Consider the following 51714-nt stretch of genomic DNA (forward strand, 5'->3'; position numbering starts at 1 on the left):
GATGGTAAATTATTAGGAGATAAATGGTTTGAAAATGCTGAACCTTTTGTTGAAGTAAAGTAGTTTTTTAAATTCCGGCAACATTAGACGATTGTTAAAGTTGCCTGGTTTTTTTTAATATTGTTAAATATATCTTAATTTGGAATAATTGTTGTTTTATGCTTGTTCAATAATTATTTGACCTTAAAACCAAACACGTAAATGAAATACGCCCTTGTAACTGGTGGTTCCAGAGGAATTGGAAGAGCAATAGCTGTAAAACTAGCAAAAGAACTAGAATACCCAGTATTGGTAAATTATCAATCTAATGACGCAGCTGCTAATGAAACAAAAAAGCTGATCGAAGATGAAGGAGGACAATGTTCTTTATTAAAATTTAATGTTGCTGATCGTGAAGATACACATAAGGTATTAGATGCTTGGATAGCTGAAAACCCTGAAGCAACAATTGAAATCATAGTTAATAATGCAGGTATTACAAGGGATGGATTATTTATGTGGATGAAACCAGAAGACTGGCATGATGTATTGAATATAAGTTTAAATGGTTTTTACAATGTGACAAATCATTTGATTCAAAAAATGCTAACAAATAGATATGGTCGTATCGTAAATGTTGTTTCTGTTTCTGGAGTAAAAGGAACAGCAGGACAAGCTAATTACTCTGCTGCAAAAGGAGCTTTGGTTGCTGCTACAAAAGCATTAGCACAAGAAGTGGCTAAGCGAAAGATTACAGTGAATGCAGTAGCTCCAGGTTTTATTAAAACAGATATGACAGCAGAGATGGATGAAAAAGAACTAAAACGAATGATTCCTGTTAATCGTTTTGGAGAAGCGGATGAAGTAGCGGATTTAGTGAGTTTTTTGGCTTCTAAAAAAGCATCTTACATTACAGGTGAAGTGGTAAATATTAATGGAGGAATTTATTCATAGAGGATTAGTATGCGAAGAGTAGTTATCACTGGAATGGGAATTTATTCTTGTATTGGTACGAATGTTGATGAAGTAAAAGAGTCTTTGTATCAAGGAAAATCGGGGATTGTTTATGAACCTTCTCGGAAAGAGTTTGGTTATAGATCTGCGTTAACGGGTACCGTGCCAAAACCCAATTTAAAAAAGGAGTTGAGTAGAAGGCAAAGAGTGAGTTTTGGTTCAGAATCTGAATATGCCTACATAGCTACTAAACAAGCCTTTGATCAGGCAGGAATCGATCAGGAGTTTTTAGATAATGAAGAAATAGGAATTCTGTTTGGAAATGATAGTACGGCAGAATCAGTGATGGAAGCTATTGATAAGATACGAGTAAAGAAGGATACAACATTAGTAGGATCGGGAGGAGTTTTTAAATCCATGAATTCTACAGTAACAATGAATCTTTCAACTGTTTTTAAGTTAAAAGGGGTGAATTTTACCATTAGTGCAGCTTGCGCAAGTGGATCGCATTCTGTAGGAATGGGATATTTGCTAATTAAACAAGGTTTGCAGGATTATGTTTTATGTGGAGGTGCGCAAGAGATCAACGACTATGCATTTGGCAGTTTTGACGGCTTAGGTGTATTTTCTGTTAACGAAGAAAACCCAACGAAAGCATGTAGACCATTCGATAGTCAAAGAGATGGTTTGGTGCCAAGTGGAGGAGGAGCTGCACTTTTCATGGAGACTTATGAAAGTGCAGTAAAAAGAGGAGCTACTATTTTAGGAGAAGTTGTTGGATATGGTTTTTCATCAAATGGAGCTCATATATCTACTCCTAATCAAGAAGGACCTGCAAGAGCTATGAAACGAGCTGTTGATCAGGCTAATATTAAACCTGAAGATGTTGACTATGTAAACGCTCACGCAACTTCAACTCCTATCGGAGATGCTAATGAAGCTAAAGCTATTAATGAAGTCTTTGGGGAATCAAAACCATTCGTAAGTTCAACAAAATCAATGACTGGACATGAATGTTGGATGGCAGGAGCTAGCGAGATAGTGTACTCTTTGATTATGTTGAATAATTCATTTATAGCACCAAATATTAATTTAGAATCACCAGATGAGGATTCAGTAAAGTTAAATTTGGTAAAAGAAACAGTAGATAAAAAAATTGATGTATTTTTGTCGAATTCATTTGGATTTGGGGGCACAAATTCTGCAATCGTCATAAAAAAGATTTAGAATAGAAAAAAATTACTAAAAAGATGATGGAAACAAGTGTAATTGTCGAAAAAGTTGATGACTTTTTGATAGAAGAATTCGAGGTGGAAGCAGATGAAATTGCTCCCGATGCAAACCTTAAGGAAACCTTAGATTTAGATAGTTTAGATTATGTTGATCTTGTAGTAGCTATAGAGGCTACTTTTGGAGTTAAATTAGTAGGAGATGATTTTGTAGGAGTAGAAAGCTTTCAGGATTTTTATGATTTAATAGAACGTAAAGTCAATATTTAAAAGACTAGAATGGCCCAATGGGAAGGTAAAGCTAAAGGAACACCTTTAGGCTATAAAATTTTTATTTTTTTTATAAAGTATTTAGGTCTTAATGCAGCATATACGATCCTTGTATTTGTTGCTGCTTACTATTTGGTGTTTTCTTACTCTTCAACAAAAGCAAGTTATTACTTCTTTAATAAAAGATTAGGTCAATCTTCTATTAAGTCTATTATAAGCATCTACAAGAATTACTTCGTATTTGGTCAAACACTTATCGATAGAACGGCTATATCTTATGGACTTAAAGATAGATTTTCTTTCACTTATGATGGAAGAGAAAAAATTCAACGCCTATTAGAACAAAAAAAAGGAGGTGTAGTCTTTAGTGGACATGTTGGGAGTTTTAATATAGCCAGATATTTTTTTGACGAGTTCGATATGACGGATACTGGAGTTAATTTAATAGTAACCGATCAGGAAAACGAACAGATAAAACAATATGTTGGAGCTGTTTCTTCGGATACTACAATGAAGTTTATTGTTATTCAGGAGGATATGTCACATATTTTTCAAATGAATGAGGTGTTGTCCAATGGAGAAGTTATTGTTTTTGCAGCTGATCGATATGCCGAAGGAATACAGTTTATAGAACAAGATTTTTTTGGAAAATCAGCCAAATTTCCACTCGGTCCTTATAAATTAGCGGCACGTAAAAAGAAACCTATTCTATACATGTATATAATGAAAGGAAAAGGTAAAGAATACAATCTCTATGCCCGTGAACCTGAGTTTAAAGAAACCTCTGTTAAGCCAAGCCATGTTTTAAAAGAATATATACGTTACACTGAAATTATGCTAAAAAAATATCCATTACAGTGGTTCAATTATTATGATTATTGGGACGATCTTAATAACTAAAATATGAAAAGTATATTGGTGTTATATTATAGTCAAAGTGGACAGCTTGGCGATATTTTGTCAAATTTGATGAGCCCACTTAAGCTTGATAAGAACTGTTCAGTTACATTTCAAAAAATTACTCCCGAAGTCCCATATCATTTTCCTTGGGATAAAAAAGACTTTATGCAGGTTTTTCCTGAATCTTATCTCCAAATTCCAAAACCAAATAAACCAATTCCTGATGATATTAAGGTTAAAAAATATGACCTTATCATTCTTGGGTATACAGTTTGGTATCTTTCTCCTTCTATTCCTATAAATTCATTTTTGAAAAGTGAAGACGCAAAAATATTATTAAAAGATACGCCTGTTATTACCGTTAATGCATCCAGAAATATGTGGATTCTAACACAAGAAAAAGTAAAAAAGCTACTAATGGATTGTAAAGCAAAGTTAGTTGGTAATATAGCTTTTGTGGATCGTCATTGGAATCATATAAGTGTGATTACTATCGTCCATTGGATGATGAAAGGAAAAAAAACGAAATATCTTGGTGTTTTTCCTAAACCTGGTGTTTCAGAACAAGATATTAATGAAGCAGACAAGTTTGGTGTAATTATTAAAAAATATCTTTTCAAAGAAAATTATGAACAACTTCAAAAGGATTTAGTAGATAAAGGTGCAGTGCAAATAAAACCTTTTTTAATACGTTCAGATAAATCTGGAAATCATATCTTTAGTAAGTGGTCTGCTCATATATATAAGGTAGGTTTGAAATCACAAAAAAGAAGACAAAAATGGTTGAACTTTTTTGAGTATTATCTACAATTTGCAATTTGGGTTTTTGTACCTATAGTTTTTATTATATTTTTGTTGACTTATTTGCCTTTTTATGCACGAATTAAAAAGGATATTAAATATTATCAATCAATTAGATTAAGGTAGGTTATTACTTTTATGAAGAACGTTTATATAACAAAAACAGGGCATTTCTTGCCAAACGAGCCAGTCTCAAATGACGAAATGGAAAAGAGATTAGGTATGATTGATGATCAACCATCTCGTGCTAAAAGGATCGTTCTGAGAAATAATGGTATTAAAGAAAGGTATTATGCTGTTGATAATAATGGAAATATAACCCATAATAATGCCCAACTCACAAAAGAAACTATCAAAAATCTATGTGATTCGGATTTTTCTGAAAGTCAAATAGAATTACTTTCTTGTGGAACATCTACTCCTGATAATTTATTACCTTCTCATGCATCTATGGTTCATGGGCTGTTAGATACCAAAGAAAGTATTGAGTTAAATACTTCTTCTGGTGTTTGTTGTTCTGGAATGAGTGCGTTAAAATATGGGTATCTTTCTATTAAATCAGATAATACTAATAACGCTGTTTGTACTGGAACTGAAAGAGTTTCAACATGGATGCAATCTAGAAAGTTTGATAAGGAAGTTGAGAATTTAAAGGCATTAGAAGAGCAACCTATAATTGGCTTTAAAAAAGATTTTCTTCGTTGGATGTTATCTGATGGAGGTGGAGCATTTTTATTAGAAGATAAACCTAGAGGAGAAAATTCATTAAGAATTGATTGGATGCAAGCGTATTCTTTTGCACATGAGTTAGAAGCTTGTATGTATGCAGGAGGTGATAAAAATGAGGATGGTACCATAAAACCCTGGAGTGAATATGAACCAGAACAATGGTTGTCTGAATCTGTTTTTTCTTTAAAACAGGATGTGAAGATTTTGGATAAGTATGTAGTTTCAAAGGCAGTTTCGAGTATGAAGGATGCTTTTGAAAAGAATAATTTGAACTTTGAAGAAATAAACTATTTCTTACCGCATATTTCTTCATTTTATTTTGAGGAGAGGTTATATAATGAAATGGTTGATAAAGGTATCTCAATTCCTAAAGACAAATGGTTTACTAATTTAGAACGAGTTGGTAATGTTGGATCTGCCTCTATTTATTTAATGGTAAATGAATTAAAAAATTCAGGACAACTTAAAAAAGGAGATAGGATTCTTGCAATGGTTCCTGAAAGTGGACGTTTTTCGTATTTTCATATTTTGTTAACCGTTTGCTAATGAATAATCAGTTACAAGAGGAAATCAAAGATATCAATTTTATAAAAAAATTGATTCCGCAAAAAGATCCATTCGTAATGATTGATAAATTGATTTATTTTGATTCCGATAAAGTGGTTTCTGGTTATAAAGTTTCTGAAGAGAACATTCTAGCTTCAAATGGTTATTTTACAGAAGGAGGATTGATAGAAAATATGGCCCAAAGTATAGCGCTGCATAGAGGTTATAGAGGTTTTATAAAGAAAGGGAAAGACGGAAAGCCTAAAACAGGTTTTATTGGCTCTATCAAACATGCTACAATTCATGAGTTGCCTAAAGTTGGTACTGAATTGATTACCACAGTTGAAATTATAGCAGAAATCATGTTAGTTTCTTTAGTGATGATTGAAGTGAAGGATACTAATGGAAATTTGTTAGCTTCATCTGAGATGAAAACAATTATAGTAGATTCCCAATAGTCAAATATTTGGGGATTTTTAAAACCAAACTAAGATGAAAAAAGAGGAAGTACCGCAGGATGAAAGTAGCCTTTCTAAGGCTAATATAAAAGAGGTGGTGTATGCCGTTGATAAGGACGGTAAGTATGGTAAAGCTCTTAGTTCTGGTTGGGAGGCGAAAACAATTGCTTTAAATGAGTCATTAGATTTAATTGAAGAACAACTTCAAGAAACTATCCAAAAAATAAAAGAAGGAGAATTAAGTCCTATAGCATTTTACATGGAATCTCAACGCATGGATGTGGTTGTGCTTTCTGGTTATGTTGGAATATGGCAGTGGAGAGTGAAAAGACACTTGAAAGCAAAAATATTCAAAAAATTAGGCGAGAAAACCCTTAAAAAATATGCGGAAGCTTTCGAAATCTCTTTAGAAGAACTTAAAAATCCAAAGATTTGAAAATAAACTTTGAACACAATCAATCAGCCCATTGTGAAAATGGAGTGGTTTCTAATTTGTTAAATTATAATGGACTCCAAGTGAGTGAACCTATGGTTTTTGGGATAGCTTCAGGAGTTTTTTTTATATACATTCCTTTTGTTAAGGTGAATTTTGCACCCATGTTTAGTTTTAGACCAGTTCCTGGTTTTATATTTTCTAGGGTAAGTAAAAGACTCGGTTTTAAAATTAAAAGACATAAGTTTAAATCTAAAGAAAAAGCTCAACAAGTCTTAGATGCTGAGTTGTCGAAGAACAATCCTGTAGGATTACAGGTAGGAGTATATAATCTGACTTATTTTCCAGATGAATATCGCTTCCACTTCAATGCACATAATTTGGTAGTATATGGTAAGGATGGAGATAATTATTTGATTAGTGATCCTGTTATGCAAGATGTAACTACGCTGTCAGCTAAAGAACTGGAAAAAGTACGTTTTGCTAAAGGTCCTTTTGCTCCTAATGGGCATATTTATTATCCTACCGAATTGCCTAATCAAATAGATCTCAAAAAAGCAATTACTAAAGGTATAAAACAGGCATACAGGCATATGTTAGCACCGGTTCCGGTGGTTGGATATAGAGGTATAAGATATGTGGCTAAACGTATTCGTAAATGGCCTGATAAAATTGGAGTAAAGAAAACAAATCATTATTTAGGGCAATTAGTTCGTATGCAGGAAGAAATTGGAACCGGAGGTGGTGGTTTTCGATTTATTTTCGCGGCTTTTTTACAAGAAGCTTCTGTTATTATGGAAAATCCAAGATTAGCGGAATTGTCAGAAGAAATGACTGCAATTGGAGATCAATGGAGAGATTTTGCGATTGATGCTTCTAGATTGTATAAAAATAGGAGCAGAGAAACTGATGCCTATAATAAAATTGCTGATAAGCTAGATGCAATTGGATTGGCGGAAAAAGCTTTTTTTCTAGATTTGAAGAAAGCTATTAAATAGTTATGAGATGGATCAAACTCCTCTTGTTCAAATAAAAAATATCTCTAAACAATATAAGGGAGCAACTTTTCTTTCTTTAGATGATGTAAATCTTGAAATCAAAAAAGGTGAAGTTTATGGGTTGCTTGGGCCAAATGGAGCTGGTAAAACTACTTTGATTTCTATTTTATGTGGTCTTATAAAACCAACTTCAGGAGAAGTCACGATTTTTGATAGAAATCTAAAACAAGAAACTAAAGAAATTCAAAAACTTATTGGAGTTGTACCTCAGGAGTACGCTTTATATCCCAAATTAACAGCCAAAGAAAATTTGTTTTATTTTGGAAGCATGTTCGGAATGACAAAATCCGAATTAAAGCCAATTATTTCTTCTCATTTAGAGACTTTAGGGTTACTTCCGTTTGCAGATAAAAAAGTAAAAACATTTTCTGGAGGTATGAAACGAAGAGTGAATCTGATAGCAGGTATACTTCATAACCCACAGCTTTTATTTTTAGATGAACCTACGGTTGGCGTTGATGTTCAATCAAAGCAAGCTATTACTAATCAATTAAAAGAACTCAATAATAAAGGAACTACGATTATCTATACTTCACATCATCTTAGGGAAGCGCAAGATTTATGTTCCTTAGTCGGTATTATTGATTCTGGGAAAATCATAGCTGAAAATACACCAACTAAACTTATTTCTAATACTAAAGATGCAAGAAACCTAGAAGATGTTTTTATAGAATTGACTGGAAGAGAACTAAGAGATTATGCATAGGTTTTTGGCGTCCATAAAGAAAGAATTTTTGTTGCTCCTTCGAGATCCTGGGGGCCTTATTGTTCTTTTTCTTATGCCAATAGTGCTGGTTGTAACTATTACACTCATACAGGATGCTACGTTTAAATCAGTTTCTAGTAACTCTATAGAAATTTTATTAGTAGATAATGATAAAGGGAAGTTATCTGATGAGATTCAGAAAAGCTTTGCGGATATTGAGTTTTTAGAACCTATTTCACAATTTGAAGAAATTCCGTTGTCAGAAGAAAAAGCAAGGCAACTAGTGGCTTCTGGAGAGTATCAATTGGCTATCGTAATTCCTGAAGGTTTAAGTAGTGAATTACAAAAACAGATTGACAAAAATATAGGTCAAATACTTGAGGAGTTTGAAGGTATAGCTGACTCCTTGAAGGTATCAGATGTTGAGAGAAATTTAATGGTTAGCAAAGTGGTAAAACTTTATTTTGACCCTATTACTCAGGAAACATTTAGAAGTTCTGTGATCTTTGCTGTAGATAAATTGGTAGCAAGTATAGAAACTAAATCAATTTATGAAGCTTTTGAAAAAGAACTAGGTGAATCTGAAAGTTTACGATCTTTTAATAGAGATAACTTTGTAAAATACGAGCAAATTAACCCGTCGCTTTCTGGAGAATCAATTATCCCTAATTCGGTACAACACAATGTACCTGCATGGACTTTGTTTGCTATTTTTTTTATGATTTTACCATTATCATTAAATCTGGTACATGAAAAAGGGCAAGGTACTTTTATTAGGTTACAAACAACACCAACTAGATATAGCACTATAATTGCTGGTAAGGCTTTTTTATTTTTAATAGTGAGCTTATTGCAGTTTACTTTAATTCTTCTAATAGGAGTTTATGTTTTTCCAAAAATGGGCTTACCTGTTTTAGATGTAGGAAATCAGCTAGTTTTATTATACACCGTTGCTTTAAGCGCTGGTTTAGCTGCTATAGGATTAGGGATTTTATTAGGTACTGTTTTTAGTTCACATGAACAGGCGGCTCCGTTTGGTGCGGTTTTAGTAGTGTTATTGGCAGCAATTGGAGGGGTTTGGGTTCCCGTGTTTGCTATGCCTGATACAATGCAAATAATAGCAAAGATTTCACCAATGAATTGGGGTTTAGAAGCTTTTTATGATTGTTTTCTGAGAAAAGGCAGTCTTGTAGATATTCTTCCAGAGATTGGTTTGCTTATTGTGTTTTTTATTAGTACTATCGTAATTGCTATATTATATTATGAAAAGAAAAAGGCGATCTAAGCAAGTTATTACAGATATAAAACACGTTCATGAGGTAAGAGTTAGATTTAATGACTGTGATCCACTGAGCATTGTATGGCATGGTATCTATATAACTTATTTTGAAGAAGGAAGAGAAGCTTTTGGGAGAAATCATGGTATTTCTTATTTACATGTAAAAGATAATGACTATGTAACCCCAATTGTGAATTCTAACTGTGATCATAAGCTTCCTTTGAAATATGGAGATGTAGCGACGGTTGAAACCATATATGTAGATAGTCCAGCAGCAAAAATGATTTTTAGATATAATGTTTATAATCAAAATCAGGAACTGGTTTGTGTTGGAGAGACTACACAGGTATTTTTGGATATGGATGGAAATATGTCTTTAAATATTCCTGAATTTTTTCTGGATTGGAAACGAAAAGTAGGTTTACTATGAGAAAAGTTTACTTAGTAGATGATAATATTGTTTCTCCACTTGGTTTTTCTACACAAGAGAACATTGAGAATCTTCGAAATAATTATACTGGAATTAAGAAAGTAGATAATAGCAATATTTGGTCAGAACCTTTTTATGGAGCAGTAGTTGATAATGAACAACTTTCTGAAGCTTGGAATATGATCTCTAAAAATGATAATGGAGAATATACCAAGCTGGAAAAGATGATTATTTTATCCGTTTCCAAGYTCTTAGACAATAACCCTTCTCTAGATATCACCAAAAGCGGAATAATTATTTCAACAACCAAAGGCAATATCAACAACTTAAGAGATGGTCAGGATAAGAAAGTTTATCTCGGGAGTATTGCAGAAACTGTTCAGCATTATTTTCAGTTAGATCGAACACCTAAGGTTTTATCAAATGCATGTATTTCTGGAGGCTTAGCATTAGCAATTGGTAAAAGAATGATTCAATCAGGTCTTTTTGATGATATCATTGTTGTAGGAGGAGATTTGTTATCAGAATTTACACTTTCAGGCTTTTTTTCTTTTCAAGCAGTAAGTCCAAAACCGTGTAAACCTTTTTGTAAAAATAGAACAGGAATTAGTTTAGGAGAAGCAGCCGCATGCGCTTGGTTATCTGGAAATAAAGAATATGCTTCAGAACAACCTATTAGTATAGCTGGAGATGCTTCGGCAAATGATGCTAATCATATATCAGGACCTTCTAGAACCGGAGAAGGTTTATTTATAAGTATTACAAGAGCATTAGCAGAAGCGGATTTGAATAGCGATCAGATAGATTATATTACAGCACACGGAACCGCAACACCTTTTAATGATGAGATGGAGGCAATTGCATTCAATCGTGCTGGTTTGCAAAACGTACCACTAAATAGTCTTAAAGGTTATTATGGACATACATTAGGAGCATCGGCATTAATTGAGAGTATTATTGCAAGGCATTGTTTAATCAACAATGAACTCATCGCATCAATAGGATTTGAGGAACTTGGTGTTTCACAACCTGTTAATGTAATCACCAAAAATGAAAAAACTAAGTTAACTCGCGTGTTAAAAACGGCTTCTGGTTTTGGAGGTTGTAATGTTGCTTTAATAATAGAAAAACTGACCGATTGAAAACAGAAAATTTTTACATATCTGATTTTTGTACACTGCGAAATGGTAAAGTCTCTAAAAATGGTGAACAGGTATATTCGAATTTAGAATCCGAAAATATTAAGGATTTTGCAAAAGGAATCTATAAGTTTTTGGAATTGAAATATCCAAAGTTTCACAAAATGGACGAATTGTGTAAGCTAGGTTTTCTAGCAACCGAAATTTTATTCCAAGATATGGAGAAAATTGACGAGAATACAGCATTGGTTTTATCTAATAAAGCTTCTAGTCTAGATACCGATAGAAAACATCAAGATAGTATTAACAATAGAGAGGATTTTTACCCTTCTCCAGCTGTATTCGTTTATACATTGCCCAATATTATTATGGGTGAGATAAGTATAAAAAATAAATTGAAAAGTGAAAATGCATTTTTTGTATCAAAACGTTTTGATGCTGAATTTATGACTAAGTATTCAGAAATTTTGCTAGAAACAGAAAAAGCAACTAACGTTATTTGTGGATGGGTTGATTTGGATAATGATAAATATGACGTATTTTTGGCTTTTCTTTCAAAAAAAGGTGAAAAAGAGCTAACAAAAAAAGAATTAAACAATTTATATAATCAATAACTATGGCTGAATTAAAGGAAGAGCTTAAAGAAAAGATAATAGAACAATTAAGTCTTGAAGATGTAGAAGTGAGCGAAATTGGTGATGATGATCCTCTTTTTGGCGATGGTCTTGGTCTAGATTCAATTGATGCTTTAGAACTTATTGTACTATTGGAAAAGGATTATGGGATAAAATTAAAAGATCCTAAAGAAGGAAAAGCTATTTTCGAGTCTATTAAAGTAATGGCTGATTATATTTCAAAACATCGCACGAAGTAATATGAGTAAGGGCGTTGCCATAACTGGTATGGGAATTATTTCTTCTATTGGTAATAATGTAGAAGAAAATTTGAATGCTTTAAAATCAGTTTCTCATGGAATTTCCAGAATAGATTTATTGGAAACTCGTCATAGGGATCAAATTATGGTCGGTGAGATTAAGAAAACTAATAACGATCTGGAAAGAGAGTTAGGTCTTAATCCATTAAATAGTTTTTCTAGAACAGCTATGCTTGGTACTATAGCTGCAAAAGAAGCTTTAGCAGATGCCCAAATTTCTGATGTTAACGAATACAGAACAGGTTTTATTTCAGGAACTAGTGTAGGAGGTATGGATACTACGGAAAAGTACTATCTACAATATCCGGAATCTGAAGAAAATAGACGATATATCAAAGCACAACATGCAGGTTATACAACACAATCTGTTTCAAATTACTTAGGTATACATGGATATGTCTCCACAATAAGTACAGCTTGTTCTTCTGCAGCAAACGCTATTATGTTAGGAGCGCGAATGATAAAGGCTGGTAAAATTGATAGAATGATTGTTGGAGGAACAGATGCTTTGTCGAAATTTACAATTAACGGTTTTGGTACACTAATGATTTTATCTGATGAAGAGTGTACTCCTTTTGATGATAACAGAAAAGGTCTAAATTTAGGAGAAGCTGCAGCATTCTTAGTTTTAGAAAGTGATGAAATTGTAGAAAAAGAAAATAAAAATATTCTTGGAAGAGTAGCAGGTTGGGCAAATGCTAATGATGCCTATCATCAGACAGCTTCTTCATCTGATGGAGAAGGCGCTTATCTAGCTATGAAAAAAGCACTAAAAATAGCGGGACTAAAACCACAAGATATTGATTATGTGAATGCACATGGTACTGCAACTCCGAACAATGATCTATCAGAAGGAGTGGCAATGACTAGAATTTTTGGAGAGGAAAACACTCCTGTTTTTAGTTCTACAAAAGCATTTACGGGACACACGCTTGCTGCGGCAGGTTCTGTAGAAGCTGTTTATTCACTATTATCGCTTCGTGAGAATTTAATTTTTCCTAATTTGAATTTTAAAACTAAAATGAAAGAGTTTTCATTGGTTCCTCAAACCGAGTTAATTCCAAAAGAAATGAAAACGATTTTGTCTAATTCTTTTGGTTTTGGAGGAAATTGTTCCACTTTAATTTTTACGAAATAATGAGTGATTGCTACATAAATGGTATAGCCAATATTTCGGCGCAACCAACGTCGGATCCAAATTTATTTCTTGATGAAATAATTTCTCATAAGGAATCTATATTTAGATCTCATGACCCTAATTATAAAGAATACATAAAGCCAGCAGCGATGCGGCGTATGTCTAAATCTGTAAAAATGGGTGTTACAGCTGCATCTATGGCTTTGAAGAGTTCAGGTGTGGAAATGCCAGACGCAATTATTACAGGTACAGGTATGGGATGTAAACAGGATTCTGAAAAGTTTCTTGAAAAAATCCTTTATGATGACGAGCAATTTTTAACTCCAACATTATTCATCCAATCTACGCACAATACTGTAGGAGGACAAGTAGCTCTTGGATTAGGATGTAAGGCATATAATTTAACTTATGTTCAGGGTGCAGCATCTTTTGAAACTTCTTTAATCGATGCTCAACTAATGTTATCCGAAGAATCGGAAAAGAATGTACTAGTAGGAGGTATTGATGAAGTAGCAAAGAATTCTACATTACTTCATAAATTAGATGGTCAGATTAAAGGCGATGATATTAATGTGATTGATCTTTTTAACTCTGGAACTGGAGGAACAGTACATAGCGAAGGTGCTACCTTTATGGTTCTTAGTGGCGAAAAGACAGAAAATAGCTATGCTAAAATGGTGGATATTGAAACCATCAGTAAAGCAAGTGAGGTGGAGATTAAAGATATCATAGAATCTTTTTTAGACCGTCAAGGAGTTACCATGGATAGTGTAGATGCAGTAGTTCTAGGTAATAACGGAGATATAGGGTATGATCACTACTATGAAAATTTACAAACATCTATTTTTTCCAATACAGAACAGCTATGCTATAAACACCTAATTGGGGATTATCCAGTAGCTTCTAGTTTTGGGTTTTGGCTTGGTTGTAAAATTTTTGAAAATAATAGGGTTCCAAGTATTCTAAAGGTTAATGAGGTATCTGCAAAAAAATATGATACTATACTCTTATATAATCAGTATCTAGGGAAGAACCATAGTATCGCGTTATTGCAAAGATGTTAATCAGAAATACAGTTAATATCATAACCGTTTTAGCTGGCGTATTGATGTTAGCAGCAATAATATTTTATAAGCTCCCTTGGTGGAGTTTATTTATTTTACTACTTATCTGGTTTCTAATTACTGCCTATGGAGTAGCTAATATTAGGTCAGGTTATTTTTTGAAAAGCCTTAGTAGTAATCCTAGAATTAATGAAAGAAAAATAGCTATTACCTTTGATGACGGTCCAGACCCTAATACTTTGGAAATTCTTGAATTATTGGATAAGTATGATGTGAAATGTACTTTTTTTTGTATCGGAACACAGATAGAGCAATATCCTGATATAGCCAAGARGATTACAGATAGTGGTCATGTCATCGGGAATCATACCTTTAGTCACAGTAAATTTATTGATATGTATGGGACTAAAAGATTTATAAGCGAGATAGAAGATGCTGATCAAATAATAGAAAAACATACCAAAAAAAGATCATTATTATTTAGGCCTCCTTATGGAATCACCAATCCTAATATTGCAAAAGCAGTAAAAACAACTGGACACTCTGTAATAGGTTGGAATAAGAGATCGTTTGATACCACTATTCCTTCTGAAAAAGTGATTCTTAAAAGAGTTACCAAAAACCTAAAAAATGGGGATGTAATACTACTTCATGATACAAAAAAAATAACTTTGTCAGTATTGGAACAATTGTTGTTATTTTTGCAAAAGAATAATTTTACAACAGTAACAATAGATGAACTATTTTCAATACAAGCATATAAGTAAGCTTTTCATGTTAATAGCATTTTTAGCTAGTTTTTCATGGATACAAGCACAGGAAGTAAAACTTTCAGCTTCTGAGGCTACTACTTTTATAAATGATGTAAGTAAGAGTGCTAAGCAATCCAAAACCATTGTAAATACATTTACACAATTAAAGCATATAGATTTTTTATCTAATGATATAGAAAGTAATGGTGATTTATATTTTAAATCTCCTAATATTATCAAATGGTCATATACAAAACCTTATAAGTATAGTGTGATTTTTAAGGATAAGAAATTATACATTAATGATGCAGGTAAGAAAAGTGATATCAATCTAGCTTCAAATAAGGTGTTTAAAAAATTGAATGATCTGATTGCAAAAAGTGTAAGTGGAGATATGCTAGATGAATCTCAGTTTGCGATGCAATTTTTTAAAAACAAAGGTATTTATATTGCTAAATTAGCTCCTAAAGATCAAACATTGAAAAATATGTTCAAACAGATAGTATTAGGTTTTGAGTCTAAAAGTTATCTGGTCTCAAGTGTAAAACTTATTGAGCCTTCTGGAGATTATACACTAATTAAGTTTAAAAATACTTCTGTCAACAAACCTATTCCGGATGCGGTATTTATACATTAGTATATTTCTTTTTTGTTGTATAAGTTGTAAAGTAGCAACAGTAAAAGATTATACAGAAACAGATATAGAAGGTGATGAATTATTTCAGAACCCTTATTTTTCTAGTTCTGTTGTTGATTATGTTTACAAAGCGGATATAAAAGTATACGGAAATGAATTTAGTGGTATTCTGATTCTAAAAAAAGTAGCCCCTTTAAAACACCGTATCGTTTTTACTTCTCAATTTGGAACTACTTTTTTTGATTTGGAAATAGAAAATGATTCTTATCGTATCAATAGTATTGTAGAACAGTTGGATAGAAAAATCATCCTAAATACCCTGATACGAGATTTTTCATTGTTAATAAAAGAAAAAGGTGCTGTAACAGGAAAGTATTACAATGATGAATTCACAGTACTGCAAAGTGACAGTAATAAGAGAAGTAATTATTATTTTTATGAGCTTGCTAATAAAAGATTACATAAGATTGTTCAGGCTACAAAAAGAAAAGAAAAAGTGATTATACGGTTCAAAGAGTTTTCAAATAATCAAGTTGCTGAAAATATTCGTATTGATCATAAAAATATTAAATTAAATATTGAATTAAATTTTTTAAAAAAATAATATGCTAATTGCTGATTTATATAAAATTAATGAAGATTCTGTAAGGGATGGTATCCAGATAGCGACTATAACACTTAACCCCAAAAGTGATGTTTTTAAAGGTSATTTTCCAGGAAATCCAGTTACACCAGGAGTATGTACATTGCAGATCATAAAAGAATTAACCGAGAAGAGAATAGGTTGTTCTTTATTTATGAAAAAGTCTTCTAATGTAAAATTCATGGCGGTAATTAATMCAGAAAAAAATCCGGATTTAGAGATTACCAATGATTTTAAAGATACTGATGAAGAAATTAAAGTTAAAAGTACTGTAAGATATGATGATACAGTTGCTTTAAAAGTTGTGATTACTTTTACTAAACTATAAATCAAAGATTATGAAGTTTTTAGCATTGTTTATAACATTGTTTTTTGTAAATATAAGTTCGACTTCGGACATTACAGAAGTAAGGAGCTTATATAGATATGCTAAGGATACAAAGGAAAATACAGAGAAGTTTTATAAAGTTACTCAGAATACGGATTATCAAGGAAATCCAGTATTATCTGCTTATTATGGATGTGCATTAACTTTAAAAGCTGCTTATGCAGATCGCACAGGACAAAAAATATCTTTTTTTAGAAAAGGAAAAAAATTGATAGAAGCTGCTATAGAAGCAGAACCAGATAATATAGAATTGAGAATGATAAGACTAAGTGTCCAAACCAGTGCTCCCAGAATTACGCGATACTATAAAAATAAAGATGAAGACAAGAGCTTTTTAACTGATAATATAGAAAAAGTTTCCTCAGCTAAATTGAAAAAATTTATAAAAGGTTTTATGTCTACTTCCGAAGCTTTTAAATAATATTACGTCGTTACTTCTATAATTATAGATTCCTTTATTATTAAAATTATTATTATGCTATTTTTGCATCGGAAAAAATAGTTCTGTGATAGAAAATACTTCTTTTGACTCACGTTTTGAAACACTAAACTGTTGTGTTTTTATTCCGACGTATAACAATCATAAAACCTTGGAAAAAGTAGTTCAAGGCGTTATGAAATATACAGATCGTATCATTATTATCAATGATGGATCAACCGACAATACTCCTAATATTCTAGAAAAATATCAAAATGCCTTTACAGTTATTACTTTTCCAGAAAATAAAGGAAAGGGAATGGCGCTTCGAGAAGGTTTTAAACAAGCTGCAACATTAGGATATGATTACATGATTACCATTGACAGTGATGGTCAACATTTTCCTAGTGATCTTCCAATATTTCTAAATGAATTGGAAAAACAAGATTCTACAATTCCTCTTTTATTAATTGGTTCTCGTAATATGGACGATCCTTCTGTACCAGGTAAAAGTAGTTTTGGGAATAAGTTTTCTAATTTTTGGTATTATGTAGAAACAGGAATTAAGCTCAAAGATACACAATCCGGTTACCGTTTATATCCAATTAAGGAGATTAGCAAATTACGCCTGTTTACCACAAAATTCGAACTAGAAATTGAAGTGATTGTAAAACTGGCTTGGAGAAATGTTGAGGTTCGAAATGTTCCAGTACAGGTGTTGTATGACGAGGCAGAAAGAGTTTCTCATTTTAGACCCTTTAAAGACTTCACGAGAATTAGTATTTTAAATACTTGGTTGGTTACACTTACATTACTCTTTTATCTTCCTAAACGATTAATTCAAAAGGTAAAAAAAAAAGGCTTTAAAAAATACTGGAAGGAAAATGTTTTAAGAAGTAATGATCCGCCTATAAAAAAAGCAGGAGCTATTGCTCTTGGACTTTTTATTGGAATAGCTCCTTTATGGGGGTTTCAAACAATTTTAGTGATTTCCTTAGCAGTATTACTGAAATTAAATCGCGCAATTGCGTTTTTGTTTTCTAATATCAGTATTCCTCCAATGATTCCATTTATCATTTATGGAAGTTATCAGATTGGAGCAATTGCAATGGGAAAGGAAATGGATGCTACTTTAAATATAGAAGATATTAAATCAGGGACTGATGTTTTTAAAAGTCTAGGGCAATATATCGTAGGGAGTTTAATTTTGGCAACGCTTGTGTCAGCTATTTCAGGAATCATTGCGTATTTGTATTTTAGCTTTCGTGAACATAAAAAAAATGCCTTAGATGCATAATTTTTTTCTATCCTTATACCAGTATGTTAGGCGAAATAAATTGATTGCCTGGCCAATGATTATTGGTTTTGTGGCAGTTTTCACGTTTCTGGCAAGTCGCATTGGTTTTGAGGAAGATATTACTCGATTGATACCTAGCAATGATAAGTCTGAGATTACACAAAAAGTGCTGAAAACAGTATCCTTTTCAGACAAAATTGTGGTCAATATTTCYAATAGAGGAGATGATGCTGATAATCTTACAACATATGCATCTTCCTTTATAGATTCTCTAAACCAGCATCTTCCAAAGTATGTAAAAAAAATTCAAGGAAAAGTAGCAGACGATAATGTTATGGAATTGTATGATTTCGTTTATCGACATCTACCTTTCTTCCTTACCGATGATGATTATGCTTTTATTGAGAATCAAATCAATCCAGATTCGATTACAAAAGTAATAGAGAATAATTATAAGTCGTTGATTTCTCCAGCAGGTTTGGTAACACAAAAGTTTATTGTAAAAGATCCATTAGGATTAACACCAAAAGGTTTACAAAAACTTGCACAATTACAACTCGGAGATAACTATGATTTGTATAATGGATTTTTAGTCACAAAAGACAGAAAAAATCTGTTGTTATTTCTAACACCAGAATTAGCAACAAACGAAACAGGAGAGAATACAATTTTTGTAGAACAACTAAAGCAAATTACAGAAGAACTAAATAATACGTTTCAAGAAACCGCTAATGCTACTTTATTTGGTTCTACCTTATACGCTGTTGCGAATGCTAAACAGATAAAAGGGGATATACAGCTTACTATTAGTATAGCTATGAGTATTCTATTGCTAATATTAATTTTCTTTTATCGCAAGCTTACCGTACCTCTTATTATTTTTACACCAACAGTTTTTGGAGCTATTTTAGCAATAGCAATCCTATACATAATTAAAGGCAAAATATCTGCTATTTCACTCGGAATAGGTTCTGTGCTTTTAGGAATTACACTAGATTATTCTTTACATATTCTTACTCATTTTAGAAATAATAATGATGTAAAAGAATTGTATAAAGATGTATCTATGCCTGTTCTGATGAGTAGTCTCACCACAGCAGTAGCATTTTTGTGTTTGGTTTTTGTAAAATCTGAAGCGTTAAATGATCTTGGGATTTTTGCAGCGATAAGTGTTGTTGGAGCTTCTGTATTTGCACTCTTGTTTATTCCGCAAGTGTATCGATTTTCAAAAAATAACAAGGCGAAGCGAAAGACTTTTATCGATAAAATCTCAGAGATTAATTTTCATAAAAGTAAAGTGCTCATATCGATTATAAGTTTGATATTCATAATTGGCTTGTTCTTATTTCATAAAGTAGGCTTTAATACAGATCTCAATACGATGAATTATCAGCCAGAAGAACTATTGGCTGCAGAAGAAGATCTGGATCGAATTAATAATAATAAAGCAAAATCAATTTACTTAGTATCTTATGGTTCTTCTTTAAATGAGGCTTTAAATGCTAATAACAAATTGTTTAAAACATTAGAGCAAAAGAAAATAAATCAAGAAATCATCAATTTCAGTTCGGTAGGTGGTGTAGTGTTATCCAAAGAAGCTCAAGAAGAAAAGATCAAACTTTGGAAAGAGTTTTGGACACAACAACGAAAAGATTCCCTAACCAACTTGTTAATAGAAAAAGGAAGTGCTATTGGTTTTAAGCCACAAACTTTTAACCAGTTTTATGAAACTCTAACCAATAAGGTGAATCTAATAGGTTTTGAAGAATATCAAAATATTAAAGAATTATATCTAGATGAATTTGTAACCACAGAAGAAGATTTTGCAACTGTAGTTTCGGCAATCAAAGTACATCATGAAAATACAGACCAATTAAATACATCGCTGAGTAAAATTTCAAATACTGTAGTAATTGATCGAAAGCAACTAAATGAAACTTTGTTGGGTAATCTCAAGAATGATTTCAATTCATTGATAGGGTATTCGCTTGTAGCAGTTGTCGCTTTACTTTTGTTTTTCTATAGAGATCCGATGCTTACACTAATTACAGCATTACCAATCGCAATTACTTGGGTAATTACATTAGGAGTTATGAAAGTCTTAGGTATTGATTTTAATATTTTTAATGTGATCATTTCTACATTCATTTTTGGTTTGGGCGTGGATTACAGCATATTTATTACCAATGGATTGATAAAAGAGTTTACATACGATATAAAAGAACTTCCGACCTATAAAACTTCTATTTTATTATCTGTCATTACGACTATTCTTGGAGTAGGAGTTTTGATTTTTGCTAAACATCCTGCACTACGTTCCATATCAATTGTATCTCTAATAGGTATTTTATCAGCTGTTTTAGTGGCGTTTACTATTCAGCCGATGTTATTCAGAGCCTTTATTACGAATAGAGTGAAAAAAGGCTTATCACCATTGAGAATAAGACAAACATTGTGGTCCTTATTCAGTTTTGGTTATTTTATTGTTGGAGGTTTTATAGTTTCCTTGCTCAGTAGTTTAATAATTCCATGGTTTCCTGCTAGTATGAAAAGGAAAATGGGAGTTTTTCATAAAGTAGTTTCCAAGCTAATGCGCTCCGTATTATTTTCTAATCCCTTTGTGAAAAAGCGAGTGTATAATCCTGAAAAAGAAGACTTCGGTAAACAGTGTATTATCATCGCAAATCACTCTTCTTTTTTAGATATTATTTCTATTGGAATGCTTTATCCTAAACTAATCTTTTTAGTGAAAGATTGGGTATATGATAATCCAGTTTTTGGTAGAGCCGCTAAGCTGGCAGGTTTTTATCCGGTTTCTTCTGGTATTGAGGGTGGCGTAGAACATTTAAGAGAAAAAGTGAAGCAAGGGTATTCCCTAATTGCATTTCCCGAAGGTAGTAGAACTAATACTGCTAAAATGAGTAGATTTCATAAAGGATCTTTTTATTTAGCGCAAGAATTAGAATTAGATATATTGCCAGTTCTTATTCATGGGAATTCAGAAGTATCGCCCAAAGGAGATTTCGTAATTCATGATGGAGCGATTCAGTTAAAGATATTGCCTAGAATTACCAATGACAATACCAATTTTGGAGTAGGTTATGCAGAAAGAACAAAAAAAATAAGCGCATATTTTAAAGAAGAATACTTCGAACTACAAAAAGATCTAGAAGGGATTGATTATTACAAAAAAGCCTTACTGAACAATTATAGATATAAAAGTTGCTTTAAAAAGATCAAATCTGATTATTCAGAAAACAAAGAGAAGTTTTACAAAGCAGCAAGTTTTATTGATCAAAAAGATCAGGTACTTGTGTATGATGATCAGTATGGTCAACTTTTACTATATATAGCCTATAAAAGGCCTTATGCTAAGTTAAAAGGTGTGTTAATCGACAATGAAAAACTTGCCGTTGCGAACCATTGTTATTCTTCAATTAGAAACAAAATAGAGTTTGTAGATATTGAAGATTTGACTTCGACAAAATTTGATGTACTTTTGTTGTATACAACTACACCAGTACAACCACAACATTTAGAAAAAATAGTATCAGAGAACATAAAACGAATCATTATTTTCTCTGAAGAAAATTATCTTTCCGAATTTGTAAAGGAAACGTTTAAAGTTTCTTCTCAAGAATTTGGACTAACCGTTTTGAATAGAATATAATACATGCAGGATAAATTTGATGTTGTCATTATCGGTAGTGGGTTAGGAGGATTGGTTTCGGCAAACATTCTTGCCAAAGAAGGCAAAAAAGTGTGTGTCTTAGAAAAGAATAACCAGTTTGGAGGAAACTTACAAACCTTTGTAAGAGATAAGAGTATATTCGATACAGGAATTCACTATATAGGAGGGCTCGATAAAGGACAAAATTTGTACCAATACTTTTCTTATTTGGATATCATGGAGGATCTCAAAATCAAGAGAATGAATATCGATGCATACGATGTCATCACTTTTGATAATGACGAAAAAGAATATCCTCATGCACAAGGTTATGATAATTTCGTAAATCAGTTGCTGAAATTCTTTCCTGAAGAAGAAGAAGGAATACGTACATATGTAGAAAAAGTAAAAGATACCTGTTATAGATTTCCTTTGTACAATTTGCAGGAAGGTGATCGGTATTATGGTGAAGATTTGTTGACTCTTAAAGCAAAGGATTATATTGATAGTGTGGTTCAAAACCCAAAACTAAGAGCAGTTTTAGCTGGATCGAACTTATTGTATGCTGGAGATCCAAATAAAACTCCTTTTTATGTGCATGCATTATCTATTAATTCCTACATGGAAAGTGCTTGGAGATGTATTCAAGGAGGAAGTCAGATTGCTAAGCTCTTAGTAAAACGATTTAGAGCCCTTGGAGGTACCATTTATAAGTATCAAGAAGTTAATACCTTTAATTTTGAAGAAAAAGAGATAGTTTCTGTTTCCACAACCAAAGGTGATACCTTTTATGGAGATAACTTTATTTCTAATGTCGATCCTAAGCTTACTTTACAGATTATCGGGAAAGAGCACTTTAGAAATTTGTATTATAAGAGAATCCAAAATACCGAAAGTATCATTTCATCCTTCAGTATTTATTTAGTGTTTGAAAAAGGAACCTTTCCTTATCTAAATAAAAACTATTATCATACACTTAYTGAAGATAAAGTCTGGACAACTCAGGATTATACCGAGGAAAATTGGCCCGAAGCCTATTTGATATCGATGAATGAAGATCTTAAAAACCCTGGTTTTGCAGAGAATTTGACATCAATTGCCTATATGCGATTTGAAGAAACACAAGCTTGGGCAGATACCTTTAATACAGTTGCTCAAAAAAATGATCGAGGAGAAGATTATGAAGAGTTTAAGCAACGAAAGATTGAAGCTTATCTAAAGGAACTTGAAAAAAAGTTTCCTAATATTCGATCTTGTATCAAATCTGTTCATACATCAACACCTTTGTCATATAGAGATTATATAGGTTGTTATGAAGGATCAATGTATGGTTTTGCTAAAGATGCTGAAAACCCAATGAAATCATTTTTATCGCCTAGAACCAAAATTCCTAACTTGTTATTTACAGGTCAGGGATTGAATATGCATGGCGTATTAGGTGTTACTATTAGCGCAGTAGTTACTTGTGGAGAATTAGTGGGAAAGGAAACACTATTACAGAATATTAAAAATGCATTAGCAGAAAAAGAGATGTTGGATTCATAATGAAGAAGAAGTTCTTATATCATATTTTTTTACTGTCTCTGATAGTGCTTTCATCTTCTTGTGGGGTTAAAAAATCATTACGAGCGAGACCAGATATTTCAGGTATCGAAAATGTGGATACGACTAGGGTAAAACATAGCAATACCTTTTATACATTAAATAACAATCTGTTACGAAAAAATAAGCAAGGTTTATGGGAATTGTATATAGAAGGTACACCACTAGAAAGAGGAATTGCCGCAGGAAGTTTAAGTAGAGAATTAATAAAAATTCAGGAAGATGCTTTTATTGGTAAGGTAACAGAATTAGTGCCTTCAGAAAGTTATTTGCGATTTTTAAGTAAGGTGGTAGCTTGGTATAACAGGAAATTACATCTGAATGTTCCTGAGGAATTTAAAACCGAAATTTACGGAGTTTCCAGATATGCCTCTAATGATTATAATGACTTCGCTGAGCCATATGTGCGAATGTTGTATGCACATGGCGCGCATGATATCGGTCATGCGTTACAAGATTTGATGCTAGTGGGATGTACATCATTTGCTGCTTGGGGCGATAAAACGAATGATGGAAAGTTATTAATTGGACGTAATTTTGATTTTTACGCGGGAGATGATTTTTCCAAGGAGAAATTAGTAACATTTATGAACCCATCTAAAGGGTATAAGTTTATGACCTATGGATGGGCAGGAATGATGGGAGCTTTATCGGGTATGAATGAAACTGGATTAACGGTAACAATAAATGCGGGGAAATCAAAAATTCCATTAATTGCCAAAACACCGATTTCTATTCTTACAAGAGAAATATTACAATATGCCTCCACTATTGAAGAAGCTGTTGCTATTGCCAAGAAAAGAGAAGTATTCGTTTCCGAATCTATCATGATTGGAAGTGCAAAAGATAAAAGAGCTGCTTTAATAGAAGTTTCTCCAGATAATTTTGGAGTGTATAATGTCCCGAATTCAAATCAATTGATATGTTCGAATCATTTTCAGAGTGATTCTTATAAAGAAGATAAACGCAATCAAAAAGCCATCGAAGAGAGTCATTCTTTTTATCGCTATCAAAGAATGACCGAACTATTATCAGAAAATGACAAGCTCAATCCAGAAAAAGCGGTTGCTATTTTACGCAATAAAGAAGGCTTAGAAGATAAGTTGATAGGTTATGGTAATGAAAAGGCTTTAAATCAGATGTTGGCGCATCATGGGATTGTATTTCAACCTGAAGAACGAAAAGTATGGGTGTCTACAAATCCTTATCAGATGGGAGAATTTGTGGCCTATGATCTCGATGAGGTTTTTGATAGAATTGCAAAGCAAAAAGAAGATGTAGTCATTGCTTCTGAAGCGTTGAATGTTCCTGAAGATCCTTTTATTCATACTAAGACCTATGAAAATTATGAGGCATTTAGAATTTTAAGCAGAAAAATAGAAAGTGCTACAGAAAATGAAGCAACTATTTCCGAAGAGGAACTAGCCAAGTTTCAACGATTAAACCCTAATTATTGGGCTACTCATTTTGTTATTGGAGAATATTACTACACACATAAAAAGTATAAAAAGGCATTGATTGCTTTTAAACAAGCCTTAAAAAGAGAAGTAACTACAGTTCCGGATGTGGAAAATATACAGAAGTATATTAGAAAATGCGAACGAAAAATTTAAGTTGATGATTYAAGATATAGAACGATCTACACAGACGGAAATAGAGAATTTGCAGAATGAAAAACTCCAGGAGTTAATTTCTTTTGTATTGCAAAACTCACCTTATTACAAACGATTGTTTGATCAATTAGAACTTTCTGCATCTGATATCAAAAGGGTTACAGATCTTAAAAAACTTCCAATCACAACCAAGGATGATTTACAGGAATATAATGATGATTTTTTGTGTGTTCCAAAATCTGAAATTGTAGACTATGTAACCACTTCAGGAACTTTAGGAAAGCCGGTTACCTTTGCACTTACCGAAAAGGATTTAGAGCGACTAGCCTATAATGAAGCTACTTCTTTTGCTACAGCTGGAGTTACTAAAAAAGATGTGGTACAGCTTACAACTACCTTAGATAGAAGGTTTATGGCTGGTTTAGCTTATTTTTTAGGAACTAGAAAATTAGGCGCAGCAATGGTGAGAGTAGGATCAGGTATTCCTGAATTACAATGGGATTCGATACATCGTTTTCAATCTACATATTTAGTAGTAGTTCCTTCTTTTCTATTAAAACTGATTTCTTATGCAGAAGCGCATGGAATAGATTACCATAATTCTTCTGTAAAAGCGGCTATCTGTATAGGAGAACCCTTAAGAGATCAAAACTTTAATTTAAACACTTTAGGAAGTAAGATTAAAGAAAAGTGGGATATAGAATTATATTCTACATATGCCTCTACGGAAATGAGTACTGCTTTTACAGAATGTTCCGCACATCAAGGAGGCCATCATCGTCCAGAACTAATTATCACAGAAATACTTAATGATGAAGGGACTCCGGTAGCGGAAGGAGAAGTTGGGGAATTAGCAATTACCACTCTAGGGATTGAAGCAATGCCTTTAATTCGATATACTACTGGCGATATGGTACAAGCGCATACAGAACCATGTAGCTGCGGTAGAACAACAATGCGTTTAAGTCCTGTTTTGGGTCGAAAAAAACATATGATCAAGTATAAAGGAACTACCTTATATCCGCAAAGTGTTATTGAAGTTTTGACCAGTTTTGAAGGTATAGGAATGTATGTGATCGAAGTAATTACGGGTGATTTGGGAACAGATAAATTATTGATTCATGTATCAGATAGTTTGAGTGCTTTACAACAAAAAGAACTCAAAGAACACCTACGAGCCAATCTTAGAGTAGTACCGGACTTGGTACTGAACGCTAAAGAAGCATTAAAAGCCAAAAAGTTCCCAGAGATGAGTCGAAAACCTATTTCTTTTATAGACTCTAGAGGGCTGGTATCTGCAGATAAGAATTAAAAATAGACTTATGTTGACATCTCTCTAAATCTCCTCGCCGCGGCGAGGAGACTAAATGTTCCTCTCCTTTGGAAGGAGAGGTTGGAGAGGATATTTTTAATATGTAATTAGACCTCACAGGTTTCTAAAACCTATGAGGTCTAAAATTCTAGATTTAATTATGTAAATAGTGTTAGGGAAATTTTAGTTTTTGGTTTAAATTTAATCATAACTTAAAACCTATTACATATGAAAATTAAACATTTCATACAGATCCTCACAGCAGTGATATTTTTATTGTTTATTTCTTGCCAACAAGAAGAAGTCACAAGTGAATCAACTGAACAACTAAACGAAAATTCATTTGCCAAAAATTGGCAAGAAGCAGATTTATCCAAAATTTTTACAGGAAAAGAAATGAACTACCCAATTTCTGTAGAACAACTAAAAAGCATATTAAATCATAAAAATGTCTATTTAGTACGCTTTGTTCCTGGAGTTATAGAAGGTAAATTACAGGTAAAAGTGGTAAGTATTGATGCTAAAGGAACTGTTCTTGATGAAGAATTAGTATTACAAAACGAAGATTTACGTATTAATGATCAACTTCAAGAACTACGAACTATTGTTTTTAATAAGGAAACAATTTCTGATCCAATGGTGTCTAAACATATATTACAATTTGATGAAGCAGCAGATTTTGTTGGCTCATGGAATCAAAAATCATCATTGGATTTAAATGAGGTTACTTCTTATGATGGAATACGCATCCGTTATTTTAGTATGGAACCTAATGCTGTACAACATATGGCAAATACAGAAGTGGAGTATATCAATTTATCTTGGGGGCTTAATAAAGACAATAAGTTAACTACTGTTTTTGTGCCAATTGTTGATACCAAAATAGCTGCTAAAACAAAAAATGGAAATAATCGATCAGCTTATGATTTTACAGATCCTTGCCCAAATACTTGTAGACCTGATTAACAAAGATTTTTCTTTAATATATATTATTTCAGACCTCACAGGTTTCAAAAACCTGTGAGGTCTTTTTCATAATACTAATCAAAAATTGATTTTAACAATTGTCTATGGGGAAATTATAGTTTTTTTATACATTTAAGGAATACTAATTAAAACCAAATAGATTATGAAAATCAAAAACGTTACACTGATCATCATTATGTCTTCTGTACTTTTACTCTTTGTGTATTATATAGAAGAAGGAAAAAAGGCAGTAGCATCAAATCAATCAACTGTAAATTTAATCGCTGAAAACATACAAGAATCTCATTTTTCTCCAATTTTAACTACCAAAGAAGCCAACTTTAATATTACCAAACGAAAATTGAAGAATGCACTCGATGCTAAATTGATGCAAGAAAAAAATACCACAGATACGGTTTCATTAGATACAGCAAAAGAGTGGACAAGTGCTTGGAGAACGGCAAATCCTGATACTACAGCTACTAGAAGTTATTTTGTGCCTGCAGCGGATTTAGTACAAGTACTTAATGAAATAGGTGTAATCAATGATGCTGCAGCAACATCAGCAGATACCACTAATCAAGGAGTACGTGTATATATGGCGATTGAAAAAATTGGAAAAACGTCCATAGATAAAATACTGATTGTAGGAACTAAGTTAGATACTATAACTGGGATTCACAGAGATTTTATCAATGGTACTCTAGATGGAAAAGGAACAAGACCTCCTAATACAACAAGCGGAATTTATGATTTTACAAGTCCTTGTCCTAATACTTGCGATGACCAGAGCCCTTTGGATAATTAATTTCTTAGTTATAAGTAATTGACTTTCTATAGATAAGCTCTTTTTTTATGATTTTTTTAGACTTCTCTTACGATTTCCATAGTATTTATCATAAATTTAGACAAATCTATGGAAGAACTAAAATTGCTTTGTGCTGTTAAATGTTTTCTTCTTTAGATACATAATTTGCATACTAGTTACTCCATATTTTGTAAGCTTATTTAATCATATTATTAATCTAAATTAAAACAAAATGAATCCAAACGACGAAAACACAGTGTCATTAGAAAAAGCGCAAGGTTGGACAGCAGAGTGGAGGAAACAATGCCCCGATAATTGTAAAGCTTTTTTGGTTCCCACAGCAGATTTAATTGAAGTTCTAAACGAATTAGGACTCATAGGAGATAAAGCAGCTGCTAAAGCTCAAAAACGTGCTACTAAAAAGAAATTGGATGTAAGAGCTTATATGGCTATAGGAGCTGAAGATGGGAGTCCTGTTGAAGAAAGACTATTGCTTGTAGGAACGAAGCAAATTGATGGTGTATATAGAGATATTATCAATGGAGAGATAGATGGTGAATCTTTAGGTTTAACAGATGATCCTTCTAGTGGTATTTATGATTTTACAAGTCCTTGCCCGAATACATGTGATAGTTCTAGCCCTTTAAATGATTAATGAATTACAATCAATTAATAGCGTATATAGGAACATTTATCTTATTAATAAATGTAATAGTATTTCTTAAAGGTTTTTCTAGTAATGGAAAAACCTTTAAAATTTTATCTTGTTATTTAGTAATAATTTTTCTCATTCAGCTTGGATTATTAACTCTTTGGAATTTAAAGGAAAATAATATCTTTCTCTCACATTTCTATTTTATTATTCAATTTACCATATTGTCATTTTTCTATAAGAAGCTTTTAAAGAATGAACGTCAAAAACGGATGTTAAATATTATTTTGATAATAGTCGTTTGTACAATACTATTTCAATATATATACGATACAGATTTATTTTTTAAATTTAATTTGTTTGAAATAGTCTTAACCTCAGTTCCCTTAATAATGTATTCTATTGTCCATTTTTATAATATGTTGGGAAAAGAAAAAGAGTATTTTTATATCAACTCAGGGATATTTATATATCTCACAGGTAGTACATTATTATTCGTGGCAGGAAATTATATTATTGCATCTAATTCAATACTTAATAAGTCAATCTGGATTATTAATTCAGTTCTGTTTGTAGTGTACCAAATTCTAATATTCGTAGAATGGAAGAAGTCGTTTTATCAGAAGGAAATTCAATAATATTTATGCTAATCGCTGGGATCACTATATTGCTATTAATGGCTTCAGCGTTATTGTTGTTTTTCTATTTTTCAAATAAAAAAATTATTCAGAAAGAACTAGAAAAAGCAAATCTAGAGATCTCTTACCAAAAAGATTTGCTACATAGCACTATTGAAGTACAAGAAGAAGAACGAAAAAGAATCGCTCAGGATTTGCATGATGCGATTAGCTCTAAACTAAATGTGGTGAGTTTAAGCACCAATTTTTTAATTGATGGAAATTTAGAAGAAGATGAAAAAGAGCGAACCTTACAGCATATACTTTCCGTTACTACCAAGACTTTAGAAAGTTCCAGAAGATTGGCTCATAATTTATTACCTCCAATACTAGAGAATTTTGGGCTACAAGCAGCCATAGAAGAACTATGTGATGAGTTTGTGTGCAGTCAGAAAATTAAAATAAATCATCAGATTGTTTATACAAATTTATTGTCTAAGAACAATGAATTGCATATCTTCAGGATCATTCAGGAGTTGTTAAACAATTCCGTAAGACATGGTAAAGCCACGAATGTCACTTTAGATATTAATGAAGAAAATGAACAACTGTTCATAAATTATTCTGATAATGGAACAGGATTCGACATGAATACTGTAAGTAAAAACAAAGGAATCGGACTAAAGAACATTGAAAGTCGAGTAGAGATACTCGAAGGGGAACTTTCATATCATAGTGAGGTGGGGAATGGAGTAACTTTTAACATCAGCACTAACAAACCTAAACCATGAAAAAAGACATTATTAAACTAGCCATAGCCGATGATGAAACCTTATTTAGACAAGGAATCACATTTATTCTAAATAAAGAGCAAAATATCGACATCAATATTCAGGCAGAAAATGGGAATGATCTCATTAAGCAATTAGAAAACACAAGAGATTTACCTGAAATCATTCTGATGGATCTAAAAATGCCTGATCTTAATGGGGTAGAAACTACAAAACTTGTAAAGAAAAAATTTCCTGAGATAAAAATCATTGCGCTAACAAGTTATTATAGCAAGCCTTTTATTACGAATATGATACAACAAGGAGCAGTTGCATATTTAGCCAAAAATGCAAATCCTACTGAAGTTATAAATACCATTAATCATGTTGCTGTAAAAGGATTTTATTATGACGAAAATGTAATGACGATGCTTGAGGAAGCTTCGCTCAAATCAAATAGACAAGCTAAGGATGATGAATATTTGACAAAAAGAGAGCGCGAAGTATTAAAGTTGATATGCGAACAAAAAACAACTACAGAAATAGCAGATCAGTTATTTATAAGTCCAAGAACTGTAGAAGGGCATCGAAATAATCTGCTTGTCAAAACGGGTTCGAAGAATATCGCTGGATTGGTGATTCATGCAATTGAAAACCAGATATTTGTTAGAAACGCGGAGCTGTAATCGAATGTAAAATCCTTAAAACTACTGCTTATTACAAACTAATACGATCTTTTCATTACTACAATTGGTGGTAAAAAATAAATAAATATCACCGCCATCTTTTATTTTAAACCTTTTCCGAAGCTGAGATACTGTTTCAGGAAAGTTGCGAGTAGTAATATTGGCTTTGGTGATATTCGCTGCTTTCATATTCTTTTTATGATAAGGAATTGATTGGATGATCTCAAAACGTCTTCCAGGAAATTCTATGAGGTTGTCTGAAGTATAAAGATGTGAATGCATATGAAGTTTTTCTGCTTCATAACTTTTAGAAAGACTATAAAATCCTCCAGATTTCATAATTGCTGAATTTGGTTCATACAAGTATCTTTTAGGAAGTGATACATTAGCAATGTTGTCTTTCTCACCTTTTAAAGAGAAGGAAAATAATTCTCGAGTATCCTTTTGAAGATTGATCGTTTTTATGATGGTATCTTCCGTATCATCTTTTTCGATAACCCAGAGTAATTCTTTAACCTCATTCTGTACAGCAACTACATGAATTTCTTTTACAAACCGCAATGACTTTAAACCAGCATTTATATCGAGTAGAGGAGAAGTTTTCATTAAAATATGATCACTCTTAGAGAATAAAAAATCTAAATTAGAAGGAACATCAGGTAAACAATCTTCCAGGAAAAAAACTTTTCCCTTACTTTCATGTCTGCGAGAAGGGTCAATATAAATCCAATCTAGACGATTAAAATCTTTTAAGATCTCTAACCCATCTCCAACTCGAGTTTCAATATTGGTAGCATTTAAAGTCTTAAAATTGTGATTTGCTATTTTACTAAGTTCAGTATTTAATTCACAATGAATAATCTTAGCAATCTTTTGAGAAAAAAAATAGTCATCAATACCTAAACCACCTGTTAAATCAATTAAAGAAGTACCAGAGACTAATTCACTTTTATAACTAGCGGTAAGTGCTGATGAGGTTTGTTCTAAATTAATCGTAGGTGGATAATAAATTCCTTTTGTATCATACCAAAGAGGCAGTTTAGTTTTTGCTTTATATCGTCCGTTAATTTGTTGTGCTATTTCTTGCGCACTGATAGCTTCAAAAGGACTACCCGACAGAATTAATTTAGTTAGATCAATATTGCTATTGGATTTTTCGAAGATATATGCTTGTACTTCGGTATGTAAAATATGATCATTCAAGAATTACAACTCTTTAGTCAATTGCTTCACAATTTTGTACTCCGATAAAAATTCCTTGGCAATTACTTTTATTGCTGTGTAAAAAGGTACCGCAACGATCAATCCTCCAATACCAAATAAAGCTCCAAAAATGAGGATCGCAAGGAAAATCTCTAAAGGATGCGATTTTACACTATTACCAAAAATTAAGGGCTGATTCAAGAAATTATCTATTAACTGAATAACAATATAACCAATGAGAATGTATGTTAATTTGGGCAAGATAACAGATTGAAAATCGGATCCTAAATTGCTGGTAGTTGCAAGAATAAGTACCAATGCTCCTCCAAAAAGAGGACCCACATAAGGAATCAGGTTAAAGATAGCCGCAATAAGGGCTAAAGCCACCGCATTATGAACACCAAAAATTAATAGTAGAATGGTGTATAAAACAAATAAGATTAATACTTGAAGTAACAAACCAACGAAGTAACGAGATAATAAATCTTTGATCTTGTTAAAGGCTCTCATGAATCGAGTCTCATTTTCTTTTTTTGCAAAAACTAATAGGCTTGTTTCTAAAAGTTGACTATCCTTTAAAAGAAAAAAGGAGATAAAAAGTACAGAAAACAGACCGATGAGTAAAGCTCCAAAACCACTTAAAAAATTATTAATAGTATCAGGAATAGCTTTTAGATCAAAGAATTCCATTAAATCCGTTTGCTTGATTAATTCAATAAAATTTAGTTTTTCAACATTAAAATAATCACTGATCTCTTGATTTAACCGATCTAAATCATCACCAACTTCATGGATGTTGATTTCACCAATCAATTGGCCTTGTTCGGCAACAATAGGAACAAAAAGTAGAAATAAGCTCATAAAAAGACCTATCGAGATAAATAAAGTAAACATTACCGCAAGGGTGTTGTTAAACTTCAACCTTCGTTTTAGGAATAATACAAGTGGTCTTCCCATTAATGAAAATACAGCAGCAAAAGCTATATAGATTAAAATGGATTGTATTTTATATAAAAACCAAAGTAGGATGAGTATTCCAACAATAACACCAACTGCTCTTAGAATACCATATGCGATTGTTTTTGAATTCATATGAATGATTTTTCAGTAGTCTCAAAGTTAACATAAACAACGAATTAAACTTTGAATCTATACGTTTCATTTTATAACTATTTTAGATCAATCATCAATTGCTTGGTGATTTCATAAAGTGCAATACCAGTAGCAGTTGCTACATTCATACTACTATTCTGTCCGTACATGTTGATGTGCACACTTTTTGTTAGTCTTGCTAAAACTGTTTCCGAAATCCCTAGATTTTCTTCACCAATAATCAATGCAATTTTATCAGTTTTAGAAAAATTACAATTGGCTACTTCAATACTATCGTTAGTAATCTCCAAACCAATAAGTTGATATCCTTTATTTTGCAAGTCATCTAGTACTTCAATGATATTTTCGTTTTGTTGATATGCTACAAAATGGTGAGTGGATCGAGCCGTTCGCTCCATTCGTTTGCTAATCACTGTAATGTCTTCTCCACAGAAATAGATATGTTCTACCCCAAAACTATCGGCGATTCTAAAAATACTACCAATATTAGCTGGAGCATTTACACGATCACATACCAAAGTGATTGGAAATTGTTTTTTAATAAAGGTTGTGCTTTCGTGATTGAGTTGTGAAGACATGTAATTAATTTTCAAAAGCGTACTTGATAATATTTGCTCCCATTTTTAAAGCTTTTTGTCGTACTTCTTCTGGATCATTATGAACTTCTGGGTTTTCCCATCCATCTCCCAAATCACTTTCAAAAGTAAAGAGTACTAATAAACGCCCTTCATGCGTAATTCCTAATGCTTGAGGTCTTTCTCCATCATGCTCGTGTATTTTCGGTAAACCATCGGGGAACTTATATTTTATTGAAAAAATCGGGTGTGAAGCTGGTAATTCCTCAAGTTCTAAATCAGGAAAAATTTTCACCAATTCTTTTCTGATATAAGGTTCCATACCATAGTTATCATCGATATGTAAAAATCCTCCACTTAATAGATATTCACGTAAGTTTTCAGCATCTTGCTCTGTGAAGAATACATTTCCATGACCCGTCATATGAATATAAGGATATTGAAAAATATCTACACTTTCTGGTTTTACAGTTTTAGGCTTAGGACTCATTGCTGTGCTGATATTCTGATTACAAAAAGTAATAAGGTTAGGTAAAGCTGTAGGGTTACTATACCAATCGCCACCACCATTATAATGTAAAACAGCAATATCCTGAGCATTTATCATCGAAGAAAAGAGCAATAAGCCAATAAAACTTGTAAGTTTTGTAATCATCATCGTCTAAATAAGAGATTCTAAAAGTACTAAAATAATAGAGATGATAAGAAACCTTTTGATACTATTAACGATCACAATTTCATCGTGGACTTATGCACAGCAAACAAATGAGTCTATTGTGGTTATGGAACTGTTTACCTCACAAGGATGTAGTAGTTGTCCACCAGCAGATGAACTTCTGGATGTCATCAAAGAAAAATATCAGGATGATAATGTTTTTGTATTATCCTATCACGTAGATTACTGGAACCGATTAGGTTGGAAAGATCCTTTTAGTACAGCCGGATTTACCGATTATCAACGAGATTATGCTTATCAATTTAATAGTAGATCTATTTATACACCTCAGCTAGTAGTGAATGGTAGTGAACATTTTACAGGATCTAATAGTAGAAAAGCAGTATCCGCAATTCAAAATTATTCAAAATTAAAAACTAGCAATTCTATTAGGTTGAAAGATGTACAACGAAAAGACAATGCTATCGAAATTAACTATGATGTAAAGGGAGATACATTTAAGCAGATAACACTAGCACTTATTGTATCTGAAAGAGTGACCAAAATAGGTAGAGGAGAAAATAGAAATAGAACTTTAAAGAATACGAATATTGTTGCCAATAGAATCGTAGGTTCAAAAGAAGCTGATTCGGTTTCGATATCAATCCCTGATTGGATAGAAGATAAAGATGAATTAACAATTATAGCCTATACCCAAAACGATAAATTAATCACTACTGGTGCTTCTAAAGTACAGATTTGATTAATTACTTTTTTCTACATACTTTAAAGTCATAATTAGTAATATAATTATGACTTTTTTTTGCATTATTTTTATTAAGTAGATGTATTATTCTTTTAAAATAAGAGTTTAATAGCTTAGAATACTCTAGAATTGACCTGATATTTATGGGAAAATTTAGTATAGAAATGATGTAACAAAAATGGTGTCTCTGCGTCTACTTGGTGTAACAAAGTTCAGACGAAACTTTACATTGTCTTAAATTGAAAAGTATGTTTTTAACTGATAATTCCAATATAAAAAGGGTAGTACTATTTTTATGTGTGTCATTGTTTTTTGGAAATCTATATAGTCAAAGTGAAGAAGAAAATCCAGAGATAAAAAAATACTTTTTGATTGCTGCATCTACTAAAGATTATAAGGAAGCGCTTTCAAAAGCAACTTCTTTGGCTAGCAAATTAGAACTACCACTTGATTTGCGTAATTTAGAACAAAGTGATGGGGATTTAGGGCTAACTTGGTCAAAAACTGAGTGTGAAGGGAGTAATTGGGAATATCCATGTTATGTCGCCAGAGGAAGATATGATGATGGAAATTTTGTAAGTGTAGAATGGTCAAGTGCTTATAGTGGTTTTTCAAAAGGATACTACATAGTTATTGTAGCAGGAAGTAAAGATTACGATAATGGAATAAAAGACCTAATGAAAAGAACCAAAGAAGTTGTACCAAGTGCATATATTAAATCTTCAATGGTGTATTTGGGCTKTTTACACTAAATAAAGAATAATCAATCGAAACCACATAAATCAATTATCATGAAAAAAAAAAGTACTTGGAAGTTTTGGACGTCAAGAATACTATTAGTCATTTTTGCCGCAGGAGCATTTTGGCTCGGAAATTTAATCTGGTTTCGTCCTTTTAATATTAATCATTTTTATGATAAAATATTTGCTGAATTGGCATTAGACAGCCCAGAATTAACAACGGCAATGGGAATTCCTGTTATTTATGATTGGTCAAAAGATGAGTTGGATGATATTTCTGATAAGAAACAATGGGAAACTTTTACGAAAATAAAAGAAGACTATGAAACCTTAAAAAGCTATGATTTTGAAAGTCAATCAGAAGCTAATAAATTAAATACAAGGATTTTAGCTTACTATCTGGAAGGAGAGTTAGATGGAGAACGTTTTTTCTATCATGATTATCCAGTAAATCAAATGGGTGGCATACAGAGTTCATTGCCAAGTCTTATGGAAGATTCTCATAAGTTGAGAGATAAAAGTGATGCAGAAGCCTATATTACTAGATTATCTAAATTCGATACAAAGTTTGATCAGCTTATTGAGAATTTAAAAATAAGAGAAGAAAAAGGTATTATACCACCAAAATTTGTGATGGATCGTGTTCTTGATGAGATGAATGGTTTTATAGGAAAAAGTGCTAACAATCCTAAAGAAAGTGAAGATGCGGTAATATCAAATATCTTGTATAGTAATTTTGATACGAAGGTAGATAAGATTGAAGATTTGCCTCAAGAAGAGAAGGAAGAGCTTAAGAAACAGGCAAAGGAAGAAGTTAAAACTACAGTATTTGGAGCTTATCAAAAACTTATAAATTACTTTGAGCAATTAAAACAAAAAGCAACAACAGATGCTGGAGTATGGAAATTGCCTGATGGAGATGCCTATTATCGCTATCAATTAAAGCAACGCACTACAACTGATTTAGATCCAGAAGAAGTACACAATATTGGTTTGTCTGAAGTGTCTAGGATTAAAAAAGAAATGGAAGAAATTCTTTCTTCAGAAGGATATGAAGATTCCACAAAAACAATTGGTGCAATTATTCAAGAATTAAATAAGGAAGACCGTTTTCTTTTTCCTAACAATGATGAAGGAAGACAGATGGTTATAGATGAATACAATCGTATTCTTACCGAAATAAGTAACGGTTTGGATGATGCATTTGATATCAGACCTAAAGCAGAATTAGAAGTAAAGCGAGTTCCTGAATTCAAAGAAGAAGGATCTGCTGGAGCTTATTATAATCCGCCAGCCATGGATGGATCTAGAGGCGGCGTGTTTTATGCAAATCTTAGAAACGTGCACGAGTCCGTAAAATTTGGCATGAAAACCTTAGCTTATCATGAAGGGATACCTGGACATCACTTTCAGATTGCAATTCAATCAGAATTAGAAGGTGTTCCTATTTTTAGAACTATCGGACTCTTCACTTCTTATCTGGAAGGTTGGGCATTGTATTCTGAACAATTAGCTTGGGAACTTGGTTTTTATGAAAATGATCCTTTTGGAAATCTAGGTAGATTACAAGCAGAAATGTTTAGAGCAGTTCGGTTAGTAGTGGATACCGGAATTCATCATAAAAAATGGACAAGAGAACAGGCAATTGATTATATGGTACAAAATACAGGAATGACAACAACTGAGGTTACTACCGAGATAGAACGTTATATTGTTTGGCCTGGACAAGCCTGTGCCTATAAAATTGGGATGCTTAAAATCTTAGAATTAAGAGAAAAAGCAAAACAAAAATTAGGAGATCGTTTTGAACTAAAAGAATTTCATAATGCCGTTTTAAAAGATGGAGCCGTACCTTTAGATATTTTAGAAGAGATTATTGATGTCTACATAGAGGAAACATTAGCGAATAGCTAGTTAATAATTCTAAAATGTTTCCGTACCTATTTAAAAGTAATTAGTACAACATATACCTTACAAAGAAATTATGGATTTACAACAAAATAAAGAGAATGCCGTAGCATTTTACAAAATGGCTTACGAAGGTAATCCAAGAGAAGCTATTGATAAGTATGTTGGAGATCAATATATTCAGCATAACCCTGATGTAGCTGATGGTACAGAAGGTTTTGTCTCTTATTTTGAAAGAATGCAAGAGGAGTATGCAGATAAATCAATAGAATTTGTAAGGTGCATTGCAGAAGGAAATTTAGTAGCATTACATACGCATCAAACCTGGCCGGGAAATGACCAGTACGTAACAATGGATTTTTTTCGGTTTGATGAAAATGGAAAAATTTGTGAGCATTGGGATGCAATTCAACAAATCCCAAAACAATCTGAAAACCCTAATACAATGTATTGATTTGAAAGTTATATTGAAGATTAAAGTATCATGAAAATTGCCTATATACTATTTAATGAAATAACACTTTTAGATTTTATTGGAATTTATGATCCAATAAAGAATATTAAGACAAAAAAATATCTAATAGATTTAGATTGGGATCTTTGTGCTACCCAGAAATCTATTAAAGATAGTTTTGGTTTAGAGTTGGTTGTGGATAAAGTTAAGCCTGACTTGTCTTCTTATGATATGATTATCGTTCCAGGAGGATATGGAACTCGAGCATTACAATATGATCAAGAGTTTATATCATGGTTACAAACTGCCAAGAATGTTGAGTATATCGTTTCTATCTGTACTGGAAGTTTATTGTTGGGAGCAGCAGGATTTTTAAAAGGGAAATTAGCAACAACTAACTTTAACGAGTACGACTCTTTAGATAAATATTGTAGAGAAGTTGTGAAAGATAGAATAGTAGAGGATCACAAAACAATAACAGCAGGAGCAGTTGCCTCTTCATTAGATTTAGGATTATACATTTGTGAAAAATTAATAGGGAAAGAAAAAACAGAAGATATACGAAAAGGTATGGATTATCATCCAAAAGAGTTTCATATTACCGTGAATAACTCCTAGAAATGATTAAAAAAAAGAGTGTTACCGAAAAAGTAACACTCTTTTTTCGAAGCATTGAATCATGCTAAATATATATAATAAAGTTACTAAGGTTTTAATTTAAGGTTAAATCCTCTACTAGAATTTTGATTATTGGCTTAAAAGGTTCTTAATGTGTATCTTTACATACTTATTTTTTAACTTTAATGGGAATTATGAAAAAAATTACTTTATTACTCACTTTATTATGTACTACCATTTCTTTTGGGCAAATAATTATAACAGAGTTAGCAGATCCTAATAATAATGCGTCTGCTAGATATGTTGAAATTTATAATATTAGCTCTTCTGATGTTGATTTAACCGATTGGGAACTTAGAAGATGGACTAATGGGAATATGGATCCACAAAATTCAGGAATAGATCTTACACCAATAGGTACATTAGCTGCTGGAGAGTTTGCTGTCATTGCTGCAAATGGAACTGAATTTCAAACTGTTTTTGGATTCGCTCCTGATATTAGTGCAGGCACTGGAGGAGCGGCAGATAGTAATGGAGACGATCAAATCGCTGTTTTTGACGCTAGTGATATGACTATTGATATATTTGGTGTACCAGGCGAAGATGGATCTGGTACTTGTCACGAATATGAAGATGGAAGAGCAGAAAGAGTAGGAAGTGTTACAGCTTCTGCAAGTACTTTTGATGAAGCAGAATGGAATGTATGGGCAGATAGTGAAGTTATGGGGTGTACAAATCATACATTTGCTGCTCAAGATGTAGTTGGTATATTCGATCCTGGTTCTTGGATTGGAGCTTCTAGCGATCCTTCTTTAATTGCAAGTACAAGTTCTTCTGTTTTTACTCCAGGGACTACTTCTGTAGATGTAACATTTTCTGTAAATAATTTCACTTTAGGAGGAGATAATGTTGTAGAGTATATCGTAGATGGTGGAACACCAATGACAACAACAATGAGTCCAATAAGTGTTTCAGTTGTAGATGGACAGTCTTATTCAGTTACACTAGAATTAAAAGATGCTGGAGGTTCTCTTACTCCTCAGGTAATAGAAACAGTTAATTTTTCAGTAGCTTCCGCAACAGATGTTTCTGATATAGCTGCTTTAAGAGCTTCTGCAGAAGATAATTTTTATACGTTAACAGGAGAAGCTTTTATAACATATCAACAAACTTTTAGGAATCAAAAGTTTATTGAAGATGCAACGGGTGCTATATTAATAGATGATGATAGTGCAGTTATTACAACTATGTATTCTAGGGGTGATGGAGTTACTGGTATCACTGGAGAATTAACCAGTTTTAATGGGCAGTTACAGTTTGTACCATCAGCTGATCCAGGAGCAGCTACTACCACAGGAAATTCAGTGGATCCTCAAATTGTTACTGTGGCACAGCTTGCAGCTAACCCAGAAAACTATGAGTCTGAATTAATAGCACTTTCGGATGTTACAGTAGATAATACTCCGTCAATGACTTGGGATAATGGAACTGAATATCCTATTACTCAAAATTCTGATATGTTTACGTTTAGAGCAACATTTTTTGATGTTGACTATATTGGAGAGACAGTACCTACAGTAGCTACTAATATAGTAGGTTTAATTACCGAAAGAAATAATGGAAGTTATTTTATTACGGCAAGAGATAGTAATGATTTTCCTGCTACTTTAAGTGTTGCAGAATTTACGGATAATAACAATTCCATAAAAATATATCCTAATCCAGTAAATGACGGTGTAATTAATCTACCTGCTATTGCAAATAATAATTCCACAATTAAAATATTTAATATTCTTGGTAAGGAAGTTGCTAGTACAAAATTAACTAATACTTCTACTATTTTAAATGTTTCTAATTTTGCTCCAGGAGTGTATCTAGTGCAATTATTGGAAAACAACAAAAGAATTTCAACTGATAAATTGGTGATTAGATAATTTCCGATTTTTCTGAAAATACAAGAGCACTTTGAAAAACTATCAAAGTGCTTTTTTATTTTTAAAATATCCTCTACTGATTTAAAAATGCTACACTATGTGTTGCTACTATGGCGGCAGTCTCTGTTCTTAACCGGTTATTTCCTAGTGTAATAGGAGTGTAGCCCTTAGTTAGCGCCATTCCAATCTCTTTATTAGAAAAATCACCTTCTGGACCTATTAAAATGGTAGTTTTTCCCTTCGTTTTCAGAGTTTCTTGTAAAGATTGTTTATTAGTTTCTTCACAATGTGCTATTAATAATTGATCGCTATTTTCCATTTGTAGAAAATCTGAAAAGGAAATAGCAGGGTTTAGTTTTGGCAGGTAATATTGTAAAGACTGCTTCATAGCACTTTGTAAAATACGTTCAAAACGCTCTTTTTTTATTATTTTTCGCTCACTATGATCACAAATAATAGGTGTGATTTCATCAATACCAATTTCTGTTGCTTTTTCCAGAAACCATTCATATCGATCGTTCATTTTGGTAGGAGCTACTGCAAGATGTAATCTATAATTTTTAGGATCTTGAAGTTTCTTTTCTTTTAATGCTATTATACACTTATTAGGACTGGAAAATGTAATGATGCCCTTACATAATAAACCAAATCCGTTAGTAATTTGTAATGAGTCACCTTCTTTTTTTCGCAATACCTTGGTAATATGTTTGCTTTCTTCTCTAGAGAATTCAAATTCTTCCGTGGATTCTAGAATTTCTTTGCTGTAAAAAAGTTGCATAACAATTAAAACTTAATTCTAGCTTTGGCTACAATACTCATATCTGTAAAATCTTGTTGCAAATACTTCAAATATCCTACAATACCAATCATTGCAGCATTATCTGTTGTATATTCAAATTTAGGAACGAAAGTTTTCCATCCATATTTGAATTCGCCATCTTTTAATGCTTTTCGAATTCCTGAGTTTGCAGATACGCCTCCACCAATAGCGATACTTTTAATTCCAGTTTCTTTAGAAGCTTTTTTTAATTTATCTATTAAAATATTAATAATAGTGTACTGAATTGAAGCACATACATCGTACAAATTTTCCTCAATAAACTGTGGATTTTCCTTTAATTGTTTTTGAATAAAATAGAGGACTGCTGTTTTAAAACCACTAAAGCTAAAATTCAGCCCATCAACTCTCGGTTTGGTAAAAGGAAAAGCTTTGGGATCTCCAGATTGGGCATATTTATCTACTAAAGGACCACCAGGATAAGGGAGGCCTAAAATTTTAGCACTTTTATCAAATGCTTCTCCCACTGCATCATCAATAGTTTCCCCAATAATTTCCATATCAAAATGATTGTTTACTTTCACTATTTGAGTATGACCTCCACTAATGGTTAATGCTAAAAAAGGAAATTCAGGTTTGTCATACTCATCCTCATCAATAAAATGTGCTAGAATATGCGCTTGCATATGATTTACATCAATCAGTGGTATATCAAGAGAAAGAGCCAAAGATTTTGCAAATGACGTTCCGACCAATAAAGAACCCATAAGACCAGGACCTCTTGTAAAAGCAATAGCAGAAAGATCTGATTTGGTAATTCCAGCTTGTTTTATTGCCTGATCAATAACAGGAACAATGTTTTGTTGATGTGCTCTGGAAGCTAATTCTGGAACAACGCCACCATACTGCTCATGAATTTTTTGAGAAGCTACAACATTTGACAACACTTGATCGTTGCATAATATAGCAGCAGATGTGTCATCGCAAGATGATTCAATACCTAAGATGTATACATTTTGTGAACTCATTATGAGGAAAAGGGCATAGAAATTGTTAATATTGTCAGCAAAGTTAAAACAATAAAACGTATCAAAAAATTTGGGAAAATATTGAAAAGGATATTCATTATCCTTATATCACTATTTGTAGTATTAGTGATCCTATTTTCAATCCCTGCCGTTCAAACATTTTTTGGTAAAAAAATAACGAATTATATCAATGATGAATACAAGGTAGCTATTAACATTGGTAAAGTCGGTTTGACTTATTCCGGTAAGGTAAATTTAAAGGAGGTTTTTGTAAAAGATCATCATGAAGATACCTTACTATATGCTAAAAGTATAGCGACTTCTATTTTAAACCTTAAAGAGATTTCAAAAGGGCAACCCGAGTTAGGAGCTGTTTCTATTGATGATTTAACTTTTAGGATGAAAATGTATAAAGGTGAAAGGAGTGACAATCTTATGACCTTTATTCGAAAATTTAATACGGGTAAAAAATCTTCATCGAAAACTAAGTTTTTACTGACTACTGGAAATGTTACTATGGAGAATGGTAAGTTCAGTTATATTGATGAAAATCTTAATTATTCACAAATAGTGATTTTAAGAGATATCATGTTAGATGCAGAAAGTCTAAAAGTGGATGGAGAAGACTTTTATATTACTACCGATCTTTTGGCATTTAAAGATCATAGAGGTTTAAATGTATATAATTTGAAAACTGATTTTTCTATTACTCCTACAGAAATGCGTTTTCGAGATTTACTGATAGAAACAAGAGATTCCAAAGTTAACGGTGAAATTGTATTTGAGTATGAACGAGGAGGACTTATAGATTTCGAAAATGCCGTTAATATCACTGCTGACTTTTCAAAGGCTGTGATTTCTACCAATGATTTAATCCCATTTTACAAAGAATTTGGAAGTGATGAAGACCTTAGGCTAAAAAATACAGTAGTAAAGGGGACACTAAATGATTTTAAAATAGTAGATGCTAATATTTCAGGATTAGATCGATCGATAATCCAAGGGGATATCAGAATTAGAAATGCGGTAACCAATGTTTCAAATTTTAGACTAGATGGAGATTTAGAAAATTTAACTACGAATTACTATGATCTAGTGAATTTACTACCTAATATTTTAGGAGAATCTCTACCTAAACAACTGTACCAATTAGGAAGTGTGAAAGGTGTGGGTAATGCTATTGTTACTATAAAGGATGTGGATGTTGATATGGATTTCTATTCTCAATTAGGAAAGATAAACGCATTCGTGTTACTAGGAGATTTAGATAACGTAAAAAATGCTACTTACAATGGTAGTGTTATATCTAATAGCTTTAATGTTGGTCAATTATTGAATAAACCAAACTTAGGAAATGCTTCATTTGATATTAATGTAGATGGTAGAGGATTTACTTTAGAGAATTTAGACACAAAACTGGAAGGAGATATCAAAAGACTAGAATTTAATGGATACACCTATACAAACCTTAATGTTTTTGGAAATTTAAAAGATCCAGTTTTCGACGGAAAGCTTGTAGCTGATGATCCAAATATGAAGTTTAGCTTTAATGGTGTTGCTGATATTTCCGAAGAGATTAACAATTATGATTTTGTAGCCAACGTTGACCATATAGACTTGAATAAACTTAATATTTTCACCAGAGATAGTATTTCCATTTTTAATGGAGATGTGAAAATGAAAATGAAAGGCACAGGTATTAACGATGCATTTGGTACGATATCTTTTGAAAAAACATTGTATAAAAATCAGAATGCTAGTTATTATTTTGATGATTTCGATATCACATCAAGTTTTGACGACAAAAATGTTCGAACGATTACGATGAATAGTCCAGACATTATTGAGGGTAATGTGAAAGGAGTATTTAGGTTTGAAAACGTTTATGATTTATTCCGTAATTCCATAGGTAGTTTATATACTAATTTTGAACCTACTGAAATTACAGATAATGAATTCATGGAGTTTAATTTTAGGATTTATAACAAGATTGTAGATGTGTTTTTTCCTGAGATCCAGTTTGCTCCGAATACCTTTATAAAAGGGAAAGTGGAAAGTAATGATTCTGAATTTAAGTTGACTTTCAAATCTCCTTCGATCAAAGCATTCGACAACCTTATGAAAAAGGTCGATATTCAAGTAGATAACAAGAATCCACTTTTTAATACCTATGTGGCTATTGATAGTATTAATACGCAGTATTATGATGTCTCTAAATTTAGTTTGATCAATGTAACGCTTAATGACACCTTATTTATGCGTTCAGAATTTAAAGGAGGTAAAAATAATGTAGATGATTATAATTTAGAATTTTATCACACCATCAATGAAGATAACAATTCTGTATTAGGGTTTAAAAAATCTGATTTCACTTTTAAAGGATATACGTGGTATGCTAATCCAAATAAAAGTAAGAGTAGTAATAAAATTATTTTCGATAATAACTTCCAAAATATAGATATACGATCCATTAAACTAAGTCATGAAGGAGAGGAGATAAGTGTTTCTGGAACTATGGAAGGAAAAGATCAAAAAGATATTAAAGCCACTTTTATTGATGTTGATTTGAATAAAATAACGCCCTATATAGAAAATTTACAATTATCTGGAGTAGTAGATGGAGATTTAAAAATATTTCAAGATAAAGGTGTATATTTTCCAAGTTCTACCGTCATAATTGATGACTTATCTGTAAATGATACAGATTTAGGAGAACTGCGTGTAAATGCTTCTGGAAATGAATCCCTGACTCAATATTCTATTAATACCCGATTGGTTAATAATAATGACGTTAAAACGCTGTCTGCAATTGGATCCATAGATGTTTCTGATAATAATCCAAGTATGAATATTGATGTAAATCTTGATCAATTTGATGTATCTGGATTTAGTGATTTAGGAGGTATCGTAATATCTAACCTTAGAGGAGAGGTTTCTGGTAATGCCAAAATAACTGGAAATTATGTAAACCCATCAATTGATGGAATTTTAACCCTTGATCAAGCAGGTTTAAAAGTTCCTTATTTGAATGTGGATTTAGACTTTGATAATAATTCTAGAGTGATTCTAAAAGAACAACGTTTCAATTTTGATAATATCAATATAACCGATACTAAATATGAAACAAAAGGTATTTTAGGTGGTTATATTGGACATCAGCGTTTTTCGAAATGGGATTTGGGGTTAACCTTAACTGCCAAAGAAAGGTTACTAGTTCTTGATACAGAAGAAGACGAAGAGTCATTGTATTATGGAACAGGTTTTATTAGTGGAGATGCCACGATTTCTGGGCCGACAGATGGTTTAGTAATCAATGTAAATGCTACTACCGAAAAAGGAACTGTTTTTAAAATACCGTTAAATGAATCCGAATCTATAGGAGATAATTCATATATACATTTTTTAAGTCCAGAAGAAAAACAAGCACGTTTGGATGGTAAAGAAATTATTTTAGAAGAAATAAAAGGTTTAGAGCTTAATTTTGACTTGTATGTGAATAATAATGCGCTTGTAGAAGTTGTAGTTGATAAAAAGACTGGTAGTTCATTAAAAGGTAGAGGAGCAGGTACTTTATTGATAGAGATTAATACCAATGGAAAATTCAATATGTGGGGGGATTTCGTAGCATACGAAGGAAGTTATAACTTTAGATATGGAGCATTAGTAGGTAAAGATTTTACAGTGAGATCAGGAGGTAGTATCAATTGGGACGGTAGCCCAACTAGAGCAAAATTAAATCTTAGTGCTGTATATAAAACCGAAGCGAACCCAGCTGTATTGTTAGAAAACGCAACAATTAATAGAAAAATACCTGTAGAAGTTGTAGTTGACCTTAATGGAGAACTAATTCAACCAGATCTTAATTTTAATATAGAATTGCCAAATTTAAGTTCTGTAGCAAAAAGCGAATTAGAATATCAGTTAGAAGATCAAGCTACAAAAGAATTACAAGCTTTGTCATTAGTAACGCAAGGACAGTTTTATAGCGGAAACTTAGATCCTACTTTTATAACTGGGAATCTGGTGGAAAGAGCAGCAGGATTGGTGAATGGTATTTTCTCTGGAGATGATGATAAGTTTAGAGTTGGAGTAAATTATGTGCAAGGAAACAGAAATCTAGATCAAGAAGCAGCTGATCAATTTGGAGTAACCGTTTCTACGCAGATTAATAATAGGATTTTAATAAATGGAAGAGTAGGAGTTCCTATTGGTGGTGTAAGTGAATCTGTAGTTACTGGAGATGTAGAGGTAGAATATCTGTTTAATGAGGAAGGAACACTTAAAGGAAAGATTTTTAATCGTCAAAATGAAATTCAATATATAGGTGAATCCCAAGGATATAAGCAAGGTTTGGGTATATCATATTCCGTTGATTTCAATAATTTTGGAGAACTGTGGGATAAGGTTTTTAAATCTAAAAAAGTAAATGATACTTTAGTTCAAAAAACTAAGGATACTATCGATATAGATACACCAGAATATCTTAATTTTACAGATAAGAATAATTAATTTTGAAGAAATTTTACTTACTATAATGGCCAAAGAAATTCGTACTATAGGTGTAATGACTTCTGGAGGAGATTCTCCTGGAATGAATGCAGCTATCAGAGCAGTAGCAAGAGCGTGTTCGTATTATAATGTAAAGTGTATAGGCTTTTACAGAGGATATCAGGGAATGATAGAAAATGATTATTGCGAGATGAATGCCCGAAGCGTACGTAACATTATAAGTACAGGAGGAACTATTCTTAAATCAGCCCGCTCATCCGAATTCAGAACTCCAGAAGGGAGAAAAAAAGCTGCTGAAAACCTTAAAAATGCAGGTGTAGATGCAATGGTTTTAATCGGAGGAGATGGTACTTTTAAAGGTGGTAAAGTTTTTAGTGAAGAATATGATATTCCTGTGATTGGGGTTCCAGGAACAATTGATAATGATATAGCTGGAACCAATTTTACAATCGGTTATGATACAGCTCTGAATACCGTAGTAGAAGCTATTGATAAAATTCGGGATACTGCAAGTTCACATGATCGATTATTTTTTATTGAAGTAATGGGGCGTGATGCTGGATTTATTGCTTTAAATAGTGGAGTAGGGGCTGGTGCGGAAGAAATATTGATTCCAGAAGAAGACCTTGGATTAGACAGAATGTTAGAGTCCCTTAAACGCAGTAAAAGATCCGGGAAATCCTCCAGTATTGTAGTGGTTAGTGAAGGTGATAAAATCGGTAAAAATGTGTATGAATTAGCAGATTATGTTACCGAAAACATGCCTGATTACGATGTAAGAGTAACGGTTCTTGGACATATGCAGCGAGGAGGTTCTCCTACTTGTTTTGATAGAACATTAGCCAGTAGACTTTGTGTAAAAGCAGTAGAATTATTATTGGATGGTGAACAAAACGTAATGGTGGGATTAATTGATAATAAAATTGTAGCTACCAATTTTGAAGATGGTCTAAAAGAAGATCACAGTATCAATAAAGAACTACTTAGAATTTCTGATATACTTTCCGTATAAAATTAGTATGACAATAGCAATAATAGCACACGATGGAAAGAAAGCTGAGATGGTACAGTTTCTAAATGAGCATCGTGATATCCTAGACTCTAAAAATATAAAACTTATTTCTACAGGAACAACAGGAGAAAAAGCCAAAAGAGCTGGTTTTAATGTACAAGCATTACTTTCTGGACCTCTTGGAGGAGATGCCCAAATTGCTGCAGGAGTAGCGGAAAAAGAAGTAGATATGGTAATATTTTTTAGAGATCCGTTGGCTAAGCATCCCCATGAACCGGATATTTTTATGTTAATGAGATTGTGCGATGTATATGATGTCCCGTTAGCTACCAACCCTTCAACAGCGCAATTATTATTAAAAGGAATATAGTTTTACAAAGATAGATTTGCGATGCATTGCTCTCGTAATTCCCAAATTTTAGTAAAAGAAAAATCTACTTCTTCACTGATAATCCAGTTTTTAATGTAATTCTGATGATAGTTAACCTTGTATTCGCCGACCTGATCCGGCTGAATAATTTCTTCCAATAAAAGATCATCTTTTATGAGATCAAAATTAGAATTTACAGAAGTAGCATCAATAGTAATATTATGATATCTTAAATAAGTATGAGCCTCAGGAATGTAGGTTAAATCATGATCTGTTAAAACAGTACCAATTTTAGGAGTGTTGGTGGCGTTCATTTTGTATATCCCAATGATGAGTTCAATATCTGTTTGTTGATGAAGATTAGCAATCTTTTTTAATAATGCATGCTTAGAGCTACATGTACCTCTGTTTTCTGTAATAACTAGTTTAGAATCTGTTCGGTTAGCATTTCTTCCATAGGGAACATTTTTAATAAAATCAATTAATGTGTGCCAAGAAGTAATTCCTTTTTCTACTAAAAGTTTGGATAATGGATCATCAGAAGTTAATAAGAAATCAATCATTCTTAAAAATAAAAAAAATCAAGTAAAACATATAAGAATAATATGTTAAGCGATTTTTCCCTTTAAAATACGGAATTAATTAAAGAAGTATTTAAAAAGAGGGTTAATTTATTACTGGGAAAATAAAATGTTTCTTATCTAATTTAAGGTTTGATTAAAAAAGAAATTCGTTGATTTTTTTGTTATCTCATTCGCATATTTTCGCGAAAAACTAACAACTAAATATCATTCCACATGAAATCAAATCTAAGAAAACTCATCTTTTTATTTTTGTGTACACATTTTTTTTATGCTCAAGACCTGAATACTGTTCTAACCAAAATAGAACGTACTGTTGATGCCGGAAATATCTCTGATTATTTTGATTCTTCTTTGGCGCCATTTTACCATGGAGTTGCCTCTGGTGATCCATTAGAAAATGCCGTTATTATATGGACAAGAGTTACAACAAATGCTACTAATATAGAGGTAAATTGGAAAATTGCTAAAGACCCTCAAATGAATCAAATAGCTCAACAAGGTATTATAAACACGAATCAGTCAAAAGATTATACGGTAAAAGTGGATGTGAAAGGTTTAGAGCCTTACACAACGTACTACTATCAATTCGAATCATTAGGTGTAAAATCTATTGTAGGTAAAACAAGAACGGCTCCTCGACAACAAGACATGGTGGATAACTTGAGATTTGCTATAGTTTCCTGTTCTAATTACCAAGATGGATATTTTAATGCATATAATCAAATAGCGAATCGTACCGATTTAGATGCGGTAATACATCTTGGGGATTACATTTACGAATATGAATCTGGAGGATACGGTTACAGTGACGAAGTGGGTAGAGGACACGTTCCAGAAAATGAAACGATTACTTTAAATGATTATAGAGTTCGTCATTCGTATTATAAACTAGATCCAATGTTACGAAATGTTCATCAGCAACATGCATTTATTAATATTTGGGATGATCATGAATTTGCAAATGATGCTAATAAATTTGGGGCAGAAAATCATACACCATCCTCTGAAGGTGATTGGCAAATAAGAAAGAACAATGCTTTTAAGGCATATTTCGAATGGATGCCAGTTCGAGCAAATTCCATTGAGCAATATAGATTGTATCGTAAGATCTCTTATGGCAAGCTCATGGATTTAATAATGTTGGATACTCGAATAGAAGGTAGGGATACCCAAGTAAATTCTTCCAAAAACATAATTAGTGCTGCAGCTTCAAATGATGCTTTTAAGTCATTTGCTCAACATGTGATTGCTAAAAAAGATCTTTCCAAAGAAAAAGAATTAAGAGAGGTTTTAAGAGAAGTGTTACCCATGATCTTACATGTTTCGAATGGTAAGGAGGAATCTAAAAATGAAAATGCTCTGACTTCGGTAGAATTTGATATGGTAATCGATGGTTTTGTAAAACAAGTTATAAATAAAGGTACTACAGATAAGGCAACCAAATCCGCTTTGGAAGAATTACTAAGCAAAAGTACTAAGTATCAAGAAGAAGATTTAACAAAATCAAACAAAGAAGCTTATACATCGATATTAGGATCTGAGCAATTTACTTGGTTAAAAAACCAATTACAAAATTCCTCTGCAAAGTGGAGAATTATAGGTAATCAAGTAATGATTATGCCGTGGAATGGTGTTCCATCTAATGATGCTTGGGATGGATATCAAGAAGAAAGAGAGCAGCTGTTGGGATTTATAAAGTCTAATAATATTAATAATGTAATTGCTCTTACAGGTGATATACACAGTACTTTTGTTGGAGAGGTTCGTTACAATGGAGATTGCGAAATGTGTGAGTTTGTTGTTCCTAGTGTTAGTTCTACCAACTTGGATTTCTTGGGAGGAATAGCATCTGGATTATCAGAATTCTATGTAAGATTGCTAAATAGACATATTAAAGATGTTGATTTAGACAATCATGGGTATTATGTGCTTGATGTAAAAGAAGATAGAGTGCAAGCAGATTGGTTTGATACGAATGATGTTTCGAGACCAATTGCTGGAGAAAATAGATCTAGAAGCTGGTATGTGAATTCAAATAATTGTAGAGTGAGAAGAGCATCTCAAGCTTCTACGGCATTAAATAGTAGAGGAGCATATCAGGAAACTATTCTAACGGAAAAACAGCCTTTAAAAAATATTGAAGAGAAATTTGTAGTGGTAGGAGTATATCCGAATCCTGTTTTGGATCAAGGAAATATTCATTATGCGATGAATTCTGAAGGTGAAGTAATTATAAATTTATTCGATATTCAGGGGAGATTGATTCAACAATTACAGAAACAAGATCTCCAAAAGGGAATATATAACCTATCATTTGATGTAAATGGATTGAAAACTGGGAATTATATAATTTCAATTGAAAGTGAAAGTACAAAAGCAACAAGAAATATAATAGTAAAATAAACTACAAGTATCTTTATAAATACAAAAGCCTAAGTTGAATAAACTTAGGCTTTCATATTTTAGTTATTAAAGTTCTTACTTTACAGCAATTACTGAGATTTCGACGTTTACAAATTTTGGCAAAGCATTTACAGCAACCGTTTCTCTAGCTGGAGCTGTATCCTCATTAAAATAACTTCCATATAC

At 32.3% G+C, this 51714-nt stretch carries 50 protein-coding genes; 42 read left to right on the plus strand and 8 right to left on the minus strand.

The genetic code is table 11. The features are described 5' to 3' along the window. Nucleotides 1-201: 201 nt before the first annotated feature. The 32 genes from fabG (at nt 202) to GBO31_RS16935 (ending at nt 30878) form a co-directional block, all read left to right on the plus strand. A complete protein-coding gene (gene fabG, locus GBO31_RS16780; protein WP_219009518.1) occupies nt 202-933 on the plus strand; it encodes a 3-oxoacyl-ACP reductase FabG in 732 nt (243 codons plus the stop codon). Nucleotides 934-942: 9 nt separating this feature from the next. Further along, nucleotides 943-2160, plus strand: a complete 1218-nt coding sequence (locus GBO31_RS16785; protein ID WP_219009519.1) for a beta-ketoacyl-[acyl-carrier-protein] synthase family protein — start codon at nt 943-945, stop codon at nt 2158-2160. Between the two features lie 26 nt (nt 2161-2186). Further along, nucleotides 2187-2432 (plus strand): phosphopantetheine-binding protein, encoded by a 246-nt coding sequence (locus tag GBO31_RS16790; protein ID WP_219009566.1) that lies wholly within the window; start codon nt 2187-2189, stop codon nt 2430-2432. A gap of 9 nt (nt 2433-2441) precedes the next feature. After that, nucleotides 2442-3332 carry a lipid A biosynthesis acyltransferase gene (locus GBO31_RS16795; RefSeq protein WP_219009520.1) on the plus strand — a complete coding sequence of 297 codons (891 nt, stop codon included), beginning with the start codon at nt 2442-2444 and terminating at the stop codon, nt 3330-3332. A 3-nt stretch (nt 3333-3335) separates the two neighbouring features. Then, a complete protein-coding gene (locus GBO31_RS16800) occupies nt 3336-4259 on the plus strand; it encodes a dialkylrecorsinol condensing enzyme DarA (RefSeq protein WP_219009521.1) in 924 nt (307 codons plus the stop codon). 12 nt (nt 4260-4271) lie between these two features. Continuing rightward, nucleotides 4272-5408, plus strand: coding sequence for a beta-ketoacyl-ACP synthase III (locus GBO31_RS16805; RefSeq protein WP_219009522.1), 1137 nt, complete (start codon nt 4272-4274; stop codon nt 5406-5408). Next, on the plus strand, nt 5408-5866 hold the full coding sequence (locus GBO31_RS16810) for a hypothetical protein (protein WP_219009523.1): 459 nt from the start codon (nt 5408-5410) through the stop codon (nt 5864-5866). Before GBO31_RS16805 ends, GBO31_RS16810 begins: the two co-directional genes overlap by 1 nt. A gap of 34 nt (nt 5867-5900) precedes the next feature. Continuing rightward, the gene (locus GBO31_RS16815; protein ID WP_219009524.1) at nt 5901-6302 is read left to right on the plus strand and encodes a hypothetical protein; all 402 of its coding nucleotides are present in this window, start codon (nt 5901-5903) and stop codon (nt 6300-6302) included. Next, nucleotides 6299-7297 (plus strand): BtrH N-terminal domain-containing protein, encoded by a 999-nt coding sequence (locus GBO31_RS16820; RefSeq protein WP_219009525.1) that lies wholly within the window; start codon nt 6299-6301, stop codon nt 7295-7297. Before GBO31_RS16815 ends, GBO31_RS16820 begins: the two co-directional genes overlap by 4 nt. 7 nt (nt 7298-7304) lie before the next feature. After that, the gene (locus GBO31_RS16825) at nt 7305-8063 is read left to right on the plus strand and encodes an ABC transporter ATP-binding protein (RefSeq protein ID WP_219009526.1); all 759 of its coding nucleotides are present in this window, start codon (nt 7305-7307) and stop codon (nt 8061-8063) included. After that, the gene (locus GBO31_RS16830; protein ID WP_219009527.1) at nt 8056-9348 is read left to right on the plus strand and encodes an ABC transporter permease; all 1293 of its coding nucleotides are present in this window, start codon (nt 8056-8058) and stop codon (nt 9346-9348) included. Before GBO31_RS16825 ends, GBO31_RS16830 begins: the two co-directional genes overlap by 8 nt. Beyond that, on the plus strand, nt 9326-9772 hold the full coding sequence (locus GBO31_RS16835; protein WP_219009528.1) for an acyl-CoA thioesterase: 447 nt from the start codon (nt 9326-9328) through the stop codon (nt 9770-9772). Before GBO31_RS16830 ends, GBO31_RS16835 begins: the two co-directional genes overlap by 23 nt. Beyond that, nucleotides 9769-10914 carry a beta-ketoacyl synthase N-terminal-like domain-containing protein gene (locus tag GBO31_RS16840; RefSeq protein WP_219009529.1) on the plus strand — a complete coding sequence of 382 codons (1146 nt, stop codon included), beginning with the start codon at nt 9769-9771 and terminating at the stop codon, nt 10912-10914. Before GBO31_RS16835 ends, GBO31_RS16840 begins: the two co-directional genes overlap by 4 nt. Next, on the plus strand, nt 10911-11525 hold the full coding sequence (locus GBO31_RS16845; RefSeq protein WP_219009530.1) for a hypothetical protein: 615 nt from the start codon (nt 10911-10913) through the stop codon (nt 11523-11525). Before GBO31_RS16840 ends, GBO31_RS16845 begins: the two co-directional genes overlap by 4 nt. Nucleotides 11526-11527: 2 nt before the next feature. Continuing rightward, nucleotides 11528-11785, plus strand: a complete 258-nt coding sequence (locus tag GBO31_RS16850; RefSeq protein ID WP_219009531.1) for a phosphopantetheine-binding protein — start codon at nt 11528-11530, stop codon at nt 11783-11785. Between the two features lies 1 nt (nt 11786). Then, complete coding sequence (locus tag GBO31_RS16855; RefSeq protein ID WP_219009532.1) at nt 11787-12983, plus strand: beta-ketoacyl-[acyl-carrier-protein] synthase family protein; 1197 nt, start codon at nt 11787-11789, stop codon at nt 12981-12983. Then, nucleotides 12983-14047, plus strand: coding sequence for a beta-ketoacyl synthase N-terminal-like domain-containing protein (locus tag GBO31_RS16860; RefSeq protein WP_219009533.1), 1065 nt, complete (start codon nt 12983-12985; stop codon nt 14045-14047). The genes GBO31_RS16855 and GBO31_RS16860 overlap by 1 nt, the downstream gene beginning before the upstream one ends. Next, nucleotides 14041-14814 (plus strand): polysaccharide deacetylase family protein, encoded by a 774-nt coding sequence (locus tag GBO31_RS16865; RefSeq protein ID WP_219009534.1) that lies wholly within the window; start codon nt 14041-14043, stop codon nt 14812-14814. The genes GBO31_RS16860 and GBO31_RS16865 overlap by 7 nt, the downstream gene beginning before the upstream one ends. A gap of 7 nt (nt 14815-14821) precedes the next feature. Further along, entirely contained in the window at nt 14822-15436 is a 615-nt protein-coding gene (locus GBO31_RS16870) for a LolA family protein (protein WP_219009535.1), read from the plus strand. Continuing rightward, the gene (locus tag GBO31_RS16875) at nt 15417-16040 is read left to right on the plus strand and encodes a hypothetical protein (RefSeq protein ID WP_219009536.1); all 624 of its coding nucleotides are present in this window, start codon (nt 15417-15419) and stop codon (nt 16038-16040) included. Before GBO31_RS16870 ends, GBO31_RS16875 begins: the two co-directional genes overlap by 20 nt. A gap of 1 nt (nt 16041) precedes the next feature. Next, nucleotides 16042-16407 (plus strand): 3-hydroxyacyl-ACP dehydratase, encoded by a 366-nt coding sequence (locus GBO31_RS16880; protein ID WP_219009537.1) that lies wholly within the window; start codon nt 16042-16044, stop codon nt 16405-16407. Nucleotides 16408-16417: 10 nt separating this feature from the next. Then, nucleotides 16418-16888 (plus strand): hypothetical protein, encoded by a 471-nt coding sequence (locus GBO31_RS16885; RefSeq protein WP_219009538.1) that lies wholly within the window; start codon nt 16418-16420, stop codon nt 16886-16888. Between the two features lie 85 nt (nt 16889-16973). Further along, nucleotides 16974-18182: a DUF2062 domain-containing protein gene (locus GBO31_RS16890; RefSeq protein ID WP_343211318.1), complete on the plus strand. Its 1209-nt coding sequence runs from the start codon at nt 16974-16976 to the stop codon at nt 18180-18182. Next, nucleotides 18175-21852, plus strand: a complete 3678-nt coding sequence (locus GBO31_RS16895; RefSeq protein WP_219009539.1) for an MMPL family transporter — start codon at nt 18175-18177, stop codon at nt 21850-21852. The genes GBO31_RS16890 and GBO31_RS16895 overlap by 8 nt, the downstream gene beginning before the upstream one ends. Nucleotides 21853-21855: 3 nt before the next feature. Then, the gene (locus GBO31_RS16900) at nt 21856-23397 is read left to right on the plus strand and encodes a phytoene desaturase family protein (RefSeq protein ID WP_219009540.1); all 1542 of its coding nucleotides are present in this window, start codon (nt 21856-21858) and stop codon (nt 23395-23397) included. Beyond that, nucleotides 23397-25067 (plus strand): C45 family autoproteolytic acyltransferase/hydolase, encoded by a 1671-nt coding sequence (locus GBO31_RS16905; protein WP_219009541.1) that lies wholly within the window; start codon nt 23397-23399, stop codon nt 25065-25067. The genes GBO31_RS16900 and GBO31_RS16905 overlap by 1 nt, the downstream gene beginning before the upstream one ends. A 4-nt stretch (nt 25068-25071) precedes the next feature. Beyond that, nucleotides 25072-26379 carry a phenylacetate--CoA ligase family protein gene (locus GBO31_RS16910; protein ID WP_219009542.1) on the plus strand — a complete coding sequence of 436 codons (1308 nt, stop codon included), beginning with the start codon at nt 25072-25074 and terminating at the stop codon, nt 26377-26379. Between the two features lie 228 nt (nt 26380-26607). After that, on the plus strand, nt 26608-27345 hold the full coding sequence (locus GBO31_RS16915) for a hypothetical protein (RefSeq protein WP_219009543.1): 738 nt from the start codon (nt 26608-26610) through the stop codon (nt 27343-27345). 163 nt (nt 27346-27508) lie between these two features. After that, a complete protein-coding gene (locus GBO31_RS16920) occupies nt 27509-28153 on the plus strand; it encodes a hypothetical protein (protein WP_219009544.1) in 645 nt (214 codons plus the stop codon). 232 nt (nt 28154-28385) lie between these two features. Continuing rightward, nucleotides 28386-28808, plus strand: coding sequence for a hypothetical protein (locus GBO31_RS16925; RefSeq protein ID WP_219009545.1), 423 nt, complete (start codon nt 28386-28388; stop codon nt 28806-28808). Between the two features lie 598 nt (nt 28809-29406). Further along, entirely contained in the window at nt 29407-30213 is an 807-nt protein-coding gene (locus tag GBO31_RS16930; RefSeq protein WP_219009546.1) for a sensor histidine kinase, read from the plus strand. Next, the gene (locus tag GBO31_RS16935) at nt 30210-30878 is read left to right on the plus strand and encodes a response regulator transcription factor (protein WP_219009547.1); all 669 of its coding nucleotides are present in this window, start codon (nt 30210-30212) and stop codon (nt 30876-30878) included. Before GBO31_RS16930 ends, GBO31_RS16935 begins: the two co-directional genes overlap by 4 nt. Before the next feature lie 21 nt (nt 30879-30899). On the opposite strand, the gene GBO31_RS16940 is transcribed toward GBO31_RS16935, so the two are convergent. The 4 genes from GBO31_RS16940 to GBO31_RS16955 form a co-directional block, all read right to left on the minus strand. Then, nucleotides 30900-32081, minus strand: coding sequence for a class I SAM-dependent methyltransferase (locus tag GBO31_RS16940; protein ID WP_219009548.1), 1182 nt, complete (start codon nt 32079-32081; stop codon nt 30900-30902). Between the two features lie 3 nt (nt 32082-32084). Continuing rightward, entirely contained in the window at nt 32085-33173 is a 1089-nt protein-coding gene (locus tag GBO31_RS16945; RefSeq protein WP_219009549.1) for an AI-2E family transporter, read from the minus strand. Nucleotides 33174-33250: 77 nt separating this feature from the next. Beyond that, entirely contained in the window at nt 33251-33772 is a 522-nt protein-coding gene (locus GBO31_RS16950; protein ID WP_219009550.1) for a TrmH family RNA methyltransferase, read from the minus strand. A gap of 4 nt (nt 33773-33776) precedes the next feature. Continuing rightward, nucleotides 33777-34427: a DUF4159 domain-containing protein gene (locus GBO31_RS16955; RefSeq protein WP_219009551.1), complete on the minus strand. Its 651-nt coding sequence runs from the start codon at nt 34425-34427 to the stop codon at nt 33777-33779. A gap of 40 nt (nt 34428-34467) precedes the next feature. Between GBO31_RS16955 and GBO31_RS16960 the strand changes: the two genes are divergently transcribed. The 6 genes from GBO31_RS16960 (at nt 34468) to GBO31_RS16985 (ending at nt 40844) form a co-directional block, all read left to right on the plus strand. After that, nucleotides 34468-35187, plus strand: coding sequence for a DUF1223 domain-containing protein (locus GBO31_RS16960; protein ID WP_219009552.1), 720 nt, complete (start codon nt 34468-34470; stop codon nt 35185-35187). 251 nt (nt 35188-35438) lie between these two features. Further along, nucleotides 35439-35942, plus strand: a complete 504-nt coding sequence (locus GBO31_RS16965; protein ID WP_219009553.1) for a hypothetical protein — start codon at nt 35439-35441, stop codon at nt 35940-35942. Nucleotides 35943-35981: 39 nt separating this feature from the next. Beyond that, nucleotides 35982-37844, plus strand: coding sequence for a DUF885 domain-containing protein (locus GBO31_RS16970; protein WP_219009554.1), 1863 nt, complete (start codon nt 35982-35984; stop codon nt 37842-37844). 70 nt (nt 37845-37914) lie between these two features. Then, complete coding sequence (locus GBO31_RS16975) at nt 37915-38292, plus strand: nuclear transport factor 2 family protein (protein ID WP_219009555.1); 378 nt, start codon at nt 37915-37917, stop codon at nt 38290-38292. Nucleotides 38293-38322: 30 nt separating this feature from the next. Then, the gene (locus GBO31_RS16980) at nt 38323-38910 is read left to right on the plus strand and encodes a DJ-1/PfpI family protein (RefSeq protein ID WP_219009556.1); all 588 of its coding nucleotides are present in this window, start codon (nt 38323-38325) and stop codon (nt 38908-38910) included. A gap of 194 nt (nt 38911-39104) precedes the next feature. Beyond that, nucleotides 39105-40844 carry a T9SS type A sorting domain-containing protein gene (locus GBO31_RS16985; protein ID WP_219009557.1) on the plus strand — a complete coding sequence of 580 codons (1740 nt, stop codon included), beginning with the start codon at nt 39105-39107 and terminating at the stop codon, nt 40842-40844. 73 nt (nt 40845-40917) lie between these two features. Here the strand turns inward: GBO31_RS16985 and GBO31_RS16990 are convergent, their stop codons facing one another. Together GBO31_RS16990 and tsaD are read right to left on the minus strand one after the other, a co-directional pair. Beyond that, nucleotides 40918-41622: a 16S rRNA (uracil(1498)-N(3))-methyltransferase gene (locus GBO31_RS16990; RefSeq protein WP_219009558.1), complete on the minus strand. Its 705-nt coding sequence runs from the start codon at nt 41620-41622 to the stop codon at nt 40918-40920. A gap of 5 nt (nt 41623-41627) precedes the next feature. Further along, nucleotides 41628-42650: a tRNA (adenosine(37)-N6)-threonylcarbamoyltransferase complex transferase subunit TsaD gene (tsaD, locus tag GBO31_RS16995; protein WP_219009559.1), complete on the minus strand. Its 1023-nt coding sequence runs from the start codon at nt 42648-42650 to the stop codon at nt 41628-41630. An 81-nt stretch (nt 42651-42731) separates the two neighbouring features. On the opposite strand from tsaD, the gene GBO31_RS17000 reads away from it, so the two are divergent. Genes GBO31_RS17000 through GBO31_RS17010 form a run of 3 tightly spaced genes read left to right on the plus strand, consistent with a single transcriptional unit; the run spans nt 42732 to nt 48541 of the window. Continuing rightward, nucleotides 42732-47159 carry a translocation/assembly module TamB domain-containing protein gene (locus GBO31_RS17000; RefSeq protein WP_246615903.1) on the plus strand — a complete coding sequence of 1476 codons (4428 nt, stop codon included), beginning with the start codon at nt 42732-42734 and terminating at the stop codon, nt 47157-47159. Nucleotides 47160-47184: 25 nt separating this feature from the next. Then, the gene (gene pfkA, locus GBO31_RS17005; RefSeq protein ID WP_219009560.1) at nt 47185-48171 is read left to right on the plus strand and encodes a 6-phosphofructokinase; all 987 of its coding nucleotides are present in this window, start codon (nt 47185-47187) and stop codon (nt 48169-48171) included. A gap of 7 nt (nt 48172-48178) precedes the next feature. Next, complete coding sequence (locus GBO31_RS17010) at nt 48179-48541, plus strand: methylglyoxal synthase (RefSeq protein WP_219009562.1); 363 nt, start codon at nt 48179-48181, stop codon at nt 48539-48541. Nucleotides 48542-48543: 2 nt separating this feature from the next. Here GBO31_RS17010 and GBO31_RS17015 read toward each other — a convergent pair whose 3' ends face one another. Further along, nucleotides 48544-49104 (minus strand): hypothetical protein, encoded by a 561-nt coding sequence (locus tag GBO31_RS17015; protein WP_246615904.1) that lies wholly within the window; start codon nt 49102-49104, stop codon nt 48544-48546. Between the two features lie 234 nt (nt 49105-49338). On the opposite strand from GBO31_RS17015, the gene GBO31_RS17020 reads away from it, so the two are divergent. Further along, the gene (locus GBO31_RS17020) at nt 49339-51528 is read left to right on the plus strand and encodes an alkaline phosphatase D family protein (protein WP_219009564.1); all 2190 of its coding nucleotides are present in this window, start codon (nt 49339-49341) and stop codon (nt 51526-51528) included. Nucleotides 51529-51603: 75 nt separating this feature from the next. Here the strand turns inward: GBO31_RS17020 and GBO31_RS17025 are convergent. Next, on the minus strand, nt 51604-51714 hold a 111-nt coding region (locus GBO31_RS17025), incomplete at its 5' end, for a Rid family hydrolase (protein ID WP_246615906.1).

This window comes from Aquimarina litoralis (assembly GCF_019295435.1).
In the GTDB taxonomy this organism is placed as follows: Bacteria; Bacteroidota; Bacteroidia; order Flavobacteriales; family Flavobacteriaceae; genus Aquimarina; species Aquimarina litoralis_A.

Excerpts from the sequence above, each read along its gene's own strand:
- fabG (WP_219009518.1), top strand. The coding sequence starts at position 202 with ATGAAATACGCCCTTGTAACTGGTGGTTCCAGAGGAATTGGAAGAGCA.
- GBO31_RS16785 (WP_219009519.1), top strand. The coding sequence starts at position 943 with ATGCGAAGAGTAGTTATCACTGGAATGGGAATTTATTCTTGTATTGGT.
- GBO31_RS16790 (WP_219009566.1), top strand. The coding sequence starts at position 2,187 with ATGGAAACAAGTGTAATTGTCGAAAAAGTTGATGACTTTTTGATAGAA.
- GBO31_RS16795 (WP_219009520.1), top strand. The coding sequence starts at position 2,442 with ATGGCCCAATGGGAAGGTAAAGCTAAAGGAACACCTTTAGGCTATAAA.
- GBO31_RS16800 (WP_219009521.1), top strand. The coding sequence starts at position 3,336 with ATGAAAAGTATATTGGTGTTATATTATAGTCAAAGTGGACAGCTTGGC.
- GBO31_RS16805 (WP_219009522.1), top strand. The coding sequence starts at position 4,272 with ATGAAGAACGTTTATATAACAAAAACAGGGCATTTCTTGCCAAACGAG.
- GBO31_RS16810 (WP_219009523.1), top strand. The coding sequence starts at position 5,408 with ATGAATAATCAGTTACAAGAGGAAATCAAAGATATCAATTTTATAAAA.
- GBO31_RS16815 (WP_219009524.1), top strand. The coding sequence starts at position 5,901 with ATGAAAAAAGAGGAAGTACCGCAGGATGAAAGTAGCCTTTCTAAGGCT.
- GBO31_RS16825 (WP_219009526.1), top strand. The coding sequence starts at position 7,305 with ATGGATCAAACTCCTCTTGTTCAAATAAAAAATATCTCTAAACAATAT.
- GBO31_RS16830 (WP_219009527.1), top strand. The coding sequence starts at position 8,056 with ATGCATAGGTTTTTGGCGTCCATAAAGAAAGAATTTTTGTTGCTCCTT.
- GBO31_RS16835 (WP_219009528.1), top strand. The coding sequence starts at position 9,326 with ATGAAAAGAAAAAGGCGATCTAAGCAAGTTATTACAGATATAAAACAC.
- GBO31_RS16850 (WP_219009531.1), top strand. The coding sequence starts at position 11,528 with ATGGCTGAATTAAAGGAAGAGCTTAAAGAAAAGATAATAGAACAATTA.
- GBO31_RS16855 (WP_219009532.1), top strand. The coding sequence starts at position 11,787 with ATGAGTAAGGGCGTTGCCATAACTGGTATGGGAATTATTTCTTCTATT.
- GBO31_RS16860 (WP_219009533.1), top strand. The coding sequence starts at position 12,983 with ATGAGTGATTGCTACATAAATGGTATAGCCAATATTTCGGCGCAACCA.
- GBO31_RS16870 (WP_219009535.1), top strand. The coding sequence starts at position 14,822 with ATGTTAATAGCATTTTTAGCTAGTTTTTCATGGATACAAGCACAGGAA.
- GBO31_RS16875 (WP_219009536.1), top strand. The coding sequence starts at position 15,417 with ATGCGGTATTTATACATTAGTATATTTCTTTTTTGTTGTATAAGTTGT.
- GBO31_RS16885 (WP_219009538.1), top strand. The coding sequence starts at position 16,418 with ATGAAGTTTTTAGCATTGTTTATAACATTGTTTTTTGTAAATATAAGT.
- GBO31_RS16905 (WP_219009541.1), top strand. The coding sequence starts at position 23,397 with ATGAAGAAGAAGTTCTTATATCATATTTTTTTACTGTCTCTGATAGTG.
- GBO31_RS16915 (WP_219009543.1), top strand. The coding sequence starts at position 26,608 with ATGAAAATTAAACATTTCATACAGATCCTCACAGCAGTGATATTTTTA.
- GBO31_RS16920 (WP_219009544.1), top strand. The coding sequence starts at position 27,509 with ATGAAAATCAAAAACGTTACACTGATCATCATTATGTCTTCTGTACTT.
- GBO31_RS16925 (WP_219009545.1), top strand. The coding sequence starts at position 28,386 with ATGAATCCAAACGACGAAAACACAGTGTCATTAGAAAAAGCGCAAGGT.
- GBO31_RS16930 (WP_219009546.1), top strand. The coding sequence starts at position 29,407 with ATGGAAGAAGTCGTTTTATCAGAAGGAAATTCAATAATATTTATGCTA.
- GBO31_RS16935 (WP_219009547.1), top strand. The coding sequence starts at position 30,210 with ATGAAAAAAGACATTATTAAACTAGCCATAGCCGATGATGAAACCTTA.
- GBO31_RS16945 (WP_219009549.1), bottom strand. The coding sequence starts at position 33,173 with ATGAATTCAAAAACAATCGCATATGGTATTCTAAGAGCAGTTGGTGTT.
- GBO31_RS16950 (WP_219009550.1), bottom strand. The coding sequence starts at position 33,772 with ATGTCTTCACAACTCAATCACGAAAGCACAACCTTTATTAAAAAACAA.
- GBO31_RS16955 (WP_219009551.1), bottom strand. The coding sequence starts at position 34,427 with ATGATGATTACAAAACTTACAAGTTTTATTGGCTTATTGCTCTTTTCT.
- GBO31_RS16960 (WP_219009552.1), top strand. The coding sequence starts at position 34,468 with ATGATAAGAAACCTTTTGATACTATTAACGATCACAATTTCATCGTGG.
- GBO31_RS16970 (WP_219009554.1), top strand. The coding sequence starts at position 35,982 with ATGAAAAAAAAAAGTACTTGGAAGTTTTGGACGTCAAGAATACTATTA.
- GBO31_RS16975 (WP_219009555.1), top strand. The coding sequence starts at position 37,915 with ATGGATTTACAACAAAATAAAGAGAATGCCGTAGCATTTTACAAAATG.
- GBO31_RS16980 (WP_219009556.1), top strand. The coding sequence starts at position 38,323 with ATGAAAATTGCCTATATACTATTTAATGAAATAACACTTTTAGATTTT.
- GBO31_RS16985 (WP_219009557.1), top strand. The coding sequence starts at position 39,105 with ATGAAAAAAATTACTTTATTACTCACTTTATTATGTACTACCATTTCT.
- GBO31_RS16990 (WP_219009558.1), bottom strand. The coding sequence starts at position 41,622 with ATGCAACTTTTTTACAGCAAAGAAATTCTAGAATCCACGGAAGAATTT.
- tsaD (WP_219009559.1), bottom strand. The coding sequence starts at position 42,650 with ATGAGTTCACAAAATGTATACATCTTAGGTATTGAATCATCTTGCGAT.
- pfkA (WP_219009560.1), top strand. The coding sequence starts at position 47,185 with ATGGCCAAAGAAATTCGTACTATAGGTGTAATGACTTCTGGAGGAGAT.
- GBO31_RS17010 (WP_219009562.1), top strand. The coding sequence starts at position 48,179 with ATGACAATAGCAATAATAGCACACGATGGAAAGAAAGCTGAGATGGTA.
- GBO31_RS17015 (WP_246615904.1), bottom strand. The coding sequence starts at position 49,104 with ATGATTGATTTCTTATTAACTTCTGATGATCCATTATCCAAACTTTTA.
- GBO31_RS17020 (WP_219009564.1), top strand. The coding sequence starts at position 49,339 with ATGAAATCAAATCTAAGAAAACTCATCTTTTTATTTTTGTGTACACAT.